Origin of the sequence: Amycolatopsis sp. NPDC051061, assembly GCF_040682935.1 — a bacterium.
In the GTDB taxonomy this organism is placed as follows: Bacteria; Actinomycetota; Actinomycetes; order Mycobacteriales; family Pseudonocardiaceae; genus Amycolatopsis.
The window spans coordinates 57,672-113,362 of sequence record NZ_JBFBBZ010000007.1; the positions used below are offsets into that span (position 1 = coordinate 57,672).

At 71.4% G+C, this 55,691-nt stretch carries 55 protein-coding genes (2 of these 55 cut by a window edge); 20 read left to right on the plus strand and 35 right to left on the minus strand.

Annotated elements, in window-relative coordinates:
- From AB0N03_RS11495 to AB0N03_RS11525, 7 genes are all read right to left on the minus strand, one after another.
- Positions 1-5,614, minus strand: the beginning of a protein-coding gene (locus tag AB0N03_RS11495) for a type I polyketide synthase (protein ID WP_364369049.1). 10,220 nt of this gene lie to the left of the window's left edge; only the first 5,614 of its 15,834 coding nucleotides appear in the window; its start codon is at positions 5,612-5,614; the stop codon falls past the left edge of the window.
- Between the two features lie 107 nt (positions 5,615-5,721).
- On the minus strand, positions 5,722-6,879 hold the full coding sequence (locus AB0N03_RS11500; RefSeq protein ID WP_364369052.1) for a cytochrome P450: 1,158 nt from the start codon (positions 6,877-6,879) through the stop codon (positions 5,722-5,724).
- 38 nt (positions 6,880-6,917) lie between these two features.
- Positions 6,918-8,189 carry a methylaspartate mutase gene (locus AB0N03_RS11505; protein ID WP_364369055.1) on the minus strand — a complete coding sequence of 424 codons (1,272 nt, stop codon included), beginning with the start codon at positions 8,187-8,189 and terminating at the stop codon, positions 6,918-6,920.
- Positions 8,190-8,223: 34 nt separating this feature from the next.
- Positions 8,224-8,700: a cobalamin-dependent protein gene (locus tag AB0N03_RS11510; protein ID WP_364369058.1), complete on the minus strand. Its 477-nt coding sequence runs from the start codon at positions 8,698-8,700 to the stop codon at positions 8,224-8,226.
- A complete protein-coding gene (locus AB0N03_RS11515) occupies positions 8,697-9,905 on the minus strand; it encodes a type III PLP-dependent enzyme (protein WP_364369061.1) in 1,209 nt (402 codons plus the stop codon). Before AB0N03_RS11515 ends, AB0N03_RS11510 begins: the two co-directional genes overlap by 4 nt.
- Positions 9,902-11,350 carry an AMP-binding protein gene (locus AB0N03_RS11520; protein WP_364369064.1) on the minus strand — a complete coding sequence of 483 codons (1,449 nt, stop codon included), beginning with the start codon at positions 11,348-11,350 and terminating at the stop codon, positions 9,902-9,904. The genes AB0N03_RS11515 and AB0N03_RS11520 overlap by 4 nt, the downstream gene beginning before the upstream one ends.
- 208 nt (positions 11,351-11,558) lie before the next feature.
- On the minus strand, positions 11,559-13,064 hold the full coding sequence (locus AB0N03_RS11525) for an AMP-binding protein (protein WP_364369067.1): 1,506 nt from the start codon (positions 13,062-13,064) through the stop codon (positions 11,559-11,561).
- A gap of 130 nt (positions 13,065-13,194) precedes the next feature.
- On the opposite strand from AB0N03_RS11525, the gene AB0N03_RS11530 reads away from it, so the two are divergent.
- Positions 13,195-13,440 (plus strand): phosphopantetheine-binding protein, encoded by a 246-nt coding sequence (locus AB0N03_RS11530; RefSeq protein ID WP_284750721.1) that lies wholly within the window; start codon positions 13,195-13,197, stop codon positions 13,438-13,440.
- Here AB0N03_RS11530 and AB0N03_RS11535 read toward each other — a convergent pair.
- Positions 13,433-14,392, minus strand: coding sequence for an ACP S-malonyltransferase (locus tag AB0N03_RS11535; protein WP_364369070.1), 960 nt, complete (start codon positions 14,390-14,392; stop codon positions 13,433-13,435). The genes AB0N03_RS11530 and AB0N03_RS11535 overlap by 8 nt on opposite strands.
- The gene (locus AB0N03_RS11540; RefSeq protein WP_364369073.1) at positions 14,385-15,335 is read right to left on the minus strand and encodes a proline iminopeptidase-family hydrolase; all 951 of its coding nucleotides are present in this window, start codon (positions 15,333-15,335) and stop codon (positions 14,385-14,387) included. Before AB0N03_RS11540 ends, AB0N03_RS11535 begins: the two co-directional genes overlap by 8 nt.
- Before the next feature lie 297 nt (positions 15,336-15,632).
- On the opposite strand from AB0N03_RS11540, the gene AB0N03_RS11545 reads away from it, so the two are divergent.
- From AB0N03_RS11545 to AB0N03_RS11555, 3 genes are read left to right on the plus strand one after another with little or no spacing between them, the layout of a single operon-like run.
- Complete coding sequence (locus AB0N03_RS11545; protein WP_364369076.1) at positions 15,633-16,886, plus strand: nucleotide disphospho-sugar-binding domain-containing protein; 1,254 nt, start codon at positions 15,633-15,635, stop codon at positions 16,884-16,886.
- Entirely contained in the window at positions 16,877-17,992 is a 1,116-nt protein-coding gene (locus tag AB0N03_RS11550) for a sensor domain-containing protein (RefSeq protein ID WP_364369079.1), read from the plus strand. Before AB0N03_RS11545 ends, AB0N03_RS11550 begins: the two co-directional genes overlap by 10 nt.
- Before the next feature lie 28 nt (positions 17,993-18,020).
- On the plus strand, positions 18,021-18,677 hold the full coding sequence (locus AB0N03_RS11555; protein WP_364369081.1) for a response regulator transcription factor: 657 nt from the start codon (positions 18,021-18,023) through the stop codon (positions 18,675-18,677).
- Between the two features lie 57 nt (positions 18,678-18,734).
- Here AB0N03_RS11555 and AB0N03_RS11560 read toward each other — a convergent pair whose 3' ends face one another.
- From AB0N03_RS11560 to AB0N03_RS11570, 3 genes are read right to left on the minus strand one after another with little or no spacing between them, the layout of a single operon-like run.
- Positions 18,735-18,914: an acyl-CoA carboxylase epsilon subunit gene (locus tag AB0N03_RS11560; RefSeq protein WP_364369084.1), complete on the minus strand. Its 180-nt coding sequence runs from the start codon at positions 18,912-18,914 to the stop codon at positions 18,735-18,737.
- On the minus strand, positions 18,914-20,437 hold the full coding sequence (locus AB0N03_RS11565; RefSeq protein ID WP_364369632.1) for an acyl-CoA carboxylase subunit beta: 1,524 nt from the start codon (positions 20,435-20,437) through the stop codon (positions 18,914-18,916). The genes AB0N03_RS11560 and AB0N03_RS11565 overlap by 1 nt, the downstream gene beginning before the upstream one ends.
- Positions 20,438-20,486: 49 nt before the next feature.
- Positions 20,487-21,281 (minus strand): alpha/beta fold hydrolase, encoded by a 795-nt coding sequence (locus tag AB0N03_RS11570; RefSeq protein WP_364369086.1) that lies wholly within the window; start codon positions 21,279-21,281, stop codon positions 20,487-20,489.
- A gap of 151 nt (positions 21,282-21,432) precedes the next feature.
- Between AB0N03_RS11570 and AB0N03_RS11575 the strand changes: the two genes are divergently transcribed.
- Entirely contained in the window at positions 21,433-21,828 is a 396-nt protein-coding gene (locus AB0N03_RS11575) for an ATP-binding protein (RefSeq protein WP_364369089.1), read from the plus strand.
- 211 nt (positions 21,829-22,039) lie between these two features.
- On the opposite strand, the gene AB0N03_RS11580 is transcribed toward AB0N03_RS11575, so the two are convergent.
- Positions 22,040-23,197, minus strand: coding sequence for a DUF222 domain-containing protein (locus AB0N03_RS11580; protein WP_364369635.1), 1,158 nt, complete (start codon positions 23,195-23,197; stop codon positions 22,040-22,042).
- Here AB0N03_RS11580 and AB0N03_RS11585 point away from each other — a divergent pair.
- Positions 23,093-23,389, plus strand: a complete 297-nt coding sequence (locus AB0N03_RS11585) for a hypothetical protein (RefSeq protein WP_364369666.1) — start codon at positions 23,093-23,095, stop codon at positions 23,387-23,389. The two genes, AB0N03_RS11580 and AB0N03_RS11585, sit on opposite strands and share 105 nt — an antisense overlap.
- A gap of 196 nt (positions 23,390-23,585) precedes the next feature.
- On the opposite strand, the gene AB0N03_RS11590 is transcribed toward AB0N03_RS11585, so the two are convergent.
- The gene (locus AB0N03_RS11590) at positions 23,586-23,960 is read right to left on the minus strand and encodes an STAS domain-containing protein (protein WP_364369092.1); all 375 of its coding nucleotides are present in this window, start codon (positions 23,958-23,960) and stop codon (positions 23,586-23,588) included.
- Between the two features lie 161 nt (positions 23,961-24,121).
- The gene (locus AB0N03_RS11595; protein ID WP_364369095.1) at positions 24,122-25,033 is read right to left on the minus strand and encodes an AraC family transcriptional regulator; all 912 of its coding nucleotides are present in this window, start codon (positions 25,031-25,033) and stop codon (positions 24,122-24,124) included.
- Positions 25,034-25,107: 74 nt separating this feature from the next.
- Here AB0N03_RS11595 and AB0N03_RS11600 point away from each other — a divergent pair, with 74 nt between their 5' ends.
- From AB0N03_RS11600 to AB0N03_RS11625, 6 genes are all read left to right on the plus strand, one after another.
- Positions 25,108-26,493, plus strand: a complete 1,386-nt coding sequence (locus tag AB0N03_RS11600; protein ID WP_364369098.1) for an FAD-dependent oxidoreductase — start codon at positions 25,108-25,110, stop codon at positions 26,491-26,493.
- 99 nt (positions 26,494-26,592) lie between these two features.
- A complete protein-coding gene (locus tag AB0N03_RS11605; protein ID WP_364369100.1) occupies positions 26,593-27,975 on the plus strand; it encodes an FAD-linked oxidase C-terminal domain-containing protein in 1,383 nt (460 codons plus the stop codon).
- Positions 27,972-28,226 carry a carboxylesterase family protein gene (locus AB0N03_RS11610; RefSeq protein ID WP_364369102.1) on the plus strand — a complete coding sequence of 85 codons (255 nt, stop codon included), beginning with the start codon at positions 27,972-27,974 and terminating at the stop codon, positions 28,224-28,226. Before AB0N03_RS11605 ends, AB0N03_RS11610 begins: the two co-directional genes overlap by 4 nt.
- Positions 28,187-28,726, plus strand: coding sequence for a helix-turn-helix domain-containing protein (locus AB0N03_RS11615; RefSeq protein WP_364369105.1), 540 nt, complete (start codon positions 28,187-28,189; stop codon positions 28,724-28,726). Before AB0N03_RS11610 ends, AB0N03_RS11615 begins: the two co-directional genes overlap by 40 nt.
- A 155-nt stretch (positions 28,727-28,881) precedes the next feature.
- On the plus strand, positions 28,882-29,094 hold the full coding sequence (locus AB0N03_RS11620) for a DUF5988 family protein (RefSeq protein WP_364369108.1): 213 nt from the start codon (positions 28,882-28,884) through the stop codon (positions 29,092-29,094).
- Positions 29,095-29,220: 126 nt separating this feature from the next.
- The gene (locus tag AB0N03_RS11625) at positions 29,221-29,400 is read left to right on the plus strand and encodes a hypothetical protein (RefSeq protein ID WP_364369111.1); all 180 of its coding nucleotides are present in this window, start codon (positions 29,221-29,223) and stop codon (positions 29,398-29,400) included.
- A gap of 4 nt (positions 29,401-29,404) precedes the next feature.
- Here AB0N03_RS11625 and AB0N03_RS11630 read toward each other — a convergent pair whose 3' ends face one another.
- The 4 genes from AB0N03_RS11630 to AB0N03_RS11645 all read right to left on the minus strand — a co-directional run bounded on the left by AB0N03_RS11630 (position 29,405) and on the right by AB0N03_RS11645 (position 32,354).
- Positions 29,405-30,061, minus strand: coding sequence for a response regulator transcription factor (locus AB0N03_RS11630; protein WP_364369113.1), 657 nt, complete (start codon positions 30,059-30,061; stop codon positions 29,405-29,407).
- A 115-nt stretch (positions 30,062-30,176) separates the two neighbouring features.
- Positions 30,177-30,830 (minus strand): polysaccharide deacetylase family protein, encoded by a 654-nt coding sequence (locus tag AB0N03_RS11635; protein ID WP_364369116.1) that lies wholly within the window; start codon positions 30,828-30,830, stop codon positions 30,177-30,179.
- 3 nt (positions 30,831-30,833) lie between these two features.
- Positions 30,834-31,493 (minus strand): glycoside hydrolase family 11 protein, encoded by a 660-nt coding sequence (locus AB0N03_RS11640; RefSeq protein ID WP_364369119.1) that lies wholly within the window; start codon positions 31,491-31,493, stop codon positions 30,834-30,836.
- A gap of 105 nt (positions 31,494-31,598) precedes the next feature.
- Positions 31,599-32,354: a hypothetical protein gene (locus tag AB0N03_RS11645; protein ID WP_364369122.1), complete on the minus strand. Its 756-nt coding sequence runs from the start codon at positions 32,352-32,354 to the stop codon at positions 31,599-31,601.
- Positions 32,355-32,542: 188 nt separating this feature from the next.
- On the opposite strand from AB0N03_RS11645, the gene AB0N03_RS11650 reads away from it, so the two are divergent.
- Positions 32,543-33,409 carry a Scr1 family TA system antitoxin-like transcriptional regulator gene (locus AB0N03_RS11650; RefSeq protein ID WP_364369125.1) on the plus strand — a complete coding sequence of 289 codons (867 nt, stop codon included), beginning with the start codon at positions 32,543-32,545 and terminating at the stop codon, positions 33,407-33,409.
- A gap of 7 nt (positions 33,410-33,416) precedes the next feature.
- Positions 33,417-33,632 carry a DUF397 domain-containing protein gene (locus AB0N03_RS11655; RefSeq protein ID WP_364369128.1) on the plus strand — a complete coding sequence of 72 codons (216 nt, stop codon included), beginning with the start codon at positions 33,417-33,419 and terminating at the stop codon, positions 33,630-33,632.
- A gap of 41 nt (positions 33,633-33,673) precedes the next feature.
- Here AB0N03_RS11655 and AB0N03_RS11660 read toward each other — a convergent pair whose 3' ends face one another.
- Positions 33,674-34,348: a hypothetical protein gene (locus tag AB0N03_RS11660; RefSeq protein ID WP_364369131.1), complete on the minus strand. Its 675-nt coding sequence runs from the start codon at positions 34,346-34,348 to the stop codon at positions 33,674-33,676.
- 147 nt (positions 34,349-34,495) lie between these two features.
- On the opposite strand from AB0N03_RS11660, the gene AB0N03_RS11665 reads away from it, so the two are divergent.
- A complete protein-coding gene (locus AB0N03_RS11665) occupies positions 34,496-37,372 on the plus strand; it encodes a BTAD domain-containing putative transcriptional regulator (protein ID WP_364369134.1) in 2,877 nt (958 codons plus the stop codon).
- 265 nt (positions 37,373-37,637) lie between these two features.
- On the opposite strand, the gene AB0N03_RS11670 is transcribed toward AB0N03_RS11665, so the two are convergent.
- On the minus strand, positions 37,638-40,169 hold the full coding sequence (locus tag AB0N03_RS11670) for an ABC transporter permease (protein ID WP_364369638.1): 2,532 nt from the start codon (positions 40,167-40,169) through the stop codon (positions 37,638-37,640).
- Positions 40,170-40,171: 2 nt separating this feature from the next.
- Positions 40,172-40,906, minus strand: a complete 735-nt coding sequence (locus AB0N03_RS11675; RefSeq protein ID WP_364369137.1) for an ABC transporter ATP-binding protein — start codon at positions 40,904-40,906, stop codon at positions 40,172-40,174.
- Positions 40,907-41,031: 125 nt separating this feature from the next.
- On the opposite strand from AB0N03_RS11675, the gene AB0N03_RS11680 reads away from it, so the two are divergent.
- The 3 genes from AB0N03_RS11680 (at position 41,032) to AB0N03_RS11690 (ending at position 43,141) form a co-directional block, all read left to right on the plus strand.
- A complete protein-coding gene (locus AB0N03_RS11680; protein ID WP_364369140.1) occupies positions 41,032-42,231 on the plus strand; it encodes a sensor histidine kinase in 1,200 nt (399 codons plus the stop codon).
- Positions 42,219-42,875 carry a response regulator transcription factor gene (locus AB0N03_RS11685; protein WP_364369143.1) on the plus strand — a complete coding sequence of 219 codons (657 nt, stop codon included), beginning with the start codon at positions 42,219-42,221 and terminating at the stop codon, positions 42,873-42,875. Before AB0N03_RS11680 ends, AB0N03_RS11685 begins: the two co-directional genes overlap by 13 nt.
- 71 nt (positions 42,876-42,946) lie before the next feature.
- The gene (locus tag AB0N03_RS11690) at positions 42,947-43,141 is read left to right on the plus strand and encodes a hypothetical protein (RefSeq protein WP_364369146.1); all 195 of its coding nucleotides are present in this window, start codon (positions 42,947-42,949) and stop codon (positions 43,139-43,141) included.
- A gap of 88 nt (positions 43,142-43,229) precedes the next feature.
- Here AB0N03_RS11690 and AB0N03_RS11695 read toward each other — a convergent pair whose 3' ends face one another.
- From AB0N03_RS11695 to AB0N03_RS11730, 8 genes are all read right to left on the minus strand, one after another.
- Positions 43,230-44,177: a helix-turn-helix domain-containing protein gene (locus AB0N03_RS11695; RefSeq protein WP_364369149.1), complete on the minus strand. Its 948-nt coding sequence runs from the start codon at positions 44,175-44,177 to the stop codon at positions 43,230-43,232.
- A gap of 21 nt (positions 44,178-44,198) precedes the next feature.
- Entirely contained in the window at positions 44,199-44,765 is a 567-nt protein-coding gene (locus tag AB0N03_RS11700) for a TetR/AcrR family transcriptional regulator (RefSeq protein WP_364369152.1), read from the minus strand.
- Between the two features lie 61 nt (positions 44,766-44,826).
- The gene (locus AB0N03_RS11705) at positions 44,827-46,143 is read right to left on the minus strand and encodes an ABC transporter substrate-binding protein (RefSeq protein ID WP_364369155.1); all 1,317 of its coding nucleotides are present in this window, start codon (positions 46,141-46,143) and stop codon (positions 44,827-44,829) included.
- The gene (locus AB0N03_RS11710) at positions 46,130-47,200 is read right to left on the minus strand and encodes a branched-chain amino acid ABC transporter permease (RefSeq protein WP_364369158.1); all 1,071 of its coding nucleotides are present in this window, start codon (positions 47,198-47,200) and stop codon (positions 46,130-46,132) included. The genes AB0N03_RS11705 and AB0N03_RS11710 overlap by 14 nt, the downstream gene beginning before the upstream one ends.
- Positions 47,197-48,048, minus strand: coding sequence for a branched-chain amino acid ABC transporter permease (locus AB0N03_RS11715; protein ID WP_364369161.1), 852 nt, complete (start codon positions 48,046-48,048; stop codon positions 47,197-47,199). Before AB0N03_RS11715 ends, AB0N03_RS11710 begins: the two co-directional genes overlap by 4 nt.
- A 37-nt stretch (positions 48,049-48,085) precedes the next feature.
- Positions 48,086-48,793, minus strand: coding sequence for an ABC transporter ATP-binding protein (locus tag AB0N03_RS11720; RefSeq protein WP_364369164.1), 708 nt, complete (start codon positions 48,791-48,793; stop codon positions 48,086-48,088).
- Positions 48,786-49,592, minus strand: coding sequence for an ABC transporter ATP-binding protein (locus tag AB0N03_RS11725; RefSeq protein ID WP_364369641.1), 807 nt, complete (start codon positions 49,590-49,592; stop codon positions 48,786-48,788). Before AB0N03_RS11725 ends, AB0N03_RS11720 begins: the two co-directional genes overlap by 8 nt.
- Positions 49,593-49,941: 349 nt before the next feature.
- The gene (locus AB0N03_RS11730) at positions 49,942-50,916 is read right to left on the minus strand and encodes an ABC transporter substrate-binding protein (protein WP_364369167.1); all 975 of its coding nucleotides are present in this window, start codon (positions 50,914-50,916) and stop codon (positions 49,942-49,944) included.
- A 355-nt stretch (positions 50,917-51,271) separates the two neighbouring features.
- On the opposite strand from AB0N03_RS11730, the gene AB0N03_RS11735 reads away from it, so the two are divergent.
- Positions 51,272-52,183: a kelch repeat-containing protein gene (locus AB0N03_RS11735; protein ID WP_364369170.1), complete on the plus strand. Its 912-nt coding sequence runs from the start codon at positions 51,272-51,274 to the stop codon at positions 52,181-52,183.
- 4 nt (positions 52,184-52,187) lie between these two features.
- Here the strand turns inward: AB0N03_RS11735 and AB0N03_RS11740 are convergent, their stop codons facing one another.
- From AB0N03_RS11740 to AB0N03_RS11755, 4 genes are all read right to left on the minus strand, one after another.
- Positions 52,188-52,451 (minus strand): hypothetical protein, encoded by a 264-nt coding sequence (locus AB0N03_RS11740; protein WP_364369173.1) that lies wholly within the window; start codon positions 52,449-52,451, stop codon positions 52,188-52,190.
- A 10-nt stretch (positions 52,452-52,461) separates the two neighbouring features.
- Positions 52,462-52,791 (minus strand): hypothetical protein, encoded by a 330-nt coding sequence (locus tag AB0N03_RS11745; protein WP_364369175.1) that lies wholly within the window; start codon positions 52,789-52,791, stop codon positions 52,462-52,464.
- 169 nt (positions 52,792-52,960) lie between these two features.
- On the minus strand, positions 52,961-54,208 hold the full coding sequence (locus tag AB0N03_RS11750; RefSeq protein WP_364369178.1) for an MFS transporter: 1,248 nt from the start codon (positions 54,206-54,208) through the stop codon (positions 52,961-52,963).
- A 20-nt stretch (positions 54,209-54,228) separates the two neighbouring features.
- The gene (locus AB0N03_RS11755) at positions 54,229-55,209 is read right to left on the minus strand and encodes a methyltransferase (protein WP_364369181.1); all 981 of its coding nucleotides are present in this window, start codon (positions 55,207-55,209) and stop codon (positions 54,229-54,231) included.
- A gap of 138 nt (positions 55,210-55,347) precedes the next feature.
- On the opposite strand from AB0N03_RS11755, the gene AB0N03_RS11760 reads away from it, so the two are divergent.
- Positions 55,348-55,521, plus strand: coding sequence for a hypothetical protein (locus tag AB0N03_RS11760; RefSeq protein WP_364369184.1), 174 nt, complete (start codon positions 55,348-55,350; stop codon positions 55,519-55,521).
- Here the strand turns inward: AB0N03_RS11760 and AB0N03_RS11765 are convergent.
- Positions 55,470-55,691, minus strand: the end of a protein-coding gene (locus AB0N03_RS11765) for a thioesterase domain-containing protein (RefSeq protein WP_364369187.1). Its footprint extends 393 nt past the window's final position; 222 of the gene's 615 nt are visible here — the last part of the coding sequence; its start codon lies beyond the right edge, outside the window — the gene reads right to left on this strand; its stop codon occupies positions 55,470-55,472. The two genes, AB0N03_RS11760 and AB0N03_RS11765, sit on opposite strands and share 52 nt — an antisense overlap.

A 55,691-nucleotide genomic window follows, 5' to 3' on the forward strand; every position in this document is an offset into this window, starting at 1 on the left:
TGACGTAGCTGTGGCCGGGCTTGCCGGGCTCGGGGTCGTAGAGGGCGTCGACGTTCCAGCCGCGGTCGGCCGGGAACGGCGTGAGCGCCTCCTCGCCGCCCGAGACGAGCCGCCACAGGTCCTCCGGCGTCGCCACGCCGCCGGGGTAGCGGCAGGCGATGCCGACGATGGCGATCGGCTCCTCCGGGTCGGCCGTGGTCACCGGTGCGACGGGCTTGGCCGGGGCCAGGCCGGCGACGCGTGTGACGAGGTACTCGGCCAGCGCGCGCGGGGTCGGGTGGTCGAACACCAGCGTCGCGGGCAGCCGCAGGCCGGTGACGGAGTCGAGGATGTTGCGCAGTTCCACCGCGGCGAGGGAGTCGAACCCGATCTCGCCGAACGGGCGGGACGGGCTGATCGCCGACGGACCGTCGTGGCCGAGCACGGCCGCGACGTGGGTGCGCACCAGGTCGAGCACCGCGCGGTCGCGGTCGGCCTCGGACAGCGAGACGAACCGCTCGGCGAACTGCCGCTCCGGGGTCAGCTCTCCGGCGGCCGCGGCGATGCGGCGCCGGTTCGCGGGGACGAGGCCGCGCAGGAGCGCCGGGACGTCGTCGCGAGCGCTCAGCGCGGCGCGGTCGACGCGGGTCGGCACAACGTTGGGCGTATCCGTGGCGATCGCGACGTCCAGCGCGGCCAGGCTTTCGGAAGCGGTCAGCGGGGCGAGGCCCAGCCGGCCGATCCGGCCCAGGTCCTTTTCGGACAGCCCGGCGCTCATGCCGAGCGCGGCGCCGTCGTCGGTCCACAGGCCCCAGGCCAGGGACGTCGCGGGCAGGCCCCGCGCACGCCGGTGCTCGGCCAACGCGTCGAGGAAGGTGTTGCCCGCCGCGTAGTTCGCCTGGCCCGCGCCGTCGACCAGCCCGGCCGACGAGGAGAACAGGACGAACGCGGCCAGGTCGGCTTCGGCGGTCAGCTCGTGGAGCGCCCAGGCGGCGTCGACCTTCGGTGCGAGGACGCCGTCCAGGCGGTCTTCGGTGAGCGAGCCGATCATCGCGTCGTCGAGCACACCGGCGGTGTGGACGACGGCGGACAGCGGCTGCTCGATCTTCTTGAGCGCGGCCGAAAGGGACCGCTTCTTCGTGACGTCGCAGGCGACGACCTGCGCCGTGGCGCCGTGCCCGGCCAGCTCGGCGACCAGCTCGGCCGCGCCCGGCGCGTCGATCCCGCGGCGGCTGAGCAGGGCCAGGTGCCGGACGCCGTGGGTCGTGACGAGGTGGCGCGCGACCTGCGCGCCGAGGCCGCCGGTCCCGCCGGTGACCAGCACGGTGCCCTCGGCGCGCCACGCCGGTCCGTCGGCGTCGGCGAGCAGGCGGACGAGCCGGGCGGCCCGCACCCGGTCGCCGTCGATCCGCAGCTCCGGCTCACCGGAGGCGAGCGCGGTGGCCAGCGTCGCGGCGGTGGTCTCGCCTTCGATCAGGACGATCCGGCCCGGGTGCTCGGCCTGCGCCGAGCGCACCAGCCCCCGCACGGCGGAGTCGGCGAGCGAGCCGGGAGTCCGGATCACGAGCTTGGCCGAAGCGAGGCGCTCGTCGGCGACGAACTCCTGGAGGACGGCGAGGACGCGGTGGGCGGCCTGCTTGGCCGCCGCCGGGATGCTCCGGCCCTTCGCGGCGACCGGCACGACGATCGTGTCCGGCACCTCGGTCAGCTCGGCGAGGTCGGCGACCTCGGCCACGGAGAACTGCGCGTCCGAAGCCGCGACCGGCGTCCACTCGACGGTGTGCAGCAGGTCCTGGGCCCGCGGACCCAGCTCGGCGCTTTGGACCGGACGGGAGCGGAACGACTCCACCGACAGCACCGGCGTCCCCGCCGGGTCGGTGATTTCCAGCGAGACGCCGCCGGTGGCGGGCGAGGTGATCCGCACCCGCACCTCGGCCGCGCCGGAAGCGTGCAGCCGCACGCCGGTCCACGCGAACGGCAGGCGGATCTCGCCGGCCTCCCGCGCCTCGCCCGGGGCGAAGTCGGTGGCGTGCAGGACGGCGTCGAGCAGCGCCGGGTGGATCCCGAAGTCCTCGTCCCGGCTGGGCAAGGCGACCTCGGCGAACACGACGTCATCGCGCTTCCACGCCGTGCGCAGGCCGCGGAACAGCGGGCCGTAGCCGTAGCCCTGCGCCGCCAGTTCTTCGTACAGCTCGCCGGTGGCGACGACCTCGGCGCCGGACGGCGGCCACTCGGTCATCGGCGCGGGCTCGGCGGCCGGTGCCTCGGCCAGCACGCCGACGGCGTGGCGGGTCCAGGCGACGTCGTGGGTGGCCCGCGAGTAGAACTCGATGGTGCGGCGGCCGTCCTCGACCGGGCCGACCACGGCCTGCACCTCGACGCCCCGGCCGTCCGGCACGGCGAGCGGCGCCTGCAGGGTCAGCTCGTCGACGACGTCGCAGCCCGCCCGCTCGGCGGCGTGCAGGGCCATCTCGACGAACGCGGTGCCGGGCAGCAGGGCCGTGCCGGCGATGGTGTGGTCGGCGAGCCACGGGTGCGACCGCAGGCCGATCCGGCCGGTCAGGACCAGGCCGTCGTGGTCGGCGAGGCCGAGCTCGGCGGCCAGCAGCGGGTGGCCGGAGGCGAGCTGGCCGAAGCCGGCCGCGTCGCCGGCCGCCGGCGCGGTGAGCCAGAAGTGCTTGCGCTGGAAGGCGTACGTCGGCAGGTCGACGGCATTGGCCGGGCCGAAGAACGCGGTCCAGCCGACCGGCACGCCCCGGGTGTGCAGCCGGCCGAGCGCGCCGGCGAGCGCCGGGACCTCGGCGTGACCGCGGCGCTGCGCGGGGACGAAGGTGAGGTCGGTGCCGTGCGGGCCGGTGGCGGCCATGGCCGCCAGGACGGCGTCCGGGCCGACCTCGATCGCGGTGGTGACCCCGGCCGCGGCGAGCGCGGCGATGCCGTCGGCGAACCGGACCGGCCGGCGCACGTGCCAGAGCCAGTAGCCGGGCGAGCACAGCTCCTCGGCGGTCGCCAGGCGGCCGGTGACGTTCGAGACGATCGGGATCGACGGCGTCGCGAAGTCGACGACCTCCAGGACCTCCCGGAACTCGGCGAGCATCGGCTCCATCAGCGGCGAGTGGAACGCGTGCGACACGCGCAGCTCGCTCGTCTTGCGGCCCTGCAGGCGGAACACCTCGGCGACGGCCTCGACCTCGGCGCGCTCGCCGGAGACCACGACCGAAGCGGGACCGTTGATCGCGGCGATGCTCACGCCGTCGGTGAGCACCGGACCGACCTCGTCCTCGGTCGCGGCGATCGCGACCATCGAACCGCCTTCGGGAAGCGCCTGCATGAGACGTCCACGCGCGGCGACGACCAAGCAGGCGTCCTCGAGCGACCAGACGCCGGCGATGTGCGCGGCGGCCAGCTCGCCGATCGAGTGGCCGAGCAGGACGGCCGGCTTGACGCCCCACGACTCCAGCAGCCGCGCGAGCGCGACCTCGACCGCGAACAGCGTGCACTGCGCGTACTGGGTGCCGTTCAGCTCCTCGGCGTCGTCGCCGAAGAGGACGTCGCGCAGCGGGCGGTCCATCTGCACGTCGAGGTGGTCGATGACCTCGTCGAAGACCTCGGCGAAGACCGGGTGAGCCAGGTACAGCTCCTTGCCCATGGCGAGGCGCTGCGAACCCTGGCCGGAGAACAGCATCGCGAGCTTGCCCGGCGTGCGCTCACCGGTGACGACGGCGCTGTCCTGGTCGCCCGCCGCCAGCGCGCGCAGGCCGCGGACGGCGTCCTCGGTGCTCTCGGCGACGACCACGGCGCGGTGGTCGTGCGCGGCGCGCGTGCCGGCCAGCGAGAAGCCGATCTCGGTGAGGGCTGTGAAGTCATCAGACTCCACAGTGGACACGAGCTTGGCCGCCTGCGCCCGCAGGGCTTCCTCGCTGCGGCCCGAGACGACGAGCGGCACGACCGGGAGCGGCTGGGTGTCGACGGTCTCGTCGGCCGTGGCGGGTGCCTGCTCGATGATGACGTGCGCGTTGGTGCCGCTGACGCCGAACGACGAGACACCCGCGCGGCGCGGACGCTCGACCGCGGGCCACTCACGGGCCTCGGTCAGCAGCTCGACCTCGCCCGCGGTCCAGTCGACGTGCGGGGTCGGCGCGTCGACGTGCAGGGTCTTCGGCAGCCGGCCGCGGCGGATCGCCTCGACCATCTTGATCACGCCGGCCACGCCGGCCGCGGCCTGGGTGTGGCCGATGTTGGACTTGATCGAGCCGAGCAGCAGCGGGGTTTCGCGGCTCTGGCCGTAGGCGGCGAGCAGCGCCTGCGCCTCGATCGGGTCGCCGAGCCGGGTGCCGGTGCCGTGCGCCTCGACAGCGTCCACTTCGGACGCTTCGAGCCGCGCGTCGGCGAGCGCGCGGTGGATCACGCGCTGCTGCGACGGGCCGTTGGGGGCGGTGAGGCCGTTGGACGCGCCGTCGGAGTTGATGGCGGTGCCGCGCACGATGGCGAGCACGGTGTGCCCGTTCGCGACCGCGTCGGACAGCCGTTCCAGCACCAGGACACCGACACCTTCGGCGAACCCGGTGCCGTCGGCGGCCGCGGCGAAGGCCTTGCAGCGGCCGTCTTCGGCGAGGCCGCGCTGGCGGCTGAACGCGGTGAACGTGCCGGGCCCGCCCATGACGGCGACGCCGCCGGCGAGGGCGAGGGGAGTCTCGCCGCGGCGCAGGGCCTGCACGGCGAGGTGCAGGGCGACGAGCGAGCCGGAGCACGCGGTGTCGACGGTCAGCGTCGGGCCTTCGAGGCCGAGGGCGTAGGCGACGCGGCCGGAGACGACGCTGGGCGCGTTGCCGGTGAGCAGGTAGCCGTCGAGGCCGTCCGGGGCCTCGTGCAGGCGCGGGCCGTACTCCTGGGCCTCGGCGCCGATGAAGACGCCGGCGGGCGTGCCGCGCAGCGTGGTCGGGTCGATCTTGGCGCGCTCCAGGGCTTCCCAGGCCGTCTCGAGCACCAGCCGCTGCTGCGGGTCCATCGCGGACGCCTCACGCGGCGCGATGCCGAAGAAGCCCGCGTCGAACTCGCCCGCGTCGGGCAGGAAGCCGCCGGAGGTGACGTAGCTGCTGCCCGGGCGGTCCGGGTCCGGGTCGTAGAGGCCGTCGAGGTCCCAGCCGCGGTCGGTGGGGAACCCGGTGATGGTGTGCACTTCTTCGGCCACGAGCCGCCAGAGGTCCTCGGGCGAGGCGGCCCCGCCCGGGTAGCGGCAGCCGATGCCGACGATCGCGACCGGCTCGTCGCGGTCGCCGGTCACCGACGGTCCACTGTGGACGAACTCGGCGCCGAACACCGCCGCGTGCAGGAAGCGCGCGACGGCGACCGGCGTCGGGTGGTCGAAGGCCAGGGTGACCGGCAGCTCGAGCCCGGTGGCCTCGGTGAGCCGCGCGTGCAGCTCCACCGCGGCCAGCGAGTCGAACCCGTGGTCGGAGAACGCCTTTTCCGGGTCGAGCACCGCCGGGACGTCCGGCCGGGCCGCCAGGAGCGCGGCCCGCGTGGCGTCGTGGACGACGTCGCCCAGGAATGCCGCGCGGTCACCGGGTGGCAGGTCGGTCAGCCGCTCCGCGAACCCGGACGCCCGATTCGATTCGGTCTCAAACTCACGCATTCCGCACTCCACCGCTGTAGCAAGCCAGCACTCAAGGTCGTCTTTTCGATCGTAGGTCGGCACACAGAGCCGCCGGATCCCCTGAAAACGCTTCTAGGGGCGCGAAGTCACCACGCGATGCGCAGCTGCGAAGGCCCGCGCACGATCACGCCGTACTCCCACTTCACGCCCTCGCGCCCGTCCGCGAACCGCAGGTCCGGGAACCGCGCGAGAATCGCCTTCATCGCTTCCTGCAACTCCAGCCGCGCCAGCTGCGCGCCGATGCAGTGGTGCGGGCCGTGCCCGAACGCCACGTGCGGGTTGGGGCTGCGCGTGAGGTCGATGCGGTCCGGGTCGGCGAACACCTCCGGGTCGCGGTTGGCCGCGTGCAGCGCCGGCAGCACCGGATCGCCCGCGCGCACCACGACGTCGCCGAAGCGGATGTCCTCGGTGGCGTACCGCGCGAACATCGCCGCGGTGTTGATCGGCACGTACCGCAGCAGCTCCTCGATCGCCGTCGGCATCAGGTCCGGGTTCGCCCGCAGCTGGGTCAGCAGCTCGGGCTGCGTCAGCAACGTGAAGACGAAGCTGGGCAGCGCCGTGGAAACCGTCTCCACCCCACCGGTGAGCAGGCCCGCGCCGGCGATCGCGATCAGCTCGTTCTCGGTCAGCTTGTCGCCGGCGTCGCGGGCGTAGACGAGCGCGCCGAGCAGGTCGTCGGTCGGCTCCTCACGCCGCTGGGCCACCAGCCCGGCCACGTAGTTGTCCAGCTTGTCGCCGTAGACGTCGAGCACATCGCCCTTCGCCGTCGCGTCGCTGACCAGGGCCTGCGTCCACTCGCTGAAGATCTTGTGGTCTTCCTTCGGCACCCCGAGCAGGTCGCAGATCACGGTGACCGGCAGCGGCCGCGCGAGCTCCTCGACGAGATCGGCGCTGTCACCGTGCGCCTGCATGTCGTCGAGCAGGCTGTTCACCAGCTCCTTCACGCCGTCGCGCATCTGCTCGAGACGGCGCGCGGTGAACGCCTTGCTCACCAGGCGGCGCAGGCGGGAGTGGTCCGGCGGGTCCATCCCCATGATGCCGTCGCCCATCTGCTGACGGCGCATCCGCGGCTGGTCGAGGCCCTGCGCGAGCTCCCGGCTGAACCGCGGGTCGGTCGTCACCAGCTTGACGTCGGCGTACTTCGTCGCCAGCCAAGCCGGTTCGCCGAAGGGCATCTGCACCCGGCTCATCGGCTCTTCGCGCTGCAGGGTGTGGTACTGCTCGGAAACGGAGATCTCGTGCATGTCGAACGGATACGCACGGACTGTCCGGCGTGAACTCGTCACGACTCGCCCCCAATCGCTCTCATCGGTTGTTCCAGCGCCTCGGCGTCGTAGGCGTTCTGGACGTGGGAAAGCGCCGACATCAGCGTCGACGAGGTGATCCGGTCCACGTGGCGGCTCTCCACCACGTGGTGCAGCGGCAGCGACCCGAGCTCCGACCAGCCGAGCCGGCCCGCCGGGTCGAGGTAGCTGCGTGCCTGCCCGGCGTTGTCCGGGTGCAGGCAGTACGGGACGTCGAGCAGGCCGCGCTTGAACGCGACCACGATCGCGCGGCCGAGGTCGGCGTGGCTGTTCAGCACGGCGTCGACGAGCGCGTGAGCCTCGCGGTAGACCTGGTTGTCGGCGTCCACGACGACCTTTTCGGTGACCACCCTCGCCGCCGCGCCGGCGTGCTCCAGCGCCGCGACGTTCTCGGCGACGGTCGGGATCCGATGGGCCTCGGCGGTGGTCTTGACGATCAGCCGTTCCGACCCGGTGCTCACGGCCAGCTCGGCCGCCGTCCCGAGCAGGCCCCGCGCGCCTTCCGACGTGCGCGGGAACAGGCCCATGTAGGCGTAGATCACGACGTGCCAGGTGGCCTCGGGGAGCAGCTCGGCGCACAGCCTGCGCAACGCGGAAACCGCCTCCTGGTCCTGCGCCATGCTCGTCTGCTGGGCGTAGCTCACCGAAATGCTGCGCACGCCCTTGCGGTAGAAGAACAACGCCTCCAGCACGGACAGCGCCACCAGCTCGCTCGGCGGGCAGAGCTGGCCCATCATGCAGCCGCCGAACGTCTCCAGGTGCGGGCGGCCGCCCGGGTGCTCGGCGTCCAGCAGCAGGTCGCAGCAGTGCGCCCAGTTGCGCACGGACTCGTCAAGCGGGGTCCGGCTGTAGGGCAGGCAGTAGGACACCGGGCCGCCCTCGGTGGCGTGCAGGCCGGCGGCGATCATGGCCCGGAAGATGTCCGCGGGCCGCGCCGAACCGTGCCGCACCTGCACCGGGAACTCCGGGCCTTCGAGGCCCTCGAGCATCGCGCGCGTGACCTCGGCCGGGTGGTTGACGATCGGGTAGCCGTTGAGGGCGATCCCGTTGCGCAGCGCGTGCGCCACGGACTCGGTGTCGCAGACGCGGGTGTAGCTGTCGAGGGTGACGGTGCCGACGGTCGCGGCGGCCGCGGATTTGGTCGCGGCCAGCCCGGCGCGCATGACGCCCGGGTCCGCGAAACCCATGCGGGGCTGCACGACGAGCTCGCCGGCGGCGTGCCGTCGCGCGACGAACTCTTCGAAGCTCATGCCGCCTCCGCGGGAAGGAGCACGTCGGCGGGGCTCACGCCTCCACCTGAGCCGCGCCGGCGGCCAGCGTCGCGGCGAACCGGCGGAACGACGCCGCGCCCTGCTGGTCGTCGAACACCGCGTCGAACCCGGCGAGCAGCAGCTGCGCGGTCTCCTCCGCGGTCAGCGCCCCGCCGACGCCGAGCTTGCCGCCGATCACCACCGGCATCGCGCGCAGCTCGGGGAAGGCGCGCAGCCGCCGGATCACGCGCAGGCCGTCCTGGTGGCCGTGGCCGTTGACGCTGCTCAGCACGAGCATCGACGGGCGACGGCTCAGGCACTCCGACTCCAGCAGCTCGTCGGGCACGCACGCGCCGAGGTTCAGCACGTCGAAGCCGAGTTCGCCGACGAGCAGCTCGAGGTAGACCAGGTTCCACGTGTGCGAATCCGAGGCCATGCTGCTGACGATCACCGTCCGCCGGGACGGCTCGGTCACGACCCCGCCGGCGTAGGAGTGCAGTTCTTCCGTCATGGCGAAACCTCGTAGACGCGCTGGTAGTCCAGTCGCGACACCGAGACGACCTCGCCGCCGCGCACCACGACTTCGGTCGGCGCGGGCCGGCCGAGGAAGCTGATCAGGCTCGCGGTGACGCCGTAGGCCCCGACGTTGGGCACGGTGACGACGTCACCGGACGCCAGCTCGGGCAGCTTCGCCGCCTTGGCGAGCGAGTCGCCGGGAGTACACAGTGGACCGACCAGGCTGCCGGTCGCGTCGCCGGTTTCTTCGATGCCGACGGCCGCGGGCAGCAGCCTGCCGATCCCGGACAGCCCGCCGACGACGTTGATCCCGGCGTCGAGGACGACGAACCGGCTGCCGCGGCTGTCCTTGACGTTCACCACGCCGGCCAGCAGCGAACCGCAGCTGCCGGACAGGTAGCGGCCCGACTCGCAGGCCAGCTCGATCCCGCCGTCGCGCCACTCGGGCAGGTGCAGGTCGAGCAGCGTCTCGAGCCCCGCGCGCAGCTTCGGGTAGTCGGTGCGCGGGCCGGGCACCGCGTACGGCGAGGAGAACCCGCCGCCGATGTCGAGGATCTCCAGAGGCAGCCCGACTTCGTCGCGCAGCTTCGCGGCCGAGGTGAGCACGAACTCGTACTCCCCCAGCAGGGCGTCCTCGTCCTGGGCGTTGCTCATGGTGAAGAAGTGCGCGCCCACGACCCGGGCACCCGGCACCGCCTTGAGCGCGGGCATGATCTCGGGCAGCGTCTCGGCGTCGATGCCGAACTGCGACGGGCGGCCCATCATCCGGATGCCGGTCCCGCCGCTGCTCGCAGTGGTGTTCACACGCAGCAGCGCGGACGCCGTGACGCCGTGCTTCTCCGCGGCGGCCCCGACGTGCTGCAGGTCGGTCAGCGACTCGACGGAAAACAGCCGGACGCCCGTGGCGATCGCGTGCTCGAGTTCCGCGTCCGTCTTGCCGGGTCCGGTGTAGAGGATCCCGGCCGGGTCGAACCCCGCCTGCAGCGCGTTGGCCAGCTCGCCGGTGGAGCTGATCTCCGCGCGGCAGCCACCGCGACGCAGCTCGCGGGCGATTTCGGGATGGGGGTTGGACTTCAACGCGTAGAACAGCTGGAAGCCTTCGGGCAGCAGGCCGAAGAGCTGGTCGCGCGACTCGGCGACGACGTCGAGGTCGTAGACGTAGGTGGGTGTGCCGTACTCACCGGCGATGTCGATGCTCATTTGCGGGCCCCTTCCACGAGCAGGGCGAGTTCCTTCGTGGCGTTCTTGCCGTGCGCCGTCAGCGGGAACTCTTCGACGACGTGGCACAGCGACGGGACTTTCTGCGGCTCCAGCCGTTTGGCCAGCTCGCGCAGCACGGTCGTGGGCGGCAGATCGGTCTCGACGCAGATGGCGAGGTCCCGCGCGTCGCTCGGCGGGATCGCGCCCGCCGCGCGGACGCCGGGGATGTCCATCGCCGCGGCTTCGATTTCCAAAGTGGACATCCGGATGCCCTTGCGCTTGAACATGTCGTCGCGGCGGCCTTCGAAGTAGAGGTAGCCGTCGGCGTCGAGGCGGCCGTAGTCGCCGGTGTGCAGGCGCAGCTCGCCGGTCGTCTCGTCGCGGCGGAAGGCGCGGGCGGAGATCTCGGGCGCCCGCCAGTAGCCGGGCATCACGTGCGGCCCGGCGGCGACGATCTCGCCGATGTCCCCGGCCGGCAGCTCGGTCCCGTCGGCGGCGAGGATCAGCACGGACGTGCCCGGCAGCGGCAGCCCGGACGAACCGGGGCGCTCGGTGTCCTCGCCCGGCGGCATGATCGTGATCCGCTTGCACTCGGTCTGCCCGAACTGGCGGACGACCTTGGCACCGGGGAAGGCCGCGCGCAGCTGGGCGATGGTGGCGTCGGGCAGAGCGGCACCGGTGTTGGTGAACAGCCGCACCGGTGCGGCCGGTTCGGTGTCGCGCCCGGCGAGCGTGGCGATCATGGTGGCCAGCGACGGGACGATCGGCACGACGGTGGCGCCGACCTCCCGCATCCGCTGCAGCAGCCGCAGGTCCGACTCGGCGTCGGCGAGCACGATCTCGCTGCGGCCGAGCGTGGCCAGCAGCACCTTGTAGAGGCCGTAGTCCCAGGACATCGGGAACCGGCAGAACACGACGTCGTCGCGGCGGTAGCCGAGGACCGCCTGGATGGCGCCGGTGGCGAAGGTGACCTGGCGGTGCGGGCCGATCACGCCCTTCGGCGCGGCGGTGCTGCCGGAGGTGTAGACGAGGACGGCGATGTCGTCCTCGCTCACCTCGACGGCTTCCGCTCGCTCTCCGTACGCTTCCTCGACCTCGGTCCACAAGGGACCGAACTCCTCGGGGGTGAGCACGAGCACGGGTTCGGCGTTGGCCACGACGGAGTCGAAGTGGAACTTCTTCATGGCCGGGTTGATCGGCACGAACACCGCACCGCGGCGCGAAGTTCCGTAGAAGAGCGCGACGAGCGCCCGATCGGTGGGCAGCTGCACGACCACGCGGTCGGCGTGCCCGACCCCGCGGCGCGCGAGCACCGCGGCGACGGCGTGGCTCCACGCGTCGAGCTCCGCGTAGGTCCACGCACCGGCGCGGTCGCGGACGGCCGACGCCCCGGCCGCGTCGGCCGTCGCGGCGTCGAGCAGAGAATGGACCAAGGAATCGTTCACGACTGCCACTCCGTAAGGACTCGAAGGATCACCGTGCCGGCGTGGAAGACACACACCTGGAGACGTTTCGAAAGCTAACCGCGCCGACCTGCTGATCCACACCCCTAACGGCCCCTAACCCCCCCGCCGGCCGAGGCGCGTGGAAACGCCGTGAAGGCCTCCTTGCCGGCTCTTGTGGCCGGTAAGGAGGCCTTCACGGCTCTCGGTCTCAGGCGACGGGGGTGGGCGCCAGGAGGTCGGCCGCGCGGGCGGCCAGGGTCTTGCGGTCGATCTTGCGGTTGGAGTTCAGCGGGAACTCCTCGACGTGCCGGTAGTGGCGCGGGATCACGCCCTCCGGCAGCACCGCCCGCAACGCGCGCACCATCTCCAGCACCGGCCGTTCCCCGCCCGTGTAGAAGACGAACAGCTCGGTCCCCGCCTCCCCGGCCACCCCCAGCACCACCGCGTCCTGGATGCCGCAGTCGCGCAGGGCGTGCTCGACCTCCGTCAGCTCGATGCGCCAGCCCAGCACCTGCACCTGGGAATCCAGCCGGCCGAGGTAGGCCAGGCCGTCGTCGAGACGGCGGCAGCGGTCACCCGTGCGGTAGAAGCGCTTTCCGTCGCGGTCCAGGAACCGGCCCCGCTCGTCGGCCGGGTCGAGGTAGCCCGGGGTCATCTGCGGCCCCGCGATGCACAACTCGCCCTCGTCGGGGTCCGGGACGTCGCCCGGGCCCAGCAGGACGTGGTCGTGGCCCGCGTGCACCTCGCCGATCGGCACGACGCCGTTCACCGCGACGCGGGGGGTCTCGACGTCGTCCCAGCGGTACCCCGACACCGTCACCGTCAGTTCAGTGGGCCCGTACAGGTTCTCCACGATCGACGACGACGCCGCGGCGCGCCAGTCGGCCGTGTCGCGGACGGTCAACGCCTCGCCCGCGAAGAAGCTCCACCGCAGCCCGGGCAGCGCGCCCGGCGTCAGGCCGCCGGTGCGCCGGACGAGGTCGATCGCGCTCGGCGTGGAGAACCACACGGTGAGCCCGCGCTCGGCCGCGAACCGCGGCAGGTTCCGGTACGCCCCGCCCGGCAGCACGACCGCCGGCGCGCCCGCGCCCCACGCGCAGAACAGGTCGAACATCGCGCAGTCGAAGTTCAGGTCGAACGTCTGCGAGAAGACGTCGTCCGGGGTGAAGTCGTAGCGGGAATCGAGCAGGCCGAAGTAGTGGTCGAGCGCCGCACGGCCGATCCGCACGCCCTTCGGCCGCCCGGTCGAGCCCGACGTGAACAGGACATACGCGGTGTCCGACGCGGGCGTGGACACCGGCGCGGACAGAGCCTGCGAAGCCCGCGGCCGGTCACCGCACTCCGGAGCGAGCACGGGGACGCCGTCCGGTGCCACGATGAGACCGCGTTCGTCGGCGACGATGACGTCGATGCCGGCGGCCTCGACCATCTGGGCGGTCCGCGCCGCCGGGAAGTCCGGCCGCAGCGGGACGATCGTCGCGCCGGCGTACAGCCCGGCCAGGATCCCCGCGTACGCCGTGACCCCCTTGCCCGCCAGCACCCCTACGGTGCGGGCGCCGGCCTCGGCCAGCGCCCCGCCCCACAGCAGCGCCAGCTCGTGCAGCCGTTCGTAGGTGAGCGCCTGGTCACCCACGTCGACGGCCACGCCGCCGCCGGAGCGTTCGAGGCCGCGCAGGAACCGCGCCTGCGGCCCGCCGGTGAGACTCGTGTCCATCGTCCGTCCTCCGCGTGAAATAGGGGTGCCGATGCGTCGATCCGGGACGGCGACGCGCGGTAGAGTCCAAAACCGAACCGGGCGGTCGGTTTCCTCTCGGTAGATCCCAACCTAGCGATCCGGAGTAGCCATGTGGGACAGCACTTTCGACGAGACGCTGCGCTCGTACCTCCCGTTCCTGCCCGCCGAGGAGGCGTTGACCGCCGAGACGCCGCTGCGGGAGTACGGGCTGGACTCGCTCGCCACCGTGGAGCTGCTCTCCGTGCTGGAGCAGAGCTACAACGTGCGGTTCGAGGACGACGCCCTGAACCTGGAGACGTTCGAGAACCCCGGCCGGCTGTGGACCACGCTGGCCGCCCTGCAGCCCGCTAGCTGACGCGCGAGGGTCCTGCGCCCCGGCGGCGGGGTTGCAGGGCCATGCGCGGGTTCACCGTGACCACCTCGAACCGGCTCGTGGTGACGCGGACGCGCCCGAACAGCGTGTCCGGCCCCGCGACCCAGAGCTTGCGCACCCCGAGCCCGGCCAGCGACGCCACGACGTCCGGCCAGCGCAGCGGTTTCACGATGCTGTCGAGCAGCATCGTGCGGACCTGCTCGCCGGTGCGGAGGATCGCGCCGTCCTGGTCGGCCACGATCGGCAGCAGCGGGTCGTGGAAGGTCAGACCGCCGATCACCTCGTCCTCCGCCTTGCGGCGCAGCGCGCCGAACGCCTGCGAGTGCAACGGCGGGCGCATCGTGTAGAGGGAGAGCCCGCCCATGCTCCGCACCGTCTGCTTGAGCCAGTCGAGGTTGCGCTCACGCAGGGAAACCATGAAGAAGTCGTGATCGATGTAGCACGAGATGTCGGACCACTCGCCCCGGTCGTCCAGCTCGGACAGCGCGTCCGTGAGCTTCTCCTCCGGGGTGCGGACGAACGAGTGCGTCACCACGTCGGTGTACTCGGTCGCGAAGAACTCGGCGAGGCAGCGGGCGAGTTCCGCGGTCATCCACACCGCGTCCGGAAAGGTGAGCGAGCCGGAGTAGACGCTGGCCGGCTTCTCGCCGAAGCTCGGCCCGGTGCAGCAGTCGGGGCTCATCCCGTGTTCCTGCTCGGCCCATTCGGCCAGGGCGACACAGGTGAGCATGAAGCCGACCTGGGCGTACTCGGAGTAGTCGCCTTCGGTTTCGCGGAAGCGGTCGATCAGCGAGTAGCCCAGCCGGTCGTTCGCCTCCCCGATCAGCCGGCGGGCGAGGGGATTGATGAGCAGGAACTTGCCGAAGTCGGCGAAGCGGCACGGGCTCATTCCGGGGAAGACGACCGCCGACCCCGGCCGGGGTGCCTCATCCATGGCTGACGACCTCTCGTGCGCCGGCCCGGTGTCCGGGCGCGGTGGGGTGGACGTCCTGCAGGAAACCCAGCAGGACTTCGCGGAACCGGTCCGGCTCCTCGAGGTGCGGGACGTGGCTGGAGTCTTCGAAGATCTCCCAGCGCACGTCGTGGATCCGGTCGAAGTACGGCTGGACCGTCACGGGCGTGGCTTCGTCGTGGCGCCCGGTCACGAGCAGGGTCGGCGCTTCGATGTCGTCGAGGCAGTCGACCACCGAGTAGTCCTTGAGCGTGCCGGTGACCGTGAACTCGCTCGGGCCGTTCATCGACGCGTAGACGGTGTTGTCGTCGGCCATCTCCATGAACGAGGCCAGGTAGTCGGCGGGCCACGGCAGCACGCGGCAGACGTGCCGGTCGTAGAACGCGCGCATCAGCTCGAAGTACTCCGGCGCGTCGGTCGTGCCGTCGGCTTCGTGCGCCCGCAGCGCGGCATCCACACCGGGCGGGAGCTGCGCGCGCAGCACGTCCATCTCCTGGCGCCACAGCGGGTACGACGCCGGCGAGTCGGCGATCACCAGCCCCCGCAGGCCGTCCGGGCGCTGCGCGGCGTGCCGCGCGACGACCAGGCCGCCCCACGACTGTCCGAAGAGGACGTAGTTGTCCTCGATGCCCAGATGCTGCACCAGGTTGTCCAGCTCGTCACCGAACAGCTCGGGGGTCCAGAAGCCCGCGTCCTGGCCCGGCAGCCGCGTCGAACCGCCGCTGCCCAGCTGGTCGTAGTGCACCACCGGGTACCCGTGCTCGGCCAGCGAGCAGAGGTTCAGCAGGTAGTCGTGCGTGCTCCCCGGCCCGCCGTGCACCACGACGACGGCAGGCAGCTCTCCGCCGGCGACGCCGGTGACCCGGTACCAGGTGCGGTACCCGCCGAAGGGAACCCAGCCTTTCGTGATGGGTGCCACGGCCATGCTCATTCACCTCGTCCGTTCCCTCGCGTCCGGCTTCTGCGCGGCCGGAACCACCTTCATGTCTAGCCGTCGCGGGAGCGCAGTCACCAGCCCCTAAGGGGCATCTAAAGCCGATCTAAGTGCCACTGAACTCACTACCGCACCGGCGTGCCCGCGGGAAGGTTTCCCGGCCGGAACAGGGGTTCCGGACCCCTACCGCCGTTTTGCCGGGTCGGCCGGACGGCGCACCGCCGTTACCTTTCTTTAGAGGCAGCAATAGTTCCCGGCCCCGGCATCGGAGTGTGTGTTGTGCGCGTCATGTTGATGGTCTTCCCGACGAGGACGCACGTCTACAGCATGGCCCCGGTCGGCTGGGCGCTGGGCGCCGCCGGGCACGAGGTGCGGTTCGTCGGCCAGCGCAATCCGCGTGAGGTCCAGCCGTTCGTCGAGACCGGCCTCGACGCGATGTGGTTCGGCGAAGACCTCGACATCGCCCACCACCGGCGGCTCAGCATCGACGGCGACGACACCACGCACGGCGAGCACCAGCTCTCCGAAAGCCGTCCGGAGCGCTACACCGAGGAGTACGTGCGGACCGTCTACGACGGCTGGGTCGACGTCTTCCGCTGGAACACGCCGGAACCGCTGCTCAACGAGCTCGTCCGGTTCGCCCGGCAGTGGCGGCCGGACCTCGTCGTGTGGGACCCGCTGCTCTACGCCGCGCCGATCGTCGCGCAGGCGGTCGGCGTCCCGCACCTGCGGATGATGTACGCGGCGGACCAGACGGCGCGCATCGGCGCGCAGTACCGGGACCTCCGCGCGAGCCGGCCCGAGGACACCGGCCCGGACCCGTTCGTGGAGTGGATGTCGGCCGAGGTGGGCCGCTTCGGCGCGGAGTACGACGAGAACTTGCGCTACGGCGTCAAGACCATCGACTGCCACCCGTCCTACCTCCGGTACGACGGCGTCGACGTCGACTACCTCCCGGCGCGGTTCGTGCCCTTGAACAAGCCGATGGCGCTGCCGCGCTGGGTGGTCGAACCCCCGGCGCGCCCGCGCGTGCTGCTGACCCTGGGCATCTCCAACCGGCAAACGCTCGGCGCGGAGGAGGCCTCGGTCTCCGCGCTGCTCGACGGCCTATCCGACCTCGACGTCGAAGTGATCGCGACGCTCAACGCGGAGCAGCTCGCGTCGGTGGACAAGATCCCGGACAACGTGCGCGCGGTGGACTTCGTGCCGATGAACGAACTGCTCGCGAGCTGCTCGGCCATCGTGCACCAGGGCGGTGGCGCGACGATCGGCAACGCGGTGGTCAACGGCGTCCCCCAGCTCGTGATCCCGGGCACCACGTGGAGCGAGCGGGTGTCCGCGGTCGCGCAGGTGAAGCGCGGCAACGGCGTGCTGGTGGAACTCGAGGACGTCACTCCGCACACCGTCCGAAGTGAACTGGAGCGGTTGCTGGACGAACCGTCCTTCCGCGACTGCGCGCTCGAGGTCCGAGACGAGATGCTGGCCACTCCGACGCTGGACGACCTCGTGCCGGAACTCGAGCGGATCGCCCGATGCCCGTGACGCAGCGACCTCGCGTCGTCCGCACCATCGGCTTCCTCATCTCGAGCTTCCCGCTCCGGATCGTCGCGTTCGTGCTCGTGCTCACCCTGACCGTGCTCGGCATCGCGACCACCATGCTGTGGATCGGCATCCCGATCCTGATCACCGCCACCTCGCTGGTGCGCGGCCTGGCCGATCTGGAGCGCGGCTGGGTGCGCACCATGCTCGGCGTCGACATCCCGACGCCCCGCCGGCTGCCCCGCCGCGCCGGGCTGCTGCAGACGTGGCAGACCCGGCTCGTGGACCCGATCTTGTGGCGCGAGCTGATCTACGCGCTGCTCGCGCTCCCGCTGGGCATCGTCGAATTCGTGGCCGGGATCGTGTCCGTGGCCGTGCCGCCGTTCGGCATCTTCGTGGCGCCGCGGATCGGGGCGCTGCACGGTGCGTTGACGCTGTCGATGCTCGGGCCGAACCGGACGGCGCAGCTGGAGGCCCGCACCCGGCAGCTGAAGGACTCGCGTGCCCGCGGCGTCGACGCCGTGGAGGCCGAGCGCAAGCGCATCGAACGCGACCTGCACGACGGCGCGCAGCAGCGGCTGGTGGCCGTCGCGATGAGCCTGGGCCGGGCGCAGCTGAAGCTCGACACCGATGATTCCGCCGCGGTGCGCGACCTGATCGGCGCGGCCCACGCCGACGCGAAACTCGCCGTGTCCGAACTGCGCGACCTCGCCCGCGGCATCTACTCGCCGGTGCTGCAGGACCGCGGCCTGGACGCGGCGCTGTCCGCACTGACCGCACGAATGCCGATCCACGTGGACGTCGAGGTGGCGGTGGAACCCCGCCCACCCGCGCCCGTCGAGACCACGACGTACTTCATCGTCAGCGAAACCCTCACCAACATCGCCAAGCACGCGGGCGCGGACCGCGCGTCGGTGCGCGTGACCCGCGACGACGACACCGTGGTCGTGGAGATCATCGACAACGGCCACGGCGGCGCGTCCGTGCGTCCCGGCGGCGGGCTGTCCGGCCTCACCGACCGGGCCGCCACCATGGACGGCGTGCTCACCGTGGTCAGCCCGGTCGGCGGACCCACGGTGGTGCGTGCCGACCTTCCCGTCCGCTGGTGAACTCGCCCGAGTACTCAGGAGCTGCGAAATGCGTGTGGTGATCGCCGAAGACTCCGTGCTGCTGCGCGCCGGCGTGCAGAGCCTGCTCGCCGACGTCGGCATCGAGACCGCGGCCGCCGTCTCCAACGGTGACGACCTGCTCGTCGCCATCCGCGAGCACCGGCCGGACCTGGTCATCGCGGACGTGCGGATGCCCCCGACGTTCACGGACGAGGGCCTGCGCGCGGCACTGGCCGCGCGCAAGGAGATCCCGGGCCTGCCGGTGCTGGTGGTGTCGCAGTACGTGGAGGGCAGCTACGCCGTGGACCTGCTCGCGGAGGGCACGTCCGGGGTCGGCTACCTGCTGAAGGAACGGGTCGCCGACGTCGCCGACTTCCTCGAGGCCGTCCGGCGCGTGGCCGGCGGCGGCTCCGCGATCGACCCCGACGTCATCGCCCAGATGCTCGCCCGCAGCCGCCGCGACCCGCTCGACGCCCTCACCGCCCGCGAAACGGAGGTGCTGGGGGTGATGGCGCAGGGCCTGTCGAACGCCGCCATCGCGAAGGCCCTGGTGATCACCCAGGGAGCCGTGGAGAACCACATCGGCAACATCTTCGCGAAGCTCGGCCTGGAGGCCAGCCGGGACGAGAACCGCCGCATCCGCGCGGTGCTGACCTATTTGGACAGTACCGCCGTACGCACTTGAGGTCGTGAGTGGGAAACAGTGTTCTCACTCCTGTTTCCCCCTCACGACCACTCGCGCTCAGCGGCGGGTACGCCAGCTTGTCGCCGGCTGGTACCGGGGCTGTCGTCGTGGCCGCGCAGGCGCCGGCGGCTCGGGCTCGGCCGGTTCGGCGCCGACCGCGGCCAAGACCGCGATCAGCGCCGCCAGCTCGGTGTCGTCGGGTGCGCCGCGCAGGACGTGCACCACCGGGCCGGCCATCAGACCGGCGGGTTCCCGTGCTTGCGCGCCGGGATGTCGGCGTGCTTGGTGCGCAGCATCGCGAGCGAGCGGATCAGCAGCTCGCGCGTCTCGCCCGGCTCGATCACGTCGTCCACGAGGCCGCGCTCGGCCGCGTAGTACGGGTGCATCAGCTCGGTGCGGTACTCCTTGATCTTCAGCGCCCGCACGGTTTCCGGGTCGTCGGCCGCCTTGATCTCGCGGCGGAAGATCACGTTCGCGGCGCCCTCGGCGCCCATCACGGCGATCTCGTTCGTCGGCCACGCCAGCGAGACGTCGGTGCCGATCGACCGCGAGTCCATCACGATGTACGCGCCGCCGTAGGCTTTGCGCAGGATCACCTGCACCCGCGGCACAGTGGCGTTGCAGTAGGCGTAGAGCAGCTTCGCGCCGTGCCGGATGATCCCGCCGTGCTCCTGGTCGACGCCGGGCAGGAAGCCGGGGACGTCCACCAGCGTCACGAGCGGGATGTTGAACGCGTCGCAAGTCTGCACGAACCGGGCGGCCTTCTCGCTCGCCTCGATGTCGAGCACCCCGGCGAGGACGGCGGGCTGGTTCGCGACGATGCCGACGACGTGGCCGTCCAGGCGGGCGAGCGCGCACACGACGTTGGCCGCCCAGCCGGCGTGCACCTGCAGGAACTCGCCGTCGTCGACGATCTCCGCGAGGACGTCGCAGATGTCGTAGGCGCGGGCCGGGTCGGTGGGCACGACGTCGAGCAGCCGATCGGTGCGGCGGCCGGGCGGGTCGGCGGCCGGCACGTGCGGCGGGGCCTCGTTGTTGTTGGCCGGCAGCAGGGAAAGCAGGTACCGGACGTCGGCCAGGCAGGTGGCCTCGTCGTCGTAGGCGAACGCGGCGACGCCGGAGGTCTCCGCGTGCACGTCGGCGCCGCCGAGGCCGTTCTGCGTGATCTCCTCGCCCGTCACCGCCTGGACGACGTCGGGCCCGGTGATGAACATCTGCGAGGTTTCGCGGACCATGAACACGAAGTCGGTCAACGCGGGCGAGTACGCCGCGCCGCCCGCGCACGGGCCGAGCATGACGGAGATCTGCGGGATGACCCCGGAGCACCGGGTGTTGCGGCGGAAGATGCCGCCGTAGCCGGCGAGTGCCGTGACACCTTCCTGGATCCGGGCCCCGGCGCCGTCGTTGAGCGAAACCAGCGGCGCGCCCGCGGCCTCGGCGAGGTCCATCACCTTGTGGATCTTCTGCGCGTGCGCCTCGCCGAGCGCGCCGCCGAAGATCCGGAAGTCGTGGGCGTAGACGAAGACCGTCCGGCCGTCGACCGTGCCCCAGCCGCAGACGACGCCGTCGGAGTGCGGGCGGCGCTGTTCGAGGCCGAACCCGGTGGCCCGGTGCCGGCGCAGCGCTTCGAGCTCGGTGAACGAGCCCGGGTCGAGCAGCAGCTCGATCCGTTCGTGCGCGGTCAGCTTGCCGCGGTCGTGCTGGCGCTGCGTCGCGGCGTCGTCGGGCCCGCGGCGCGCGGCGTCCTTGATCTCCCGCAGTTCGGTGAGCCGGTTGGCGAACGCGGCGGGTGCTTCGGACACGAACGCCTCAGACACGGACGCCTCCCAGCTCGGCGGCCAACCTGCGCAGGATGACGCCTTGGTGGCGGGTGAGGAAGAAGTGCCCACCGGCCAGCTCGACCAGCTCGAAGCCACCGGCGGTGTGATCGGCCCAGGAGGCGACCTCGTCGACGGTGGCCATCGGGTCGTCGGTGCCGGTGAAAGCGACGATCGGCGCGGTCAGGGGGTCGCCCGGGACGTACCGGTAGGTCTCGACGGCCCGGTAGTCGTTGCGCACGACCGGCAGGATCATGCGGACGACTTCGTCGTCGCCGAGCAGGTCCGCCTCGGTGCCGCTCAGCCGCCGCAGTTCGGCGATGACGCCGTCATCGGTCCGGGTGTGCACGCTCTCGTCCCGCACCCGCGAGGGAGCACGCCGCCCGGAGACGAACAGCGCGGCGACTTCCGTCCCGGCCCGCTCGAGCCGCCGGGCGGTCTCGTAGGCGACCATGGCGCCCATGCTGTGCCCGAACAGCGCGAGCGGCCGGTCGGCGTGGTTCCGCAGCAGGTCGGCAACCCGGTCGGCCATGGCGTCGATGCTGGTCAGGAAGGGTTCGTGCCGCCGGTCCTGCCGCCCCGGATACTGGACGGCCAGTACCTCGACGTCCGGCGCGAGCCCCTTGGCGACCGGGAAGTAGAAGGGAGCCGACCCGCCGGCGTGCGGCAGGCAGACGAGCCGCGCTTTGGCCTCGGGTGACGCCGCGAACCGGCGGAACCAGCTCTCGTCGGTGTTGTCCACGTGGGCGACCATGTCGTCCCACCGCCCTTCCCGTGTCGGAGGCACCTCCCGGCCAAGCTAGCCAGCGGAAGCGCGGGCCAACGACCCCTAAAGGCCCCCTAACGCCGCGCGTAAACGCGCCCGATCCGGGTAAGCGATACCGGACGGTGCCGCGTTCGTGGGGAAGCGCGGCGGCGGGAGGAGTCGCACCGTGCGCGTGAGCTGGAGTGAAGCCGACCAGACGGAGTGGCAGGTACTGGACGTCGCCGGAATTGATCGGACGGGCCTGACGGCCGCCCGCAGGTGGGCGGAGACCAAGCTGGACAGGCTGCGCGAGACGGACCTGATCGACACCCTGATCGTGGTCGGCGAGCTGCTGGAGAACGCGTACGTCCACGGCGGAGGGCCGCGGCAGCTGCGAATTCGCCAGAGCCACGACACGTGCGAGGTGGCGGTGGCGGACGCGGGCGACGGAGAGCCGAAGATGCGGGCGCCCGACCACGATGGCGGGCGGGGGTTGTTGCTGGTGGACCAGCTTTGTCTCGAGTGGGGTGTGAGCCGCCGTGATGACGGGAAGCTGGTGTGGGCCCGGGTGGAGTGTTCGGAGGGGTAGGTGGGGCTGCTCCGGCACTTGGGCGCGCTGCGATGGTGCGGTTTCACTGGAACTGTCGGCGATCCTTTTGCATCTCCAAGTCCGGCTGGCTGCCCGTGCTTCTTGCGGCCGGAGCGTGGGTGTAGGCGATTGCGCTGGCTGTCGCTGGGTACGGATGTTGGGTGTAGGCCCGTAGCCGGTGGCTGCGGGCCTTTCCCATGTTCTCCTTGCGTCAGGCTGCGAAGGGGAGTGGTTGATGCAGGTTGTTGCGCCTGGGTTTTCGGCGTTTGTCCAGGAACACCGGTGGCAGGAATTCGGGGAGGCCGTCGGCGGCGATGCGGACTTGCCAGCCGGAGCGGTGCAACAGCCGGTGGTGATGAGCGCACATCAGCACCATGTTTCCCAGCTCGGTGGAGCCGCCATCAGCCCAATGCCGGATGTGGTGACCTTCACAGTGCCGGGGTGGACGATGACAGCCAGGGAAGGCGCAGCCGCGGTCGCGCAGGTACAACGCGCGGCGGAGTCCGGGCGGGACCAGGCGGCGTTGCCGTCCGAGGTCGAGGGGTTCGCTCTTGCCACCGAGGACTGCGGGGATGAGCATGCAGTCGCAGGCGTGGATCCGGGCTTCGGCCGCGGACATCGTGCCCAGGTCACCGAGGATGGCCCGGCCAACACCCGTCTTCAGGTCCTCCAGCGAAACTGCGACCATGACGTGGGCTCGTTCGCCGGCCTGCATCGGCAGCTCCGGGGAGTTCAACGCCAGGTCGATCGCGTCGGAGAATGCGTCGCCGTAGCGTTCCTGCGGCGAGCGGAGGTCGGGGCCTTCGTCGGTGGCGCGGCGCTGGGCGAGCGAATCCAGGAGGGCGCTGGCTCTCGTGCCGGTCTCGTCGTCGAAGCGACCCTGAAGCTCCCACACCCCGGTTCTCTTGCGACGCAACGACAGCACGCGAGAAGGAGTAGCAGGTTCGGTCGTGTCCGGCTCGGCACCGTCGGGGTCGAGGTGGGCCAGGATCCGCGCACCCAAAGCGGCGACTTGCTTGTGCCCGGCTTCGGAGGCGAAGGACAGCAGGTGCTGCTCGGCGTCGTCGCGGTGCTCGGGCGGGATCTGGGTCAGGGCGTCGACGATCGTGTCGATCATCGGCGTGCTCAACCGGCCGTCCGACGCGGCAGCGCCGGTAGCGGGAGCAGCCGCAGGCACCGGGCTGCCGTCGAGGTTCCGGCCGGGCGTAAGAGCCCGAGCCCGCTTCACGACAGACTCAGCGGCAGCCTTGGGAACATCGGCCAGATGCTCGAACAACCGCGCCACAGAACGGTATCCGAAGAGTTCCATCACCCCGCGCGACTCGATCTCGACAAGCAGCGCACCGATCTCGGCCTCGGCAGACCGCACGACAGTGAGCAGAGCGGAGATGCGGTCGGCCAGGGCCGCCGCATTCGCTCGCATCACCGCTTCGCTGTCCACACACCAAGATTACCGACTCACGAACGCATGTTCATCACACGAAAGGATGATCACGAAACCCAAGAGAAGGCCCAGCCGAAGAGGCTGTTCCTGAACCTGTGGTGGTTGTGGGTGTCGTGAGCGGTGAGACAGACGGGCTCCTGGCGGGACGGAGGTTGCGAAGCCAACCCCAGCCACCAGGAGCTCGGGACCAGTGTTCCTTGCCGATCAGGCGGGTATGTCATCGGCGACGCCGGTATCCCTCCGACTGCACCGAAGCGGAGTGGACCCTGCTGCCCCGGCCGCGGCGCAAAGCGCCGCGGCCAAAGGCCAAAACCTAAGGCATCTGCGGCGCCAACTCCAACCAGGCCAAGGCCTCCACCGCACTCCAGTGCACCGGCAACTGAAGTTCCAACCCCAACGCGGTGATCGGCCGAAGCAGAGCGCGGCACCGCCCGGCGACCGCGAACGGCACCCCGGCCACCGCCGCGTCGAGCAAGATCGTCAGCACGCGGGCGCTGCAAAACGTCACCGCCGACGCGTCGAACACCAACGCCCGCGGGGTCAGCAGGATTTCTCGGTGCAGCAAGGTCGCGAGCCGATCGGTGACGGCCAAATCGAGGTCACCGGCCGCGGTCACCACGCTCGCTTCGGCCGTCGTGGTCACTTCGAAGGTTGCGGACGGGCGGGTCCGCGGGGCGGGGATGAGCATCGCTGAAGGCCTCCTCGGCGAAACACCGTGAGGCCGGACGCCGGTCCGGACCCACGGCAGCCCGGGTGGGTGCTGCGGGATCGAGGCACGACGGCTGCAGGCTGAACCGCTACCCCACGACCCTACAACCGATGCGTAAACGATGCAGCACCGGTTGGGCTTTACCGACGTCGATCACGACGGAAGCGGGCGGGCGTCGTCCCCAGCTCGGCGCGGAACGCGCGGGAAAACGCGGATTCCGACTGGTAGCCGACCCGGCCGGCGACCGAAGCGACCGTCGCGTCGGAGGTGGACAGCAGCTGGGCCGCCGCCATCATCCGGGCCCGGGTGAGGAACGCCCCCGCTGTCGTCCCCGTCTCGCGGACGAACCGACGCAGGAACGTCGCACGGGACATCGCCACCTGACGGCTGAGCCGCTCGATCGTCCAGTCCGCCCCCGGGTCGTCCAGGACGCCGGCCACGGCCGAGGCGATCCCCGGGTCGGTCACCGCCGTCCACAGCACGTCCGCCGTGGCCGTGCCGCGGGCCGTCCGCAGCACCATCGCCAGCAGCACCGTGCACAGCGCGGAAAGGATCGCCGCCGTTCCGGAGCCTTCGCGGCCCGCTTCCGCCCGCATCAGAAAACTCAGCCCCCGCAGGACCTCGTCGGTCTCGGCGGACCGGCCGAACGACACGTGCACCGCGCCGGGCAGGCTCCGGAACAGCAGCGCGCCCGTCCCCGCGTTGACCGTGAAGTGGCCGCAGAACAGGTCGATCACCGGGTCGCCGCCGCGCTCGCTGCGCGTCGTGACGAACGCCTCCCCGCCCGTCTCGACGGTGCCGCGCTCGCCCGGCCCGGCCGTGACCACCCGGTGCTCGGCCCCGCTCGGGATCAGCACGACGTCGCCGGGCCGCAGCTCGAACACCTGACGGCCGACGTGCAGCCGGCACTCCCCCTCGAGCAGGACGTGGAACGGCACCTCCAGCTCGCCGTACCCGGCGACGTCCATGCGGGTGCCCGCCCCGAGCAGGCAGTGCTTCTCGAGCGTCGCCTCGAGCTGCGCCCGGCTCAGCAACCGGCTGACGGTGTCCATGGTGATACTTTCGGGCAGAAAACTGATACTGGCAAGCCTGGTCGTATCAGCTGAGCGAGCACACACTCGGCCGTATGGAAACCACCGAACTCACCGCGGACGTCCTGGTCATCGGCTTCGGCAAGGGCGGGAAGACCGCCGCGCACGTGCTCGGCGACGCCGGCAAGCGCGTCGTCCTGGTCGAGCAGTCCGAGAACATGTACGGGGGCACCTGCCCGAACGTCGGCTGCGTGCCGACCAAGATGCTCGTCCACTACTCGAACGCCCGCCGCCTCGAAGACGACGCGCAGGAGTTCTTCGCCCACTCCATCGCCGGCGTCCGCGCCCTGACCAGTGCCTTCCGCGCGGGCAACTTCGAGTCGCTCGACGGGAAGGACACCGCGACCGTCATCACCGGCACCGCCCGCTTCGTCGACCCGCACACCGTCGCCGTCGGCGAGGGGGACGACCGCATCACCGTCACCGCGCCGACGATCGTGGTCAGCACCGGCTCCGCGCCGGTCGTCGCGCCGATCCCGGGCCTGGCCGGTAGCAAGCACCTGGTCAGCAGCACCGAGCTCACGCAGGCGACGACGCTGCCCGAGCGTCTGGTCGTCGTCGGCGGTGGCTACCTCGGGCTCGAGTTCGCGTCGATCTACCAGCACTTCGGCACGCACGTCACCGTCCTCGAAGGAGCGGAGCGGCTGCTGCCCCGCGAAGACGAGGACATCGCCGGGACCGTCCGGGAAATCCTCGAGGGCGACGGCATCCGGATCATCACCGGCGCGAAGATCACAAAGGTCGAAGACAGCGGCGCCGTCGCGAAAGTGATCTACGAAAAGGACGGCGGAACGCACGAGGTCGAGGCCTCCGCGCTCCTCCCGGCGACGGGCCGCCGTCCCGTCACCGACGGCCTGCGGCTCGACGCGGCCGGCGTCCGGACCACCTCGAACGGCGCCATCGAGGTCGACGAGTACCTGCGCACGAGCCAGCCGCACATCTACGCCGTCGGCGACGTCAACGGCGGCCCGCAGTTCACCTACGTCGCCCTCGACGACGCCCGCATCGTGCTGGACCAGCTGCTCGGCGAAGGCAAGCGCACCACCACGGACCGGGTGGCCGTGCCGCACACGCTGTTCATCACCCCGCCGCTGGCGACCGTCGGCCTGACCGAGCGCGAAGCCCGCGCCGAGGGCCTGAACATCAAGGTGGCGCGCGAAAAGGTCGCCGACATCGTCGCCATGCCGCGGGCCTACACGGTCGAAGAGACGCGCGGGGTCATGAAGTTCATCATCGACGCCGACACCGACCTCATCCTCGGCGCGGCGCTGCTCGGCATCGACGCGCAGGAGGTCGTCAACACCGTCGCGCTCGCCATCCGGCACAACGTCACCGCGACCGAGCTGCGGAACGCGATCTACACGCACCCGAGCTCGACCGAAGCCTTCAACGAGGTGCTCGGCACGCTGGTCACCGGGTAGAACGCACACCCGCGGACGCGTCCGGTGGGGATTCTCCCCATGGCCGGACCGGCGCCGCCGCCCTAGCGTGGGAACCCGGTGACGAGGAGGTTCCCGCGGATGCTGATCGACGAACTGGCGGCCGGGCTGCCGGCGGACCGGCTGGTCCGTGACCCGGACGTCGTGGCGAGCTTCGCCCACGACGAGGCCGAGTGGGCGCCCTACGCGCAGCCCGCCGCGGTCGTCCGGCCGCACACCGCCGAAGAGGTCCAGGTCGTGGTCAAGGCCTGCTTGAAGAGCCGGGCCCCGCTCGTCACGCGCGGGGCCGGCACCGGCCTCTCCGGCGGGGCGAACGCCGTCGACGGCTGCGTCGTGCTCGTCACCGACCGGCTCACCGCGATCAAGGAGATCGACGAGCGCGAGCGGTACGCCGTCGTCGAGCCCGGCGTGGTCAACGACGACCTGCGCGCCGCCTGCGCCGAACGCGGCCTCTGGTACCCGCCGGACCCGGCCAGCTCGCCGTGGTCGACGATCGGCGGCAACGTCGCCACCAACGCCGGCGGCCTCTGCTGCGTCAAGTACGGCGTCACCCGCGACTACGTCCTGGGCCTGCAGGTCGTCACCGGCACCGGCGAGCTCGTCCGGCTCGGCCGGCGCACCGCCAAGGGCGTCGCCGGCTACGACCTGACCGGCCTGATGGTCGGGTCGGAGGGCACGCTCGGCGTGATCACCGAAGTCACCGTGCGCCTGCGGCCCGCCCGCGCCGCGGAGCGCACGGTCGCCGGGTACTTCGACACGACCGTCGCCGCCGGGCAGGCCGCCGCGGCGGTCGCGGCCCGCGGAGTGCTGCCCTCCGCGCTGGAGCTCGTCGACCGGCACTGCCTCGCCGCGGTCGACCAGTGGAAGAACATGGGCCTGAGCGCCGACGCGAACGTCGTTTTGCTCGCCCGCACCGATTCCCCCGGCGCCCTCGGCGAGCACGAAGCCGCGGAAATCCTGGACTGCTTCGAGCGGGCCGGCGCGACGTGGGCCGCGCAGTCGACCGATCAGGCCGAGGCCGACGCGCTGTTCGCCGCCCGCCGCCTCGCCTACCCCGCCCTCGAACGGCTCGGCCCGCTGCTCACCGAGGACGTCTGCGTCCCGACGCAGGCCGTGGCCGAGATGCTCGCCCGCATCGACGCGGCGGGGCGGCGCCACGGCGTCCACATCGCCAACGTCGCGCACATCGGCGACGGCAACCTGCACCCGCTGCTGGTCACGCCGGCCGGCGACGAGGCCGCCCGGAAGAACGCCCAGGCCGCCTTCGAGGACATCATCTCCGACGCCCTCGACCTCGGCGGCACGGTCACCGGCGAACACGGCGTCGGCCTGCTCAAGCAAGCCGGCCTCGCCCGCGAGCTCGGCGCGGGCGTCCTCGCGATGCACCGCGCGGTCAAGAACGCGCTCGACCCGCACCACATCCTCAACCCCGGCAAGGTCTTCGCCGAAGGGACACCCGCATGATCGTCCGCACCGCCGCCGGCGAAGTCCGCGGCGAGCCGATCGCCACCGGCGTCCGGTTCCGCGGCATCCCCTACGCCGCCGCCCCGGAAAGCGGCCTGCGGTTCGCCGAGCCGGCCCCGCCGCCCGCCTGGGACGGCGTCCGCGACGCCCGCGAGGCCGGCCCACCGCGCCCCAGCGGCACCGGGAGATCCCGGGCATCGACCTGTCGTCCGTGGTCGGCACCGGTTGGCGGCCGGGACCGGAGTACCTGACGGTCGACGTCTGGACCCCGGACCCCGCCGCCGAGGACCGCCGTTCCTGGTCTCTGGGCACGACCGGCCTCGCCGGTCCGGCGACCGGCGCGACCGCGCTGGCCGATGCGTACGACGACGCGTCGGCGTGCCTCCGGGTGCTGGAAGCGCTGGGCCGCACCGGTTTCACCACGTCCCCGGCCGATCTCGGCCCGTACCGCTACCTGCTGAGCCGGGCCGGGCGCGAAGAGGCCCGGGCGTTCGTCACCCGTACCCTCGCGCCGCTCCTGGCCCATGACGAAGAGCGCGGCACGGACCTGGTCCACACGGCGGAGGTGTTCCTGCGCGGCGGCCGTCGCAAGGCCACCGCGGCCGAGGAGCTGACGATCCACCCGAACACGCTCTACCAGCGTTTGGACCGCATCACGGCGTTGCTGGGTGAAGACTGGCAGAAGGGCGACCGCGCGTTGGACGTCCACCTGGCGCTGCGCATTCACCGGCTCGGCCGCGAATTGGGGTAGAAGAATACCCTTACCGGCCGCCGTCAACCCCTATTCGAGCCCATTTCGCGAGAACCGGAAATCTTGACACAGCGAATGTCCGTCGGGCATCTTCGAGAGACGAAGGCCACAATTCCCGCCTTTCCTCCGCGCAGACGACCCCACGGAGATGAATCATGACGAATATCAAAGTGACGCTTTCCGGCGGCCCGGCCGAGCTGGTCGAACAGCACCGCGACTGGACGGTCGGCGACCTCGGCGACGTCGCGAAGGTCAGCTACGGCGCCGGCTACGAGCACTTCTCCCACGAGGGCGAGTTCGCGACGAGCAGCGGCGGCGACCTGGTGCCGGTGTTCGCCTGGTGCGGCCGCACCAGGGTCGCCGAGTGACCCGCGGCCGCGTCTCCACCCCGATCTCCACCCCGCGGAGGTCTTGCTCCACCCGGTACCGGCGCTAGTTTCCTTCCGGTCGGGCGCCGCGCGAAAGCGGCGCCGCCCTCGGGAGGGGAATTCGCCATGGATGAAGTACTCGGTTTCATGCTGCTTCGTTTCGCCGTGATCGGCGGCGGGATCTTCCTGTTGATCCTGCTGCTCGGCGTGGTCGTGTTCGCGCTCAAGAAAGCGGGCCGGTACGACCAGGCGAAGCAGGTCGGCAGCAAGGCGCTCCAGCACCTCGAGGAGCGCCGCAAATCGTGACCGGTCAGTCGTGGTCGAGGCCGTGCCGCACGGCGTAGCGCATGGCCTCGATCCGGTTGCGGGCGCCGATCTTGGCGAACGCGTTGTTGATGTGCGTCTTCACCGTCGTCTCGCCGATGAACAGCTCGGCCGCGATCTCGCCGTTGCTCAGCCCGGCGGCGATCCACCCGAGCACCTCGGCCTCGCGCGCGGTGAGCCCGTCCGGCAGGCTTTCCTTGCGCGGCGCGGGTTTCACCGCGCCGGACAACGCCCCGGCGACCTGCCGCGAGACGTCCGCCCCGAACGTCAGCTGCCCGGCGACCACAGCCCGCAGCGCGGCGCCGATCTCGTGCCGGCCCGCGTCCTTCGTCAGGTAGCCCTTCGCCCCCGCGGCGAGCGCCCCGGCGATCGACTCGTCGTCCGAATACGTCGTGAGGACCAGGACGGCGACGTCCGGGTGCTCCCGCGTGAGGCGCCGGGTCGCCTCGGCCCCGCTCAGGACCGGCATGGTCAGGTCCATCAGCACGACGTCGAGGCAGTCGAGCTTCCCGGCCAGCGCGAGCGCCTGCGCGCCGTCGGCCGCCGAGCCGACGACGTCGACGTCGTCGAGGAGTCCCATCAGCGCGACCAGGCCTTCGCGCACGACCTGCTGGTCGTCCACCACCATCACCTTGATCACCATGCCCGGCAGTCTGCCGCATCGCCGGCCGCCCCCGCCGGGAGAGTGACGATGTGCCGGCCTCCGAACGAGTGAAAGGTGGCGCGGCGGATCGGGGCCGCCGCGCCACCCACGGGCCTCAGCCCGGTGCGACCGCCCGGCCCGTCTGAGGCGAGATCATCCCCGCGCACAGCCCGCGGCTCGCCAGGGTCTGCGCGATCCGCGGGATCGCGGCGAGGGTGTTGCCCGGCCATTCGTGCATCAGGATGATCTGGCCGTTGCCGAGGCGGGCGTTGGCCGCGACGATCGCATCCACGCTCGCGTTGTTCCAGTCCTGCGAATCGACGTCCCAGATGATCTGCCGGAGACCGTACTTCGCTTCCACGGCCTGCAGCGTCCCGTTCGTTTCACCGTACGGCGGGCGGAACAGCTTCGGCGTACCGCCCCCGGCCGCCGCGATCGCCTGCTGGGTCCGGGAAACCTCGGAGTCCATTTGGGACTGGCTCTGCTGGGTGAGGTGCGGGTGGGTGTAGCTGTGGTTGCCGACCCACATACCCGCGCTCACCTGGGCGCGCACCTGCGCCGGATACGCGGCGGCGTACTGGCCCTCGTTGAACATCGTCGCCCGCAACCCGTTCTGCCGCAACGCGTTCAGCAGGGCGGGGGTGTGCGCATTGGACGGTCCGTCATCGAAGGTGAGGCCGACGTACCCGCCGCAGGCCGCGGCTTGCGCCGGACCGACGGCGGCCACGGTCGTCACGGCCAAGGCGGCCACCAGGATCCAAGGACGCATGGGTCAGCCCACCGTCAGGTTCGAGTTGCCGCTGCTCTGGTAGCCCTCGGTGGCGAGGATCATGTAGTAGTTGAAGCTGCCGAGCCGCATGCCGTAGCGCGCCCACGCGTCGAAGTGGTTGCCGGTGGTGATGGTGCCACCGGTCTTCTTCTGCTGCCGCACGGACCAGTACTGGTTGAAGGTCTTGGTCCCCTCGACCGACGGCGCGTTGTACCGCGTGGTCTGGTAGATGTCGTAGGTGCCACCGTCGCTGGTGACGGTGCCCTTGTAGGTACCGGTCGGCCGGTAGGTGCCCCAGTTGTCGACGATGTAGTACTCGACGAGCGGGTTCGACGTCCAGCCGTAGAGGGCGAGGTAGCCGTTGCCGGAGGGGTTGAAGCTGCCGGAGTAGTTCACGGTCCGCCGGCTCCCGTTGCTCCACCCCTTGCCGCCGACGAAGTTCCCGACGTTGCTCCAGTTCATCCGGTAGTTGCCACCGGAGCCGAGCGTCATCTGGACCGAACCGCCACCGTCGGTCCAGAAGGAGTAGTAGTAGCCGCCGTTGTTCCCGGTCTGGCTGGTGGTGATGACGGTGTCGGCCCGGGCAACCCCGGGAAGGAGCGTCGCGGCCAGCGCGACCGCGGCCCCGGTCACGAACACCCTGAAGCGGTTCTTGGTGAGCATGCTTCCTCCTCGTCGAGGCTGGGATGGCGAAAGCATGCGTTCGACGTGTTCGGTGGGGCAATAACTTTCGGAAAGTTTCGGGAGTACGGCAGGCTTTCCCGTAGGTCACCCGAGCCGGTGCCACCGGGCGAGGTCCCGCCGCCGCGCGACCGGGGACGCTGCGACGAGCCGGATCCACGCTTTCCCACTCCCCGTACCGACGGGGTGGTAGGCGACAGCGGCGCTCCGTTCGCTGTGCCTGATGACTTCGTCGAACACCCAGTCCGACGCGATCACGGCGAGCACGGCTTTGGTCTTGGCCAATGCACTCTTGAGATCGGGCGCGTCGAGCAATTGCTGGGCGTGGAGTATCGAGGAGCCGGTGACGCCGTAATCGTCATAGGACACTTCCCCGGCGTGCAGGGCCAGCCTGAGCCGGATCCGTTCCAGCGGCGGGTGAACGGCGTTGTGCGCGGAGAGTTCGTCAGCGAGAGCGCCGAGAAGCAGATCAGCGAAGAGCGTCTTCGAGATTTGTGCGGGGGCGAGTACGAGTACACCGTCTCCCAGATCTTGGTGGCGGCAGGCGTCCCAGGGGATGTCGGTGGCGGCGAAAGCCCGCTCGATCGCGCGATACATGCCGCAGCGGATCCGGACCTTGTTGGGGTTGATGCGGCTGTGGCGCCCGAAGCCTTCGACGTCGACGACCACTATCGTGCAGTGGGCGGTGTTGAGCCCCAGGCTGTGCCGCCAGTCGACACGAGCAATCTCGCGAGGAGGCGAACCGATAGCCCCGGGGGCGGCGCCGACCTTCGAGCGGCCCGTTCCGCGCGTCCGACCGCCTGGCCGCGCCGCAGACGGCCTGGTTGTCTCGGGATCGGCCATCCTCGTTCCTTCCGACGAGCATCAGCCGATCGTGCGAGCGTGGTCGAGCCCTGTCGCCTCGAGCCGATGTCTATCCTCAGATTAGGTAAACCGGATACCCCACCACTACTGTGTCGGTCGCACCGTTCGGTTACCGTAACCAGGAACGTCCCCAGGCAGCTGCGCCTGCACGTGCAAAGGAGCCCGGCGTGTCAGCGCCTTCGTCGCCGATCGTTGCGTCCTGGGAGCTCGCCCTGCGCTTGAAGCGGCGGCGCGAGCAGCTGGGGGTCGAGGTCAGGACCATCACCGAGACCCTCGGCTTCACCCGCAACTACTGGTCCGCGGTGGAGAACGAGCGCAAAATCCTCTCGCTGGAGAGCCTCAGGCGGATCATCGAGCTGTTCGAGTTCGATGCCGAGGAGCGGGACGAGCTTTTCGCCCTCCGCGCCGCGGCCAAGGAGCGCGGCTGGTGGACGCGTTATTCCGCACTCTTCGACAATGAGATCCAGCGGCTCTTCGGGTTGGAACAGGGCGCCCGAAGCATTCGGGACTACGAAAATCTGCTCATTCCCGGATTACTGCAGACGGCCGACTACACCAGGGGCATAATGATGCCCGATGTGACCATGCGCCCGGTCGAGGTGGACCAGCGCGTGGAAGCGAGATTGCGCCGGCAGGTGCGGCTCACCGACGCGAACGATCCGTTCACATTCACCGCCGTTCTCAGCGAGGCGGCCCTCCGACAGCAGATCGGCGGCAAGCATGTGCTGCGCAACCAGCTCAGGCACCTCGCTGCACTGATCGAGCAGCACCCGGACACGCTCGACATCCGCGTGATCCCGTTCACGGCGACCGCATGCGGGCTGTTCGGCGGAGCGACCGTGGTTCTCCTCGACTTCGACAACCCGCAGCTACCGACCTTGGCGTGGCAGGAGACTGTCACTACCTGGGGCACGATCGACGATCCGACACAGGTCCGAAATCTCACCACGACGTTTCAGGATGCCTACCGGCGCGCCCTGAACAAGGAGGAAACCCTCCACATGATCTACCATCACGCCGGGGAGCTAGAATAGGAAAAAGTTGAAAAAAATTTCGCCATCCGCCGTATCGGACCGCGACGGATGGTTCAAGAGTAGCTATTCCAACGCCGGGGGAAGTTGCGTAGAGGCACGCTTCATCGCATGCGCCGCGCAGGTGCGGGACAGCAAGGATCGCCGCATGGACTCCCCCGTGATCGAGTTCTCACCCGACGCGTGGTCGTGTTTTCTAGGGGACCTGGCGTCCGGACGTTCCTGACGAGGGAGAGCCAATGATGAGGGCGCTTCGAAGCGCCCTCATCATCCCAGAGCCGAGCGTTCGAACCAGTCACCGCTTTCCCCGGCTCCGAGCAGCCGGACCCAGCCCCGGGCCGCCGTCTCCTTCTCCCGCACGAACACCGGCCGGTACCGCTCCGGCCGGCTCACCGGACTGTGCCGGATGATCTCGTCGTAGAACCACGCCGACGCGATCATCGCGAGGTCTCCCCGCGCATACGTCAACGCATCCCTCAACACCTCGGACTGCAGCAGTCGGAAAGCGTGCACGATCGCGGCCCCTGTCCTGCCGTGAGCGTCGTAGCTCACCTCGCCGGCGTGCAATGCCGCCCGGAGGCGGATTCTCTCCAGTGGCCGGTGCACGTGGTTGTGGTCGGCCAGAAAGGCCGTGAGCGCGGCGGGAACCAGCTCGCTGAACACCGCCTTCGGATACTCAGCGGGCACCAGCACGAGCACACCGTCACCGAGGTCGGCCCGGTAGCAGTCGAACCACGAGACACCACTGGTCACGAGCGCCTGCTGAACCACGCGATAGAGTCCCGCACGCAACGTCAACCTGTGCATGTTGGTCCGGTCGACCGCGGCGAACCCGTCGATCTCGATCACGAGAATGGTGTGGTGCACCGGATCCGCCACCGGCTCCACGACCGGGGGCGGCAAACTCCCCCACAGCCACTGCCACACGTCCGTCCACGACATGGGTTGATCGTGAACTCGCACGTTGGACGCTTCGCTTGCCGCCTGCTGGACAAATCCTTGACAGCCACTCGACCTGCGCTGAAACCCGCCGGTCGGCGGGTTACGGTGCTGGTCAGGAAGACCGGCCGGGGGTGGACGGGAAACCCGATGGAGTTCCGGATCCTGGGGCCCGTGGAGCTCCTGCGCGGCGACCGGAAGGTCGCGCTCGGGCGGGCCAAGGAACGGTCCCTGCTGGGCGTGCTGATGCTCAACCACGGCAAGGTCGTCCCCGTCCGGACCGTCACCGAGGCCCTCTGGGACGACAACCCGCCCGGCCACGCCAGGAACGACCTCCAGACCTACGTCAGCCGGCTCCGGGCTTGCCTGCGCGGCGCCGGGGTCTCCGCGCGGATCGTCACGCAGCGCGCCGGCTACCAGTTCCTGCCCGAAAGCGACGACCTCGACTACGCGCGCTTCAAGACCTTGATCCGGGACGGTGAGCATGCTCGCCAAACAGGACAGCTCGACGCGGCCGCGAACGCGCTGCGGAACGCGATGGATCTCTGGCGGGGCCCCGTCGTCGAAGACCTCGGCAGCGTCTGGATGGAGCAGAAACGGGACGACCTCGACCTCTACGACCGCGTCGCCGCCTATCAGGCGTTGTGCGCCGTCGAGCTCGAACGCCGCAACCACCGCGAGGTCCTCCGGATTCTCGACGACGCCATGGTCGACCACGAACTCGACCCCCAGTACATCGCGCAACGGCTCACCGCGTTGAACGGGCTCGGGCGCTACGAAGTCTTCGACGCCTACTGGAAACAGGTCTACGACCGGTCGGTCCGGTCGTTCGGGACCGGCCCCTCCCGCGAGCTGCAGGAACTGCACCAGCGGCTGCTCCAGTCGCGGGATTCGCTCGCCCCGGCCGACCTGCACCGCACCCAGGCCGCCATCCGCGCGCTGCCGCCCGCCCAGCTTCCGTCGGCGGTCAGCCAGTTCGTCGATCGCGACGAAGAACTCGCCCGGCTGAACGCGCTCTTCCTGCGGTCCCGGGTCAGCGGCCCGCCCACGACCCTCATCATCGCCGTCACCGGGCCGGCCGGCGTCGGCAAGACGGAGCTGGGACTGCACTGGGCGCACGCCGTCCGCGAGCGGCTCCCCCACGGCCAGCTGCACGCGGACCTCTCCGGGTACGCCGCCGGGCCGCCCCGCGACCCCGCCGAGGTGCTCGCCGAATTCCTCGACGCGCTCGGAGTCGCCGCCGGGGCCGTGCCCGCGAGCCCGAGCGCCCGGACCGGGATGCTGCGGACCCTGCTCGACGACCGCCGGGTGCTGCTCTTCCTCGACAACGCCCGGAATTCCCGGCAGATCGTGCCCCTGCTGCCGGGCAGCGCGCACTCCGTGGTCGTCGTGACCAGCCGGCATCGGCTGAGCGACCTCGTGACCCACCACGGCGCTTATCGGCTGGAAGTAGCCCCCTTCGCCGAAGCCGAAATTGCGCAGCTGCTCGAAGGCCTGCTCCGCGACTCCCCCGCCGAGCCACCCGACCCGGCCGCCGCGCTCGCGCTGACCGGCGGCACCCCGCAGGCCGTCCGCACACTCGCCGAGCTCCTGCCCGGCGCCGGCGATCTGCCGAGCCCGGCCGAACTCCTCCTGGCCGGCGAACTGGCGTCGGGCACGATCCTGACCTCGGTGTCGTGGTCCTACCGCGCCCTGGACCCGCCCGCCGCCCGGCTGTTCCGTTCGCTCGCGCTCCACATCGGCCCCGGCATCTCGCTGGACGCGATCTGCGCCCTCGACGGGACCGACGACGAGACCGCCCGCGGCGCGGTCGCCTCGCTCGTTTCTCTCCACCTGGCCGGCCGGGCGGAGGGCCGCTACCGGATGGACACCCTCACCCGCGCGGCCGGCGAACGGCTCGCGCTCGCCCACGACTCCCCCGACGACCGCCGGCAGGCTCAGGAACGGCTCCTCGACTGGTACATCGCCCGGGTCGCGGATGCCGGCGAGGTCCTGGCGCCCGCCTTGCGGCGCACAGCCGAACTCCCCCAAGGACGCCTGCCCGATTTCGCGGTCGCGAAAGCTTTCCTGGCCGACGAGGAAGCGAGCCTGTGCGCCGCGATCGGCCGCGCGGCGAGCGGGAGCCTGCCGCGGGCGGTGACGTTGCTCCGGCTGGTGCGGCCCCACCTGCCCATCGGCGACACCGCATCCGAGTGGCGCGAAGCCGTCCAGGCGGTGCTGCTCGCCACCCGGGCCGAACACGACCTCGACGCCGAGGGACAGGCCTGGACCGGCCTGGCCCGGATCCACCACGCGCTCGGCGATCCGGAGAAGACCGAGGAATCCCTCGAGCTGGCGAGCGCGATCTTCGGCAACACCGGCAACCGCCGGGACCGGTCCGAAGTCCTCCTCCTGCTCGCCCGCCACTCGGAAGACGCCGGCGACCCGATCCGCGCCGAGTCCTGTCTGCGCCAGGCCCTCGACATCCAACACAGCCTCAACGAACCCGCCCAGTGCGCCGCCGCCCACGGCGCCCTCGGTACGCACCTGCGCCGGCAAAGCCGGCTCGAAGAAGCCGAGACGCACCTCTCCCACGCGAAAATGCTGTACGCCGAGCTGGGCGACCACCGGCGCCACGCCGCGATGGCGCTCGAACTCGGCCTGCTGAGCCGCCGGACCGGCCGAACCACCGAGGCCATCCGGCAGTTCACCGAAGCGGTCACGCTGCACGACCGCTACCCGGCCGACCACGAGCGGACGCTCACCGCGCTGGTCGAGCTGAGCGAAGCCGCCTGCGACGCCGAAGAACACAACGACGTCCTGCTGTTCGCCCGGAAAGCGCTGGGGATCTCCCACTCCCCCGCCGACCACGCCCGGGTCGTCCGCGCGCTCGTGGCCCTGGTCCGGTCCCTGGCCGCGACCGGCCGGCAGGCCGAAGCGTGGAGCGAGTCCCGCCAGACCATCGCGCTCGTCGCCGACGTCGACGACCCGGTCCGCGACCACGTCCGCGAGCAGTTCACCAGGCTGGGACTGTGGCCACCGCATTAGCGGATTCCCGGCCGATTCCCCGTTAGCTTGACCCCGTACCGTTTCCAAAAGCAGGGGGTCGATTTCATGAAACGCATTACCGCGGCAATCGCGCTCGGGCTGGCCACAACGGCGCTACCCCTGGTCGGTGGTACCGGCCGGCCAATACGGCGGTCGCGCTCGGCGGGACCACCGACTGGCGCGTCCTCTCCTACACCGGCGAAGACACCGGCTCGAACTGCTGAAAACCGTGCGGGGTGAGCCGAACCGGCTCACCCCGCACGTTCTACTCCCGCAGGCCGATCGCGTCGATCGGGCGAGCCCGCAGCGCCACCCACGTCGACAGCCCCATCGCCAGCAACCCCAGCAATGCCGCGCCGCCGATTACTCCGAAGTAGACGGACCACGGTCCTGACGGCAGCGGATTCCCCCGCAGTCCCACGTTCAGCAAACCCAGCGGTACCAACGCGACCACCGTTCCGATGACCACCGCGATCCCGACCGTCGTCAACGCCTCGAGGCGCATCATGTGGGTCACCTGACGACGGGTCGTGCCGACCAGGCGCAGCAGCGCGAACTCCCGCGACCGCTGTGCCGTCGTCAACACCAGCGTGTTGGCCACCGAAATCGCCAGGTACCCGACGATCACCCCCACCGCGACCAGGTTCAGGTAGAACTGCGCCTGCCGGTCGCCACCTTCCGAAGGGGCCGCCGCCGCCACCGGAGCCACCGTCAGACCGGGGTACGGCAACTCACGAAGCGCCGACTCGACCGCCGAAGGATCGGCGTCAGGAGAACGCCGGACCAGCACCGAGTCGTCCAGCCGGCCGCCGTTGTGCTCGCGGGCCAACGCCACCGGCAGCACGAAGTCGCCGAACGCCAGGTCGTGCGCGTACGTCGCCACCAGCCGCAGCTTCGCCGGGACGCCGTCGCCGAAGTAGAACGTGACCTCGTCGCCGAGCTTCTTGTCCAGCCAGTCGGCCTCCGAGCGGCTCAACGCCACCGTGTCCCCGCTCAGATCCGTGAGCCGCCCGGTGTCGACGCCCAGCTCCAGCGCGCCGCGGGTCTGCTCGCCCGCCAGGCCCTGCGCGGACTTGCGCTGGACGTCCACGCTGTCGCCCACCGTCGACGCCGTGAGCACCGACGTCCGCACCACCGGCGTCGCCGCCACGACCCCCGGCACCCGTTCGACCGCCGCGGCGACCTCCGGCGAGACACCCGCCGGCCCGCTCAGCACGTAGTCGGCCGTCGTCGAACGGGCCGTCTCCTCCGCGGCGGCGGCCGTCGACGACGTCTGGCTGTAGAACGTCGCCAGCGCGAACGTGATCGACAGCAGCAGCGGGGTCACCGCCGCGGCCAGCCGCCGGGTGTTGGCCTGGGCGTTCGCGCCGGCCAGGTACCCGCTGATCCGCCACACCCGCCCCAGCACCGGCGCGAGCGCGCGCGTCACCACCGCGGTCACCTGCGGGCCGACCACCGCCAGCCCGATGACGACGACCAGCGTCGCCATCGTCGAGATCGCGGTCCCGATCTCGCCGCGCAGGAACAGCGGCACCAGCGCGCCCCCGAAGCCCACGAGCACCAGGGACCAGCCGGTGATCAGGCGGCCGCGGCCCAGCTCACGCCGTTCGACCGCCGCCTCGCCGAGTGCCTCGACCGGCCGGATCGTCGACGGCCGCCGCGACGCCGCCCACGCCGCCAGCCGGGCCGCACCCAAGCCGAGCAGCAGCGCGGCGAGGGACGGCAGCGGGCTGATCGCCAGCCCGAAGTCGGCCGGGATCACGCCGATCGCGGCGAACGCGTCCCGCAGCCAGGAAGCCACGGCCAACCCCGAAGCACCGCCCAGCACGCCGGCGACGAGGGCGACCAACGTCGTCTCGGTGCCGATCAGCTTGCGGATCTGGCGAGGCGTCGCCGCGACCGCGCGCAGCAGCGCGAACTCCCGGCGGCGCTGGTTGATCGTCAGCGCGAGCGTGCTCGCCACCACGAACACCGCCACGAGCAGGGCGAACCCGCCGAACGACCCGGCGATCGTGAGCAGCAGCGTCCGCGTCTGGCTGACGTCGAGGAACTCGATCGTGCTGCGTTCCACGCCGGTGGTGACCTCGGCGCCGCCGGTGACCGCGCCGATCCGGCCGGCGAGCGTCTCCGGCGCCACCCCGGGTTCGGCCAGGACGCCGATCGCGTGGGCCTGGCCGGGCCGTCCGGCCAGCTCCGCCGCCCGCTGCGGCGTGAAGAACAGCGCCGACTGCCGCGACAAGCTGTCCACGACGCCGCTGACCCGGAAGGTCATCGGCACCGACCGCGTCGCGATCTGCACCTGTCCATCGACGCCGACACCGGCGCGCCGGGCCAGGTCGGCGTCCAGGACGACGTCGCCGGGGGCCGCGGGCGCGGCACCGGCGCGCAGCGTGAACGGCGCCAGCACGGCCGCGTCCCAGTTGTGGCCCAGGGACTGCGGCCCACCGAGCACCGCGCCGGACGCTGTCACGACCTGCGCCGGGAAGCTCTGCTCGGCCACCGCCGCGCGGACGCCGGGCACCGCGGCGATCCGCCCGGCCAGCGCCTGCGGGACCGACGGCTGCTCGCCGACCTGCTCGAACGTCAGCGCGTCGGCGCCCGGCGGGTGCACGCTCTGTGCCCCGCCGACGACGACGGCCGCGGCGGCGTAGCGCTGGGTGGGGACGCCGGCGCGCAGGCCGGACTCCATGAGGACCCCGCAGCCCGCCACCAGGGCGGTGCCGCACAGGATCGCGATGAACGCGCCGGCGAACCCGCCGAGCCGCGTCCGGATCGTCTGCCACGCGAGGGACAGCACGGTCACCACTCCCCGAGGTGCGTCATGCGCTCCGCCACGCGCTCGGGCGTGGGGTGCGGGAGGTGCCCGGCGAGCTTGCCGTCGGCGAGGAAGAGCACGCCGTGCGCGGCCGAGGCCGCGACCGGGTCGTGGGTCACCATCAGCACGGTCTGGCCCATCCCGTCGACGACGGCGCGGAGCAGGTCCAGCACCTGGCGCGCGGTGCGGGTGTCGAGCGCGCCGGTCGGTTCGTCGGCCAGCACGACGTCGGGCCGGGCGATGAGCGCCCGCGCGATCGCGACGCGCTGCTGCTGGCCGCCGGACAGCTCCGCCGGGCGGTGCTCCAGCCGTTTCGCCATCCCGACGCCTTCGACGATCTCCCGCAGCCACTGCGGGTCCGGTTTGGTGCCGGCGAGCCGCAGCGGCAGCGTGATGTTCTGCAGCACGTTCAGCGACGGCATCAGGTTGTAGGCCTGGAACACGAACCCGACGCGGGTGCGCCGCAGCCGCGTCAGCTCGTTCTCCTTCAACCGCCCGATCTCGGTGCCGCCGAGCAGCACCTTCCCCGAGGTCGGCCGGTCCAGGCCGGCCGCGCAGTGCAGGAAGGTGCTCTTGCCCGAGCCCGACGGGCCCATCACGGCGGTGAAGGTCCCCCGCGCCACGTTCGCCGTCACGCCGTCCAGCGCGGTGACGGCGCCGTCACCGGAGCCGTACACCTTCCGCACCCCGGCCAGTTCCAGCGCATTCGCTGTCGTCATCGGTGATCCCCTTTGTTCTCTCCCAAGGAAAACTAGGGCGACGCGGCCGCGACCTCGATCCTGTGGAGGGGTGGATCCGGGGTAGCGCCAGCACCACCACGGGGGTGGGGTGCGACACTGTCGCCGTGACGACCCGCCTGCGCGAGTGCTGGTCGGCGGTTCGTTACCTCGTGGTCGGCGCCGGCACGTCGCTGTTGTCGATCTTCGCCCTCGTGGGCCTCCTCGCCGTGCTGCTGCTGTGCCCGTTCGGCGTCGGCATCCCGTCGCTGGCGCCGGCGGTCAAGCTGGCGCGGTGGCCGGTCGGGGTGGACCGGCGCCGGGCCGCGCGCAAGCTCGGCGAGGCCATCCCCGAGCCGTACCGGGCCGGCTCCCCGCTGAAGGACCCGGCGACGCGCCGCGACCTCGCGTGGCTCGCGATCCACGCCGCGACCGGGCTGCTGCTCGGCAGCCTCGCGGTCGGCCTGCCGCTCGGCGCGGTCCAGCAGGTCGTCACGGTCCTGATCTGGCCGGCTGTGCCCGGCGGGATCGAGGGGTCCCTGGGCATCGTGGTGAACTCGTGGCCGCGGGCGGGGCTGGACCTCCTGGTCGCCGTCGCCATGGCCGCGGCGACGTTCCTGATGCCGCGAGCCGCGCGCTGGCAGGCCCGCACCGCGCGGAAACTGCTCCGCCCCGCCCCCGGCGTCGTCCTGGCCGACCGGGTCGCCGAACTGACCGCGACGCGGGCGGCCGCGCTGGAGGCGCACGGCGCCGAGCTGCGCCGCATCGAGCGTGACCTGCACGACGGCACCCAGGCCCGGATCGCCGCGGTCGTGCTGCAGCTGGGCATCGCCGGCCAGCTCTACGACCGAGACCCGGCCATGGTGCGCGATCTGCTGGTCAAGGCACAGGACACCGCGACCGACGCGCTGGCCGAGCTGCGCACGGTCGTGCGCAGCATCTACCCGCCGCTGCTGAGCGAACGCGGTCTCGCCGGGGCGGTGCGCGCGCTCGCCGAGCGCACGCCGGTGCCGACGGCGGTCACCGTCGAGTACGAAACCGGCCGCCCGGCCGCGGTCGAGGCCGCCGCGTACTTCGTCGTCGCCGAGGTGCTGGCCAACGTCACCAAGCACGCCGACGCGTCCCGAGTGGACATCGTCTTGGGCGGCACGGCGTCCTTGCTGTGCCTGGAAATCCGGGACGACGGCCGCGGCGGCGCCGACGAGAAGCGCGGCAGCGGCCTGGCCGGCATCCGGCGTCGCGCCGAAGCCTTCGACGGAACCCTCACCCTGACCAGCCCACCCGGTGGGCCGACCGTGCTGCGAGTGGAGCTGCCATGCGGGTCGTGATCGCCGAGGACGACGCGCTGCTGCGCGAAGGCCTCGCGCTGCTGCTGAAGACGGCGGGCATCGAGGTCGCCGCCACCTTCGACAACGCCGAGGACTTCCTGACCTTCGTCGAAGGCGACCGGCCGGACGCCGTCGTGATGGACGTCCGGATGCCGCCGACCCACCGCGACGAGGGCCTGCGCGCGGCCGTCCGCGCCCGCGAGATCCACCCGGGACTGCCGGTGCTGGTGCTGTCCGCCCACGTCGAGACGAGCTACGCGGTCGAGCTGCTCGCCGACGGCGTCGGCGCGGTCGGCTACCTGCTCAAGGAGCGGGTCGGCAAGGTCGAGCGGTTCGTCGACGCGCTCGAGCGGGTCGCGAAGGGCGGCACGGCGATGGACCCGGAGGTCATCGGCCAGCTCATGTCCCGGCGGCGCGCGGCGGACCCGCTCGACGCGTTGACCGCGCGAGAACGCGAAGTGCTGGCGCTGATGGCCGAGGGCTACAACAACGGCACGATCGCCGAGCTGCTCGTCGTCAGCGACGGCGCGGTGCTCAAGCACATCCGCAACATCTTCGCGAAGCTCGGCCTGCCGTCGGACGAAGGCGGCGGGCACCGCCGGGTGCTCGCGGTGCTCGCCTACCTCGGCCGCGACGCGGGGTAGCGCAGGCACCACCCCGGATCCGGGTGCGCACGGCATCGAGCTGTTCGTCGTCCGGCCTTAGCGTTCTCGCCATGACCAACACCAGCGCACCCGCCCGCACCGCCACCCCCGTTCTCCTCTGGGTGGTCCTCGTCGTCAGCGCCGCCGTCAACGCCGGTGGTTCCGTGACGGGACTCGACTTCACGCTCCGGATGATCGCCGGCGGCATCGCGCTCGCCGCGACCGCCGGCCTCATCACCTTTTACGTCCGGCGCCGGAAGGCGTGAACCGCCGGCGCCGGGCGCGGCCGGGTCCGCGGTCACCGGAACGTCATGAACGACTCGTTCATGTCGCCGGACGAGGTGAACGACTCGTTCATGACGTCGCCGCGCCCCGGAAACTCGCCCGGTAGGCCTGCGGACTCGTCCCCACCACTCGCTTGAACCGCTCCCGGAACGCGCCCGGCGATCCGAACCCCACCAAACCCGCGATCCGGTCCACCGGCTCGCCCGTCGCCTCCAGCAGGTGCTGCGCCCGCCGGACCCGGGCCCGCAGCAGCCACTGCAACGGCGTCGTGCCCGTCTGCTCGCGGAACCGGCGGTTCAACGTCCGCGTGCTCATCCCCACCCGCGCCGCGACGCCGGACAGCGTCAGCTCGGCGGCGCAGTTCTCCTCCAGCCACGCCAGCACCGGCTCCAGCTCGGACCCGCGCGGCGTCGGCGGGACGTCGTGCGCGATGAACTGCGCCTGGCCGCCCTCACGCTCCAGGGGCATCACCGACAGGCGGGCCGCCGAAGCCGCCACCGCCGAACCGTGGTCGCGGCGGATCAGGTGCAGGCACAGGTCCAGGCCCGCCGCCGCGCCCGCCGAACTCAGGATCTGGCCGTTGTCGACGTACAGCACGTCCGGGTCGACGTCGACCGCCGGGTACAGCCGGGCCAGCTCGGCCGCGGCCGCCCAGTGGGTCGTCGCGCGGAGGCCGTCCAGCAGGCCCGTCTCGGCCAGCACGAACGCCCCCGAACAGATCGACGCGATCCGCGCTCCCCGCGCCGCCGCCGACCGGAGCGCCGAGACGACCTCGACCGGGAGAGCGGGGTTCGACGCCCGGCCCGGCACGATGATCGTGCCGGCGTCCGCCAGACCGCGGAGGTCCCACGGTGGCCGGAGCGTGAACATCCCCGCGTCCAGCTCGGGAGCCGGCCCGCAGATCCGGACCTCGTAGGCCGGTGAGCTGCCCAGGAGCGTCCGCGAGAAGACCTCGATGGGCGTCGCCAGGTCGAACGGGACGACCTGGTCGAGCGCGAGGACCGCCACGATGTGCATGGCACCACGGTAGACCGTCCACTAAGGACGGAGGCTGCGCAGCATCAGGTTCGCGAAGTGCTCCCCCACCTGCTCCCCCGAAAGCGAGCCGTCCGCGTGGTACCACATGCCGAGGCGGTGGATCGCGCCGAAGTGGTAGTTGATCACCAGGTCGGCGGGGACGTCTTCGCGGAAGACGCCGGTGCGCTGCCCTTCGGTGACCAGGTCCCGCACCCGCTCGTGGTAGGTGCGCCGCTCGGCTCGCACCTGGACCTGCTTGGACTTCTCCAGCAGCGGGAACGACAGGAAGAACACGGTCGCCGCGTCGAGGTCGGCGATGCTCGTCACGACGACGTCGGCGATGATCGCGTGCAGCCGCTCCGGCAGCGGCAGGTCCGACTCGGCGATCGTCACCATCCGGCGGGTCTGCATCCGCAGCATCGCCGTGTAGATCTCGAAGAGCAGGTCGTCCTTGGACTCGAAGTAGTGGTACAGCCCACCCTTGGTGACGCCGGCCTCTTCGACGATTTCCCGGACCGTCGTGGCCTCGAACCCCTTCTCGGCGAACAGGCGGACCGCCGCCCGCACGACCTTCTCCCGCACGTTCATGATGGCCACCCTCTGTGAGCGGGCGGGCCGGTCCGCACGGCGCTGCGGACCGGCCCGGTCCTCACTTGCCCAGCAGGTTCACCTGCTCCGGAGTGGCGCGTTCACCGGTGTACGGCGTGATCGCCCCGGTGCTCCGGTCGGTGACCGACGGTGGCTGGATCACCGTCGTCGTGGTGTCCGGGTTGATCTTGAACACGTACGCACCGGTGTAACCGGAGTGCGAGTCCTTCGAGAACCCGAACGGCGTGAGACCCGGCCCCTTGAGGGCGCCCGAGCTCATGGCGTCGACGATCTTCTGGCGCGTCGGGTCCGGCCCGGCGGCCTTGAGCGCCTGGCCGAACGTGTACGCCTGCACCATCCCGTAGAACAGCGTGTTGGTGAGCGGCTCCTTCGGGATGTACTTGTCGTGGATGCCCTTGAAGTAGGCGACCCACGGGTCGGACGTCTGCGCGACGTCGGGCAGGTAGCCGGTGCCGATCAGCCCGTTGAGCAGCTGCGCGCTGGACACGCTGGCCCCGCCGCGCTTGGCGAAGTCCTGCAGCAGCCCCGACAGCGTCGCCGGGTCCGCGCCGATGCTGCTGACGACGAACTGCGGCTTGTAGCCGATCTTCGCCGCGGCCAGGATCGACAGCGCGGTGAACGCCGGGATGCACTCGCAGACGACGACCTCGGCGCCCGCGGCCTTGAGCGCGGACAGCTGCGGCGTGACGTCGGTGTTGGCGCTGTCGTAGCCCTGCCGCGCGACCGTCTGGTCCTTGACGAACTGGTCGAGCCCGGCCTGGGTGTCGCGGCCGACGTCGTCGTTCTGCGTGAAGTAGCCGATCTTCTTGCCGGCGAAGGTGTCCTTCATGTACTTGCCCTGGATCTTGCCCTCGCGGGTGTAGTCCACCTGGTACCCGAAGGTCATCGGCGCCTTCTGCGGGTTGTCCCACGCCAGCGCGCCCGAGGACACCAGCAGGTCCGGCACGCCTTCGGTGTTCAGGTAGTCGACGACCTTGGAGTGCGTCGGCGTGCCCAGGCCGCCGACGATCGCGAACACCTTGTCCTGCAGCACGAGCTTCTTGACGACCTCGACGGTCTTCGTCGGGTTGTAGCCGTCGTCCTCGACCTTGTAGTCGATCTTGCGGCCGTTGATCCCGCCGGCGTCGTTGATCGCCTGGTACACCGCGCGGGCGCCGACGGAGATCTTGCTGTACCCGGGTGCGGCCGGGCCGGTCAGCGGCTGGTGGCTGCCGATGACGACGGAGTCCTTCGTGACCCCGACCGCCGAGTCGGCGGCGGCCTGCGTGCCGCTGGTGTCGGTCTCCCCCGCACCGCCGCACGCGCTGAGCGCGAGCGCCAGCACCGCGATTCCCGCGACGGTTCTAGTGGTTCTCATGGTTCTCCTTCTTTTCGGCGGGTCGACGGAGAAGTCCGCGAAGCCGTTGGAAACCGCCCTGGATGCCGCGCGGGAAGGCGAGCACGACGACGATGAGGATCACGCCGTACACCGCGAGCGGGAGGTTGTTGGCCACGTCGGTGTTCAGGTGCAGGACGTCGGCGAGGTCCTCCGACCAGGCCTGGAAGTAGACGAGCGCGACCGCACCCCACAGCGCGCCCCACAGGGAGCCGAGCCCGCCCAGCACCACGGCCGCCAGCAGGCTCAGCGACAGCGCGGGCGTGAACGAGCCGGGTGCGGCGGTGCCGAGCAGGAACGCCTGCAGGCCACCGGCGAGGCCGCCGCACACCGCGCTGATGAGGAACGCGAGGATCTTCGTGCGCCCGACGGCGATCCCGCTCAGCGACGCGGCGACCTCGTCGTCGCGGACCGCGCGGAAGTTCCGGCCGAGCTTGCCGCGCACGACGTTCACCACCAGCACCAGCGCGATGAGCACGCTGAGCCAGACGATCCAGGTCTGCCAGCGCAGCTCGGGCACGCCGATCCCGGCCGGTCTGCTGTGGACGGTGAAGCTCAACCCGTTGCTGCCGCCCAGGAAGTCCTGGAACCGGCGGGTCAGCGCGGGCAGGCCGACGGCCAGCGCGAGCGTCGCCCCGGCGAGGTACGGGCCGCGCAGCCGGGCCGCGGCGGCCCCGGCCAGCAGCCCGGCGAGCCCGCCCGCGGCCGAGGCGAGCAGCAGGTCGGCCCACAGCGGGAACGACGGCACCCGCCGCACCAGCAGCGCCACCGTGTACGCGCCGATGAACATGAACGCGCCGTGCCCCAGGGAGACCTGGCCGGTGAGGCCGGTGAGCAGGGTCAGCCCGGCGACCGCGATCAGGTAGTAGCCGATCGTCGCGATCCGCAGGTTGGTGAACTCGTCGGTGACCAGCGTCAGCAGGACGACGACGGCGAACGCGGCCAGCGCGAACAGGACGTGGCGCAGCAGCGGTGGCAGCGTCCGCTTCTTCGCCACCGTCTCCACCGGGGCTTCGGGAAGGCTCGTGCGCACGGTCATACCCGCCTCACCTTCGCGCGGCCGAACAACCCGCTGGGACGCACGATCAGCACGACGACGAGGATCGCCAGCGCGGCGATCGTCACCATCTCCGGTCCCAGGTAGCCGGACACGTAGGACAGTCCGACGCCGAGGACGAACCCGCCGGCGATGGTGCCCAAGGGGTTGTCCAGGCCACCGAGCACCGCGGCGGTGAGGGCGTAGACGAAGACGCCGTCCAGCACGTTCGGGAAGAGGAACGGCGGGGTGGCGAGCAGCCCGGCCAGCGAGCCGACCGCGGCCGCCAGGCCCCAGCCGATCGTCAGCATCAGCCCGACCCGCACGCCGAGCGTGCGCGCCACCTCCGGGGCGAACGCGGCCGCCCGCATCCGCAGGCCCAGCGGCGTGTACTTGAACACCACCAGCACGAGCGCGGCGATCACGAGCACCACCAGCACCACGAACAGGTCGTTGGCGGAGAACCGGCCGACGAAGTCGAAGGCGTACGGGAACGCCAGTGGTTCGTTGGACCAGATCATGCCCGCGATCGCCTGCAGCACCAGGAGAAGCCCGAGGGTGACGATGATCGAGCTCAGCTCGGAGCGGTGCCGCAGCGGCCGGATCAGCAGCCGTTCGGTGGCGACGCCCAGCAGCGTCCCGGCCACGATCGCGACGGCGAAGCCGAGCCAGTAGCTGCCGGTCGCCTTCGTCACCGAGTACGCGAGGTACGTCGAGATCAGGGCGAGGGCGGGCTGCGCGAAGTTCACCACCCGGGTGGCCCGGTAGATGATGACCAGCGCGAGCCCGAGGGCCGCGTAGACCGCGCCGGCGGAGATCCCGCCGAGGGTCAGGTCGAAGAATTCCTGCATACCGGACCGTTCACCTCCAGGTAACCGGTTGGATGGATCAGAAGCCGAGGTAGGCGTGGCGGAGGCCGTCGTCGGCCAGCAGCTCCGCGGCGGTGTCGACCGCCACGACGCTGCCGAGCGCGAGGACGTAACCGTTGTCCGCGATGGACAGCGCGCTGTGCGCGTTCTGCTCGACGAGCACCACGGTGAGCCCGGTCGAGGTCCGCAGGTCCCGCAGGATGCCCATGATCCGGGCGGTGATCAGCGGCGCGAGGCCCAGCGACGGCTCGTCGAGCAGCAGCAGGTCCGGCCGGCTCATCAGGGCGCGGCCGATGGCGAGCATCTGCCGCTCGCCGCCGGACAGCGTCGCGGCGGGTTTCGCCGAACGTTCTTCCAGCGGCGGGAAGAGCTCGTACACCTCCTTGCGCGCGGCCTCGCGGTCGGCGCGGTCGCGGCGCCACAGCGCACCCAGCCGGAGGTTCTCGTCGACGGTCAGCTCGGTGATGACGCCGCCGCCTTCGGGCACGTGCGCCACGCCGCCGCGGGCGATGCGGTCGGGCGCCAGGCCGGTGAGGTCCTTGCCGTCCCAGGTGATCCGGCCGCCGCGGGCCGGCTGCAGCCCGCTGATCGTGCGCAGCAGCGTCGTCTTGCCGGCGCCGTTCGCGCCGAGCACGGCGGTGATCCCGCCGCGCTCGACCGCCAGGCCGACGCCGTCGAGCGCGCGGACGGCGCCGTAGGCCACGGAAAGCTCGTCGATCTCAAGCACCGGGCGCCTCCTCGGCGGGGTCGCCGAGGTAGGCCTCGGCCACGCGGGGGTCGGCCTGGATCTCGGCCGGCGTGCCCGCCGCGATCACCTCGCCGAAGTTGAGCACCACCACGCGGTCGCAGACCTGCATGACGAGGTCCATGTGGTGTTCGACGAGCACGACCGCCATGTGCCGCCGCAGCGACAGGATCAACGTCGAGAGCTCGATGAGCTCGGCGGCCGAGAGCCCGCTCGCGGGTTCGTCGAGCAGCAGGAGGTCGGGCTCGGCCACCAGCGCCCGGGCGAGGGCGACGCGTTTTCGCACGCCGTAGGGCAGCACGCCGGGCAGCCGGTCGGCGAGGTCGGCGATCCCGAGTTCCCCGAGCGTCGCCCGGGCCCGCGCGGCCAGGTCGGATTCGTCGCGCGCCGAACGCCCGGCGCCGACGAGGGCGGGGAGCACGCCGGTCTTCGCGTGGCGGCCCGCGCCGGCCATCACGTTCTCGAGCACGGTCAACCCGGCGAAGAGGCCGAGGCCCTGCAGGGTGCGGACGATCCCGAGGCCCGCGAGGTGTTCGGGGCGGTGCCGCACGAGCGGTTCGCCGCGCCACAGCACCCGGCCGGAGTCGGGCCGGACGAAGCCGCAGATGACGTTGAAGAGGGTCGTCTTCCCGGCGCCGTTGGGCCCGATGACCCCGACGACGGTGCCGGCGTCGACGCTCAGCCGGACGTCGTGCAACGCGGTGAGCCCGCCGAACCGCACGGTGAGGCCGTCGACCACGAGCAGGTCCTCGCCGGGCAGAGCCTCACCCCGAAGTGTCATCATCGACTCTCCCGTCTCTCCTGTCCCACGATGTGGACCAGGCCGTACCGCGCGGTCGGTATGAAGAGGGTGGGGCGCGGCGCCGGTCGTGTCAAGGTGCGAACCGGCCGGAACGGGATCTTCGCGACCGGTCCGTGAATTTCGGAAAGTCCGTGTGACGGGAGAAGTCCTGACAGCACAGCACCGTCATGAACGACTCGTTCAGGTCGTCGGACGCGGTGAACGACTCGTTCATGTCATCGGGCTACCGGCGCCCGGCCAGGTAGCCGGCCGGGCCGGCCGCCCCGGCCACGCACGCAAAAGGGCGGGCGCGCTCTTCAGCGCACCCGCCCTTCCCTCCCGGCTCCGGTCAGCCGGTACTCGCCTGCGGGACGATCATCGCGGAGGCGTCGAGCTTCGTCTGGACGACGTCCAGCTGCTGCAGCAGGTCCGGCACCCGCTGGATGCGCCGGGCGTCCAGGGTGGACCCGAACGCGGGCATCACCATCAGGCCCGCGATGTCCTGGTCCACCTTGGCGTTGCGGACGACGAGCGGCTCGATCCGGGACCGGTCGACCGCGGCGCGCGTCGCGTTGAGCATCGCGCGCTGGAACGCGAGCATCGTCTTCGGGTGACCCTGGACCCACTTCGCCGTCGCGCCGAAGCCGGTCAGCGGGAAGGACTGGGTGCTGCCGCTCGCGGCGTCGATGACCGGGTACGCGCCGGCGATCTTGGCCGACTGGGTGAGGAACGGCTCCGGCTGGTAGGCGGCGTCGACGCGGCCCTGTGCCAGCGCGGTCCCCATGTCCGGCAACGGCATCGGCACCCACTCCACCTTGTCGAAGCCGACCCCGTGATCGCGCATCACCGACCGGGTCAGCACGTCCGAGGCGGCGTTCTTCGAGCTGATGGCGATCCGCTTGCCGTTCAGGTCGGTCACCGTCTTGACCGGCGAGTTCGGCACGGTGACCAGCTCGTTGCTGCGCGGGCTGGCCGAGGTGGCGTCCGCGACCAGCTTCACGTCGGCGCCGTTGTTCTTCGCCAGGAAGAACAGCGTGTAGGTGGACAGCGCGAGGTCGTTCTGGCCGTTCGTCATCCGGGTCAGCGCCTCCTGCCCGCTGGCGGCGAGGTCGGCCTGCACGTCGAGGCCCTCGGCCTTGAAGTAGCCGCCTTCCTGCGCCAGCCAGAACGTGGCGAGGTCGACGGCGGCGAAGATCGCGACCCGGATCGCCGGCTTTTCGACGGCACCGCCGCTACCGGACCCGCCTCGCTGGCTGCACGCGCTCACCAGCGCGAGGACGAGCGCGAGCACGGCGAACCGGCGGGTCGAGGCGCGTTCGAGCATGGCACTCCTCGGAAAAGAATCTTTCGATCACGGGAATCCGGCTCGTACAGCCGTGATCGCCGGACTGTAGATGACGATTTCCGGGTCCGCAAATATCGATTCGGGAAAGCCTGAACGCCGTTCAAACGGGTAATCCACTGACCGGCGGGTGCTCACCAGGGGAAACAAACCCACGAGAAACCGGCACACAGCGTGATCGATGTCCGCCATCCAGCCGAGCGCGCTACAGCGGATGACCCATCCGGAAACGCATCGCCCGCGCCGCGCCGGACAGCGAAAAACCAATTCCGGCCGGGTCCGTAACAAACGGATCGTCTTTGGAGACTCTGGCGGGCGGAATGTGAAGGGGTGGACGATGAACGTGTCGTGGAAGTACCGGCCGCCGATGCTGTCGCCGAGGTTCGCCCACGAGGTGGCGACCGTCGGGGAAGACGTCTTCGTGCTCGGCGGGACCGACGGGAACGTGGGCTTCGGCTCGGTGGAGACGCGCAAGCTCACCGGCAGCGGCGCCTGGCGCTACGTCAGCCCGATGCCCACTCCGCGCGGGAACCACGCCGTCGGCGTGGTCGGCGGGCTGATCTACGCCGCCGCCGGGATCACCGCGGACGACCGCACGACCGACGTCGTCGAGGTGTACGACCCGGCGGCCGACGAATGGCGGCCGAGCCCGTCGCTCCCGGTGCCGCTCGGTGCGGCGTCGGCGGCCGGGTTGGGCGGAAAGCTTTACGTGGCAGGCGGTTTCGTCGGGGACAGTGATCCCGAGGAACACGCCACGGACGCGGTGCTCGTCTTCGACCCGGCGGGGCGGCACTGGACGCCGCTGGCTCCGATGCTCACCCCGCGGGCCCGGTTCCGGCTCATCGCGACCGACACGCACCTGTACGCGCTCGGCGGACTGCCCAGCCGGCAGCAGAACGCGCTGGATTCCGTGGAGCGGTATTGCCCGGACACCGACCGCTGGGAGGCGGTGGCGCCGATGCGCAAGCGGCGTGGCGCGCCCGGCGCGGTGCGGGTGGGCGACCGGATCGTGGTGGCCGGCGGCGGCCCCGCGCCGGTCGAGGACCCGACCGCCCGGGACCGCACGACCGAGGTCCTCGACGTCCGCACGGGGGAATGGGTGCTGCTGGGCACGCTGCTCCCCCACAGCCGGGCGTCGGTGGTCTGCGCGGCCACCCCGGCGCACCGGGTCCTCGCCATCGGCGGGAACGCGAACCTCTACGGCAGCCTGATCACCGTGCCGGACGTGCTTTCGCTCAAGCTGCCGTGAGCGGTCAGCAGAACCAGCCGGCCTGGATCCAGCCGCGCTGGTCGACGTGACCCATGGCGTAGCCCTCGGCCCAGTCGCCGCTGGGCGAGTACCGCGACAGCTCGAAGTGGTCGCCGCGGTAGAGGGTGCCGACGATGACGCCGGCCGGCTGCGTCCGGACGTAAAGGTCCTGGGCGCAGATTTCGTGCACGGTGCCGGCCGAAGCGGCGGGGGTGGCGACGATCGCCAAGGCAGCGGTGAGTGCCGTGGTCAGGATGGCGCGTTTCATCGGTTCCCTTTCAGTTCAAGGCGAAGCAGTCGCGGAGCAGGAAGCCCCACTTGCTCGTGCCGTGCCAGAAGACGTCGGCCGAGTTGTGGTCCGAAGTGATGTAGCGGACGCCGATGTAGTTGCCCTGCACGAGCGTCGCGATCGGGTCGGAGTGGCCTTGGCCGGGGGTGTAGTTGCCGAAGAGGGTGGCGGTGGCGCAGGTGATGTGCGCGGCGTGGGTCGGCACCCAGGGGTCGTTGATGGTCCCGCTTCCACTTTGGACGGTTGCCTCGGCGGGGGCCGCGGTGAGCCCGGCCGCGGCGACGGCGAGGAGCGCGGCCGCACAGGTTCGCTTGATCATTTCGGTCCTTTCCGGACGGACGAAGTCGTCGTCGGGAAAGAACTACCGCGCGGTGCGGCAGGGCGGAAGCCCACGCGATGACCGGGCGTGCACACTTCGGGTCCGGCTGAGCAACGGCGCCGGTCAGGGACCGTCCGAGCCGTGGCCAGGTGGGCTGCCGCGGCTGGGCCTACGGAGCCGCCGCAGCCTTGGCGGGCGTCGCGAAGCGGCGCAAGCCCGGCGTTCCCGCCCCCACCAACGCCACCGCCACCACGCACAACACCCCGCCGCTCACCAGCGCCGCCGCCCCGGACGTCACGCCCGCGACCAGCCCGCCGCGCAGGTTTCCGAGGTCCGGGCCGGCCTGGCCGACGATCTGCTCCGCCGCCGCGACCCGCCCCAGCAACGCGTCCGGCGTGTTCAACTGCACCAGCGCTCCGCGCGTAACCACCGAAACCGTGTCCGCCGCGCCCGCCAGCACGAGGCACCCGAGTCCCACCCACGGATCCGGCGCCAGCCCGAACACCACCAGCGCCCCGCCCCACGCCGCCGAGCCGGCCAGCATCACCCGGCCCGGCCGGGGCAGCCGGGTGAACGTCCCCGAAAACACCGACGCCGCCACCCCGCCCACCGCGATCGCCGACAGGAACAGCCCCAGCGTCCGCGGGTCGCCGGCGAACCTCTCCGCGTTCACCAGCGGGAACAGGCTGATCGGCATCGAGAGGACCGTGGCCGCCAGATCGGTCAGCAGCGCACCCCGGACGACCGGGGTGCGCACCAGGAAAGCCAGCCCGTCCAGCACCCCGCGCAGCCCCGGCCGCGACGGTTCGCCGCCGGGTCGCATCGGCGGGATGCCGAACACGCCGTAGAACGCCATCGCGAACGTCAGCGCGTCGACGACGTAGCAGCCGCCCACCCCGACCCGGCCCAGCAGCAGCCCGGCCAGGGCCGGACCGAGCAGCATCGCGCCCTGGAACGCGATCCGGTTCAGCGCCAGCCCGGCCGGGAGCTGCTCCGGCGCCAGCAGCCGCGGGACGAACGTGCGCGCCGCCGGCCCGCCACCCGCGACGAAGCACGACTGCACGGCCACCAGCCCCAGCACGGCCGGCACCGGCACGTCACCGAGAAACCCCTGCACGGCAAGGAGAACCGAGCAGCCGGCCTGCCCCGCGGTGGTGAGCAGCGCGAACTTCCGCCGGTCGACGCGGTCCACCAGCGACCCGGCGAACAGCCCGAACACGACCACCGGCAGGGCCTGCGCGAGCCCCACGGCACCGGTCCAGACCGTGCTCCGCGTCTGCTCCCAGACCTGGAACATCACGGCGACGAGCGTCATCTGCGCCCCGAAGCCCGAGAAGACCCGGCCCAGCCAGAGCCGCCGGAAGGCCGGCGACACGCGGAGCGGGGTCAGGTCGACGAAGGCACGGCTCAGGGACACGGGCCAAATTGTAACAGCGCTTATACGATTCGGAACTCCAGCAGTGAACGCCCTTCGCTCACGTCGGTCACCGCGTCGAGCACCAGCCCACGGGCCGAGGCCAGGGCCTCGAACTCGGAAACCCGGCGTTCCCGGCCGCCGAAGATGACGAGCATGGCCAGATCCATGTCCGTGCGCGCCCGCCGGCCGCCGACGGACTCGACGACCAGGATCCGCCCGGCCGGACGTGCCGCCTCGACGCAGCAGGCCAGGATGCGACCGGCCCGCTCGTCGTCCCAGTCGTGCAGGATGTCGCACAGCAGGTAGGCGTCCGCCCGGGCCGGGAGCGGGTCGAAGAAGCTGCCCGCGACCGCCGAAGCCCGGTCCTCGAGCCCGAGCGCGGCGAAGGTCCGGGCCGCCGCCGAGACGTCGAGGTCCACCAGCCGGCCCCGGGTTCCGGGGTGGGCCGCCAGGATCGCGGCGAGCAGGGTCCCCGGACCCCCGCCGACGTCGACGACCGTGGCGAACCGGCTCCAGTCGTGGCCGGCCGCGACCTGCGGGGCCTCGGCGCGCAGCCGGTGCGCCATCTGCCGGTCGAACGACTCCCGCAGGGGCGGATGTGCGGCGAGGTCGGCCCAGAAGTTCCGCCCGTACCGGCGGTCGTAGCCGGCGTCCCCGGTGGTGACGCTGTGCAGCAGCTCGACGAACGCCAGCTCCGCGCGCCCGCCCGCGGTGTCCAGGTTCAGCAGCACGCTGGTCAGGGTGTCGCCGCAGAGGTGCTCGCCGTATCCGGTGGTCCGGTAGCCGGCGGCCGTGCGCTCGAAGAACCCCAGCGTCGTGAGGTGCTCCAGCAGCAGCCCGAGCGGAACCGGCGCGACGCCGAGGTCTGCCGCGAGGTCCTCGACGTCGGCACCGTCGCCGCGGAGCCGGTCCGGCAACCCGAGGGTCACCGCCACCCGCAACGCCATCGGTGTCGCCAGGCTCGCCATGCGCAGAATCGTGTTCGCGTCGTCACTCCCCATGACAATCCATGGTGGCAGCCGGCATATTCGCTCCACAAGGGACGGCCGGTGATCGGACGACCACTGGCGGCAAAGGGAAGCGATATGGAAGCCGGTTCGGGCAAGATCGGCCGCAATCCGAACCTGAGGAGTCGAACCATGAACGCCCGTCTGCTCCAGGCCGTCATCGGCACGGCCTTTGTGGCCGCCCTCGTCTTCGCGCCCGCCGCCCAGGCGGCCGAGACACCGCCTCAGCCCGGCCCGTCCATCGGCGTCGGTCCCTACATCGGCGACTCGCCCAAGCCCGGGACGGCCAGCGCCGAGACCAGGTAACCCGCGCGCAGGACGGCGTCGCGCAGCACCGCGCCGCTCTCCCGCACGCGGGCCGGGGCGAGCACGAACCCCGCGTTCGTGTGCTCGCCCCACCCCGTCATCACGTGCGGCTCGCCGAACCCGCGGATCGGGCACGGCAGCGGCGGCGCCACGGGCACGTGCGCGTCGCT

Coding starts and splice junctions, on each gene's coding strand:
- AB0N03_RS11725 (WP_364369641.1), bottom strand. CDS start 49,592: ATGACACTTCGGGGTGAGGCTCTGCCCGGCGAGGACCTGCTCGTGGTC.
- AB0N03_RS11590 (WP_364369092.1), bottom strand. CDS start 23,960: ATGCTCATCCCCGCCCCGCGGACCCGCCCGTCCGCAACCTTCGAAGTG.
- AB0N03_RS11645 (WP_364369122.1), bottom strand. CDS start 32,354: ATGGCCGATCCCGAGACAACCAGGCCGTCTGCGGCGCGGCCAGGCGGT.
- AB0N03_RS11730 (WP_364369167.1), bottom strand. CDS start 50,916: ATGCTCGAACGCGCCTCGACCCGCCGGTTCGCCGTGCTCGCGCTCGTC.
- AB0N03_RS11500 (WP_364369052.1), bottom strand. CDS start 6,879: ATGCACGAGATCTCCGTTTCCGAGCAGTACCACACCCTGCAGCGCGAA.
- AB0N03_RS11585 (WP_364369666.1), top strand. CDS start 23,093: ATGCTCGAACAACCGCGCCACAGAACGGTATCCGAAGAGTTCCATCAC.
- AB0N03_RS11705 (WP_364369155.1), bottom strand. CDS start 46,143: ATGAGAACCACTAGAACCGTCGCGGGAATCGCGGTGCTGGCGCTCGCG.
- AB0N03_RS11610 (WP_364369102.1), top strand. CDS start 27,972: ATGATCGTCCGCACCGCCGCCGGCGAAGTCCGCGGCGAGCCGATCGCC.
- AB0N03_RS11685 (WP_364369143.1), top strand. CDS start 42,219: ATGCGGGTCGTGATCGCCGAGGACGACGCGCTGCTGCGCGAAGGCCTC.
- AB0N03_RS11555 (WP_364369081.1), top strand. CDS start 18,021: ATGCGTGTGGTGATCGCCGAAGACTCCGTGCTGCTGCGCGCCGGCGTG.
- AB0N03_RS11700 (WP_364369152.1), bottom strand. CDS start 44,765: ATGAACGTGCGGGAGAAGGTCGTGCGGGCGGCGGTCCGCCTGTTCGCC.
- AB0N03_RS11515 (WP_364369061.1), bottom strand. CDS start 9,905: ATGAGCATCGACATCGCCGGTGAGTACGGCACACCCACCTACGTCTAC.
- AB0N03_RS11540 (WP_364369073.1), bottom strand. CDS start 15,335: ATGGCCGTGGCACCCATCACGAAAGGCTGGGTTCCCTTCGGCGGGTAC.
- AB0N03_RS11690 (WP_364369146.1), top strand. CDS start 42,947: ATGACCAACACCAGCGCACCCGCCCGCACCGCCACCCCCGTTCTCCTC.
- AB0N03_RS11635 (WP_364369116.1), bottom strand. CDS start 30,830: ATGCGTCCTTGGATCCTGGTGGCCGCCTTGGCCGTGACGACCGTGGCC.
- AB0N03_RS11510 (WP_364369058.1), bottom strand. CDS start 8,700: ATGACGGAAGAACTGCACTCCTACGCCGGCGGGGTCGTGACCGAGCCG.
- AB0N03_RS11715 (WP_364369161.1), bottom strand. CDS start 48,048: ATGCAGGAATTCTTCGACCTGACCCTCGGCGGGATCTCCGCCGGCGCG.
- AB0N03_RS11550 (WP_364369079.1), top strand. CDS start 16,877: ATGCCCGTGACGCAGCGACCTCGCGTCGTCCGCACCATCGGCTTCCTC.
- AB0N03_RS11675 (WP_364369137.1), bottom strand. CDS start 40,906: ATGACGACAGCGAATGCGCTGGAACTGGCCGGGGTGCGGAAGGTGTAC.
- AB0N03_RS11735 (WP_364369170.1), top strand. CDS start 51,272: ATGAACGTGTCGTGGAAGTACCGGCCGCCGATGCTGTCGCCGAGGTTC.
- AB0N03_RS11535 (WP_364369070.1), bottom strand. CDS start 14,392: ATGGATGAGGCACCCCGGCCGGGGTCGGCGGTCGTCTTCCCCGGAATG.
- AB0N03_RS11560 (WP_364369084.1), bottom strand. CDS start 18,914: ATGGCCGGCCCGGTGGTGCACGTCCTGCGCGGCGCACCCGACGACACC.
- AB0N03_RS11710 (WP_364369158.1), bottom strand. CDS start 47,200: ATGACCGTGCGCACGAGCCTTCCCGAAGCCCCGGTGGAGACGGTGGCG.
- AB0N03_RS11600 (WP_364369098.1), top strand. CDS start 25,108: ATGGAAACCACCGAACTCACCGCGGACGTCCTGGTCATCGGCTTCGGC.
- AB0N03_RS11530 (WP_284750721.1), top strand. CDS start 13,195: ATGTGGGACAGCACTTTCGACGAGACGCTGCGCTCGTACCTCCCGTTC.
- AB0N03_RS11740 (WP_364369173.1), bottom strand. CDS start 52,451: ATGAAACGCGCCATCCTGACCACGGCACTCACCGCTGCCTTGGCGATC.
- AB0N03_RS11620 (WP_364369108.1), top strand. CDS start 28,882: ATGACGAATATCAAAGTGACGCTTTCCGGCGGCCCGGCCGAGCTGGTC.
- AB0N03_RS11745 (WP_364369175.1), bottom strand. CDS start 52,791: ATGATCAAGCGAACCTGTGCGGCCGCGCTCCTCGCCGTCGCCGCGGCC.
- AB0N03_RS11660 (WP_364369131.1), bottom strand. CDS start 34,348: ATGTCGTGGACGGACGTGTGGCAGTGGCTGTGGGGGAGTTTGCCGCCC.
- AB0N03_RS11695 (WP_364369149.1), bottom strand. CDS start 44,177: ATGCACATCGTGGCGGTCCTCGCGCTCGACCAGGTCGTCCCGTTCGAC.
- AB0N03_RS11545 (WP_364369076.1), top strand. CDS start 15,633: ATGTTGATGGTCTTCCCGACGAGGACGCACGTCTACAGCATGGCCCCG.
- AB0N03_RS11755 (WP_364369181.1), bottom strand. CDS start 55,209: ATGGGGAGTGACGACGCGAACACGATTCTGCGCATGGCGAGCCTGGCG.
- AB0N03_RS11630 (WP_364369113.1), bottom strand. CDS start 30,061: ATGGTGATCAAGGTGATGGTGGTGGACGACCAGCAGGTCGTGCGCGAA.
- AB0N03_RS11605 (WP_364369100.1), top strand. CDS start 26,593: ATGCTGATCGACGAACTGGCGGCCGGGCTGCCGGCGGACCGGCTGGTC.
- AB0N03_RS11505 (WP_364369055.1), bottom strand. CDS start 8,189: ATGAGCTTCGAAGAGTTCGTCGCGCGACGGCACGCCGCCGGCGAGCTC.
- AB0N03_RS11760 (WP_364369184.1), top strand. CDS start 55,348: ATGAACGCCCGTCTGCTCCAGGCCGTCATCGGCACGGCCTTTGTGGCC.
- AB0N03_RS11595 (WP_364369095.1), bottom strand. CDS start 25,033: ATGGACACCGTCAGCCGGTTGCTGAGCCGGGCGCAGCTCGAGGCGACG.
- AB0N03_RS11625 (WP_364369111.1), top strand. CDS start 29,221: ATGGATGAAGTACTCGGTTTCATGCTGCTTCGTTTCGCCGTGATCGGC.
- AB0N03_RS11525 (WP_364369067.1), bottom strand. CDS start 13,064: ATGGACACGAGTCTCACCGGCGGGCCGCAGGCGCGGTTCCTGCGCGGC.
- AB0N03_RS11665 (WP_364369134.1), top strand. CDS start 34,496: ATGGAGTTCCGGATCCTGGGGCCCGTGGAGCTCCTGCGCGGCGACCGG.
- AB0N03_RS11640 (WP_364369119.1), bottom strand. CDS start 31,493: ATGCTCACCAAGAACCGCTTCAGGGTGTTCGTGACCGGGGCCGCGGTC.